This is a genomic window from Stenotrophomonas sp. SrG (assembly GCF_050031795.1).
Classification (GTDB): domain Bacteria; phylum Pseudomonadota; class Gammaproteobacteria; order Xanthomonadales; family Xanthomonadaceae; genus Stenotrophomonas; species Stenotrophomonas rhizophila_A.
The window spans coordinates 1-57,235 of record NZ_JBNBBE010000013.1; the positions used below are offsets into that span (position 1 = coordinate 1).

The following is a 57,235-nucleotide window of genomic DNA, read 5'->3' on the forward strand; positions in this document are numbered from 1 at the left end:
TGCCAAGGAAGACGTGGCAACCCGCGATGCCGAGATCCAGGAGCTGCGCAACCGCGTGGCCGAACTGGAGAAGCTCAAGCAACAGCAGGCCTCGCTGATTGCCATGAAAGACACGGACCTGGCCGCCGCGCAGCAGCGTCTGGGCGAAGCCCCGGCCACGCGCGAAGCGGGCAGTGGCGGCTGGGCCTGGCTGGGGCTGGCGGTGCTGCTGCTGATCGTGGCCGGTTGGGCCGTGGCGCGTCGGCGCAAGCCGTCGCCGCTGCCGCCGCTGCGCCGCGAGGGACTGGACGCATCCAGCCTGGCCGCTGCCGTTCCCGCCGCCGATTACGTGGACGAACTGGCGGCCCAGCAGGACGTGGCCGCTGACGAACCCGACCTGCGCGATGCGCCGGATTACGTGCTGGCCGAGCCGGATGTGCTCGACGCGGGGCGACGCGAGCCGGTGTTCACCCTGGAGCCGCAGCCGGGCCGCCCGGTGCACGACGTCGAGGAGACGGTTGCCCCCCCGGTGGTGCCGGCCGCACCGGTTGCCGCCGAAGACGTCGTCCCGCCGCATGCGCTCGAAGCGGCGGCGCAGCCGTCCTATCGAGGCGTGTTTGAATTCCCCGAGGACGCTGCTGTGGCGGCCGAAGCAACCGTGCCGGTCCAGCACGACCCGGCCCCGCTCGGTGCACCCGGTCGCGACCGCCTTGAGCTGGCCATCGCCTACCTCGACCTGGGCGATGCGGAAACCGCCCGCATCCTGCTGATGGAGGTTGCCCAGGCGGGCGACCCGCACAGCCAGCAGCAGGCGCACGAGCTGCTGTCGCGGCTCGGATGAGCCGCGTCGGCCGCCCTCCCGCATTTGAAGTGAAGTCCTGAACATGCGCTACGCATTGGGCGTGGAATACGACGGCAGCGAGTTCAAGGGCTGGCAGCAGCTCGGTGAGAGCGGCTGCCCCAGCGTGCAGGCCAGCCTGCAGGACGCCCTTTCATCGGTGGCCGCTGCGCCGATCCAGGTGGTCTGTGCCGGGCGCACCGATGCAGGCGTGCACGGCGAATGCCAGGTGGTGCACTTCGAGACCGATGTGGCGCGTGACCCGCGCGGCTGGACCCTGGGCACCACCACCCGGCTGCCACGCTCGATCGCGGTGCGCTGGTGCGTGCCGGTGGCCGACGACTTCCACGCCCGCTTCTCTGCCCGCGCCCGGCGGTACCGCTACCGGCTGCTCAACCGGCAGATCCGCCCGGCACTGCACCGGCAGACCCTCAGCTGGGAGCGCCGGCCGCTCGATGCCGCGCTGATGCACCAGGCAGGGCAGGCCCTGCTCGGCGAGAACGACTTCAGTGCCTTCCGCAGCGCCCAGTGCGAGGCGCTGCACGCCCGCCGCGAGCTGCAGGCGATCAGCGTGACCCGCCAGGGCGAGATCGTGGAGGTCTGCGTTCAGGCCAATGCATTCCTTCATCACATGGTGCGCAATATCGTCGGCTCATTGATCCTGATTGGCTGTGGGGAAAAGCCGGTGTCGTGGATGGCCGAGCTGCTGGCTGGCCAGGACCGCACCGTGGCCGGCCCGACCGCACCGCCGCAGGGCCTTGTATTCGTTGGCCCGTTGTACCCCGACAACTGGCACCTGCCCGCCGAGGTCACCCTATGAGCCGCTCCTTCTACCGCACCCGCATCAAGTTCTGCGGCATGACCCGCGCCGGCGACGTGCGCCTGGCCGGCGAACTAGGCGTAGATGCGGTGGGTTTCATCTTCGCCCGGGAAAGCAAGCGCCGCGTGGCCCCGGCCGAAGCCCGCGCCATGCGCCAGGCGATCGCGCCGATGGTCGACGTGGTCGCGCTGTTCCGCGACAACACCAAGGAAGAAGTGCGTGAAGTGCTGCGCACCGTGCGGCCGACTCTGCTGCAGTTCCACGGCGACGAAGACGAATCGTTCTGCCGCAGCTTCAACATGCCGTACCTGAAGGCGGTGGCGATGGGCGGCCGTGAAGAGGTCAATGCCCGCCAGCTGCAGCTGCGCTACCCCAGCGCGGCCGGCTTCCTGTTCGACAGCCACGCCCCGGGCGGCGGTGGCGGCACCGGCGTGGCCTTCGACTGGACCCGCCTGCCGACCGGCCTGCATCGCCCGTTCCTGCTGGCCGGCGGCATCACCCCGGACAACGTGTTCGACGCCATCGTGGCCACCCTGCCGTGGGGCGTGGACGTCTCCAGCGGTATTGAAAGCGAGCCGGGCATCAAGGACGGCTACAAGATGCGCAAGTTCGTCGAAGAAGTCCGCCGCGCGGACTGTCACGAGGCGGATTAACGCCGTAGCTTTTCGGCGAGCCATTCCGCCAACGATTCCACCCGCGCGTCCTGCGCACCGTCTGGCGTGGCCAGCACCCAGAAGCCACCGGTTGCGGCAAAACCCCACGGCGCCAGCAGGCGCCCGGCCGCCAGCTCATCGGCCACCAGTGGCTCCGGCGCGATCGCCACGCCGAGTCCTGCCACCGCCGCCTCCAGCAGGTAGTACAGGTGCTCGAACCCGGTGCCCAGCTGCAGCTGCGCCGGATCCAGCTGATGCGACAACGCCCAGTCCGGCCACGCCTGCGGGCGCGAGGTGGTGTGCAGCAGCGGTTCGCGCAGCAGTGCGTGCGGTGGCTGCTGGCGCAGGCGCACCGCAGCCGGATGCTGCGGGCTGACCACCACGCCGACCCGTTCCGGGGCCAGTTCGCGCACCTGCCAGCCACGAGGCCACGGCGGCTGCGCCAGCAGCAGCACCGCATCCAGCGCCTGCTGCTGTTCGGTGAAGCTGCCGTCCTGCGCCGACCAGTGCAGCGGCACCTGCGGCAGGTCGGCCTGCAGCGCGGGCAGGCGTGGAATCATCCACCGCGCCAGGATGCTGCCACTGCAGCCCAGGACCAGCGCCTCCGGCCGCTGCCGGCGCTGCAGGGTGTCCACCGCCTCGCGGATCTGGGTGAACGCCCCGGCGCAGGCAACCTGCAGCGCCTGGCCGGCGGTGGTCAGGCGCAGGCCGCGGCCGGCACGCTCGAACAGCGCCAGCCCCAGGTGCTCCTCGAGCAGCCGCAGTTGGCGGCTGATCGCCCCGTGGGTCACATGCAGCGCTTCTGCGGCGCGTGCCACGCCGCCCAGCCGGGCGGTGGCCTCGAAGCTGCGCAACGCGTTGAGGGGCGGCAACGGCGTCTGGCTCATGTGAGTTTTCCTGACGGGTCTGTGCAGATAATATCGATATTCCGGTCACCACATGTGCGCTAAATTGTCAGCCTGTCTCCAACGGCTGTCGCGTCATGTCCGTATCGCCTGTCCCCCCCATCACCGATTTCCACGCCTATCCGGACGCCAACGGCCACTTCGGCCGCTATGGCGGCAGTTTCGTTGCCGAAACGCTGATCGGGCCACTGCAGGAGCTGGCGGCGGCCTATGACGAAGCGCGCCGTGACCCCGCCTTCATCGCCGCCTACGACAAGGACCTGACCCACTACGTGGGCCGGCCCAGCCCGATCTACCACGCCGAGCGGCTGAGCCGGCAGGTCGGCGGCGCGCAGATCCTGCTCAAGCGCGAAGACCTGAACCACACCGGCGCGCACAAGATCAACAACACCATCGGCCAGGCCCTGCTGGCCGCGCGGATGGGCAAGAAGCGCATCATCGCCGAGACCGGTGCCGGCCAGCACGGCGTGGCCAGCGCCACCGTGGCCGCACGGCTGGGCCTGGAATGCGTGGTGTACATGGGTGCCACCGACATCGAGCGGCAGAAGATCAACGTCTACCGCATGAAGCTGCTGGGCGCGACGGTGGTGCCGGTCACATCGGGCTCGGCCACGCTCAAGGATGCGCTCAACGAAGCCATGCGCGACTGGGTCACCAACGTGCGCGATACCTTCTACATCATCGGCACCGTCGCCGGTCCAGATCCGTACCCGCGCATGGTGCGTGACTTCAACGCCATCGTCGGCCGCGAAGCACGCGCGCAGATGCTCACCGATTACGGCCGCCTGCCCGATGCGATCACTGCCTGCGTCGGCGGCGGCAGCAATGCCATCGGCCTGTTCCATGCCTTCCTCAACGATCGCGACGTGCGCATCGTCGGCGCCGAAGCGGCCGGTGACGGCATCGAGACCGGGCGCCACGCGGCCTCCATCGCGGCAGGCCGCCCGGGCGTGCTGCATGGCAACCGCACCTATGTGATCTGCGACGACGACGGCCAGATCATTGAAACCCACTCGGTCTCGGCCGGGCTGGATTACCCCGGCGTGGGCCCGGAACACGCGTTCCTGGCCGACGCCGGTCGCGCCGAATATGTGGGCATCACCGATGATGAAGCGCTGGCCGCGTTCCACCAGCTGGCGCACAGCGAAGGCATCCTGGCCGCGCTGGAATCCAGCCATGCCGTGGCCCAGGCGATCAAGATCGCGCGCGAGCTGCCCAGCGACAAGCTGGTGCTGTGCAACCTGTCCGGCCGTGGTGACAAGGATGTGCACACCATTGCCGCACGCGAGGGTCTGGTTCTGTGAATCAAGTGCTGCGCCAGGGACGTGCGCTGCTGATCGTGGTCGGTCTGGCCGGTTGCAAGCCGCCCGAGCCGCCGGTGCTGGCCCCTGCGGCGACGCCGGCGGCCATTGCGCCGGCCCGGCTGCCGGCGAGCAATGATGATGTGGCAGATCGCCCGTTCGAGGATGCACCGCAGGACGCACCGCCTGCGGACCAAGCCGATGCGCCGGCCGTGGTCTCGGTCGCGCTGGATCATGCCGGCGACGTGCTGATCGGCCAGCGTTTCAGCGAAGTCGAAGCGGACGGCGCATGGCATTCGGCCGGCCTGAGCGAAGGCGATGGTGCGCGCGCCTGTGAGTACTACGAGCGTGGCAGCCTGCCCGAAGGGGTGTCGATGATGGTCGATGATGGCCACGTGCAGCGCTTCGACCTCGACACCATCGACGGTTCCTACGAGGCGATTGTCCAGCCGGGGCCGTTCGGCCTGCGCCTGGGCATGTCGGTGGACGACGCGCTCAAACGCCTGCCCCCCGGCGGCACCCGCACACCGCATGCCTACGACCCGGACGTGGGTGAGTACCTGACCTGGCAGGACCCCGGTTCGGATCTGGCGATTCGGCTGGAGATCTTCGGCGGGGTGATATCGAAGCTGTACTGGGGCGCCAGTGGCGCCGTTGAATTGAAAGAAGGATGTGCCTGAGATGCCTGTTGCCCGTATCGACGCCTGTTTCGCCCGCCTGCGTGCCAGTCGCCGCAAGGCGCTGATTCCGTTCATCACCGCCGGCGATCCGGGCCTGGATGCGACCGTGCCGGTGATGCACGCGCTGGCCGCTGCCGGTGCGGACGTGATCGAACTCGGGGTGCCGTTCTCCGACCCGATGGCCGATGGCCCGACCATCCAGCGCAGCTCCGAACGCGCGCTGGCGCGCGGCGCTGGCCTGCGTTACGTGCTGGACACGGTGCAGGCGTTCCGGCGTGACGACACCACCACCCCGGTGGTGCTGATGGGGTATCTGAACCCGGTGGAGATCCACGGTACCGCGCGCTTTGCCGAGGCGGCGATCGCGGCGGGCGTGGACGGTGTGCTGCTGGTGGACCTGCCGCCGGAAGAGGCGGCCGAGACCCTGGAGATCTTCACCGCTGCCGGCCTGGCGCTGATCCTGCTGGCGTCGCCCACCACGGCGGACGCGCGGTTGGATCTGCTTTCGTCGATGGCCAGGGGTTACCTCTATTACGTAAGCTTTGCCGGTGTCACCGGTGCGTCGGAACGGCTCGACAGCAGCGCTGCCGGTACCCGCCTGCGTGACCTGCGCAGCCGCTCGACCGTGCCGGTGGTGGCAGGGTTCGGCATCAAGGACGCACAGAGCGCCGCCGCCATGGCCGTGGAGGCCGATGGCGTGGTGGTCGGCAGCGCGTTGGTGGCGGCCCTGGCCGAGACGGTCGATGCCGCCGGCGCTGCCCAGGTGGCGCGTAGCTTCCTGCAGCCCCTGCGCGCCGCGCTGGACGCCTGAGAAGGCCGCAACGTACGGCCCAGCATGGTTTTCACGCCGGGATAACCCCGCCGGCAGGGGTCCCGGCCGTGGAACGGGTGAGCTAGACTGTCCGCCTTTGCGGCCCTCGGGCCGCCCTGAACGGAAGTGTCATCCCGCATGAGTTGGCTCAGCAAGTTGATGCCGTCGGGCATCCGCACCGACAACGTCCCCAGCAAGAAGCGCAGCGTCCCCGAGGGCCTGTGGGAAAAGTGCAGCAGCTGCGGCAGCGCGCTTTACGGTCCTGAGCTGGAAGAGAACCTGGAAGTCTGCCCCAAGTGTGGCCACCACATGGCCATCCGCGCGCGGGCGCGTCTGGCGTCGTTGTTCGACGCTGACAGCACCACTGAAATCGCCGCGCGCCTGGGGCCGACCGACCTGCTCAAGTTCAAGGACCAGAAAAAGTACAGCGAGCGCATCAAGGCCTCGCAGAAGAACACCGGCGAATACGATGCACTGATCGCCATGCAGGGTCTGCTCAAGGGGCGGCCGCTGGTGGCCTCGGCCTTCGATTTCGCCTTCATGGGCGGCTCGATGGGCTCGGTGGTCGGCGAGCGCTTCTCGCTGGCCGCGGAAAAGGCGCTGGAAATCGGCGCCCCCTACGTGTGCTTCTCCGCCAGTGGCGGTGCGCGCATGCAGGAAGGCCTGTTCTCGCTGATGCAGATGGCCAAGACCTCGGCGGCGCTCGGTCGCCTGCGCGCGGCAGGGCTGCCGTACATTTCGGTGCTGACCCATCCCACCACCGGTGGCGTGTCGGCATCGTTCGCGATGCTGGGCGACATCAACATCGCCGAGCCGCAGGCGCTGATCGGCTTCGCCGGCCCGCGCGTGATCGAGCAGACGGTGCGCGAGAAGCTGCCGGAAGGTTTCCAGCGCTCGGAGTTCCTGCTCGAGCACGGCGCCATCGACCAGATCTGCGACCGCCGCGAGATGCGTGACCGCCTGTCCGACCTGCTGGCCATGCTGGGCCGCCAGCCCGCCCCGGACGCTGCTGCCTGATGGGCGCGCGCAGGTATTTCGGCACCGACGGCATCCGCGGTCGGGTCGGGCAGGGCGTCATCTCGGCGGACTTCGTGCTGCGCCTGGGCAATGCGCTGGGCCGCGTGCTGACCGAGCGTAACGGTCACCGGCCGGTGGTGGTGATCGGCAAGGACACGCGCATTTCGGGCTACATGTTCGAAGCGGCGCTGGAAGCCGGGCTGGTCGCGGCCGGGGCCGACGTGCAGCTGCTCGGGCCGATGCCGACCCCGGCGGTCGCGTTCCTGACCCGTACGCTGGGCGCAGACGCCGGCATCGTGATCAGTGCCTCGCACAACCCGCATTACGACAACGGCATCAAGTTCTTCTCCGCCGATGGCGAGAAGCTCGACGACGCAACGGAGCTGGCGCTGGAAGCGGCGCTGGATACCGAGTTCACCACGGCCGATTCGGATCGGCTGGGCAAGGCCGCGCGCGGTCGTGATGCAGTGGGCCGCTACATCGAGTTCTGCAAGGCCAGCGTGCCGCGCGGGTTTGACCTGCGCGGGTTGAAGATCGTGCTGGACTGCGCGCACGGCGCCACGTACCACATCGCGCCGCTGCTGTTCCGGGAGCTGGGTGCGGAAGTGGTGGCCATCGGTGCCGAGCCGAACGGGGTCAACATCAACGATGGCGTCGGTTCGATGCACATCGACAACCTGGCAGCCAAGGTGCGTGAGGTGGGTGCAGACCTGGGCATCGCGTTCGATGGTGACGGTGACCGCGTGTTGATGGCCGATGACCAGGGCAACCCGGTCGACGGGGACGACCTGCTGTATGTGCTGGCCCCGTCGTGGCAGCGCAGCGGGCGCCTGCGCGGTCCGGTGGTGGGCACGCTGATGACGAACTTCGGGCTGGAGCAGGCGCTTGAACGCCTGGGCCTGCCGTTCCAGCGCAGCAACGTGGGCGACCGCTATGTGCACCAAGCGCTGGTGGAAGGTGGCGGGGTGCTCGGTGGTGAAGCGTCGGGGCACCTGCTATGCCTGGATCGCGCTACCACGGGCGATGCGATCGTCAGTGCGCTGCAGGTGCTGGAAGTGCTGCGTCGCGAAGGCAAGAGCCTGCGCGAATCGCTGGTCGGGCTGACCCGGGTACCGCAGAAGACGGTCAACGTGCGCCTGGCGGGTGTTTCTGCAAAGGTGATCGTGCAGTCCGAAGGCGTGCAGTCGGCACTTGCCGCTGCGCAGCAGGCGGTCAAGGGCCGCGGCCGCGCGTTCCTGCGCCCCTCCGGCACCGAGCCGGTGGTGCGCGTCACGGTTGAAGCAGATACCGCCGAGCTGATGCAGGCCACACTGGACAGCCTGTCCGGCGCGGTGAAAGCAGCAGCCGCAGCGTAATGAAAAACCCGGCTTCGGCCGGGTTTTTTTGCGTTACGGTCCCGGCACCATTTTCTTCTGCCTGGCCTTGAACCGGTTGAACACCGGCGCGATCAATGGGTGGTAACTCCACGCGATGCGCTTGCGCAGCCAGCTGGCGGGGCGGTTGCGGATGGCGAAACGGTAGATGTGTTCCGGATCGCCGCCGACCACGTTGCGGCCGAACGGGTGGGTGGTGTGCAGGTAGCGGAAGCCCTGCGCGCGTGCGATGGGCAGGTAGTCCTCGTCGAAATCGCCGTAGGGCCAGCACAGCGTGTCGGACACTTCGCCGAGCTGTTCCTGCAGCACGCCGCGCGCCATTTCCAGGTCGCGGGTGATGCCTTCGCGTTTCTGTTCGCGGCTGATGTCCTGCTTCATCCAGCGCGTGTGGGTGTGGGTGTGGCAGTGCACTTCGAAGGTGCCGGCGTCGATCATGGCGCGCGCTTCGCTCCAGCGCATCATCACGTCGTCGTGGCGGTTCTCGCGCAGGATCGCCGCCTCACAGCCGCGGTGGTCGGGCGTGCTGGGCAGTGCCGCACCGGGCTGGCCGGCGTGCGGCCGTACGGGGCCTTCGCCCATCCAGCCGGTGACCACGAACACCACGGCGTGCATGCCGTATTTCTGCAGGATGGGGTGCGCGTACACCCAGTTGTCGAGGTAACCGTCATCGAAGGTGATCACGATGGACTTCCGTGGGACGGGCTTGCCGGCCAGGAAGCCGGCGTACTGATCGAGCGTGAGCGAGGTCCAGCCGTTGCCGGCCAGCCAGGCGATCTGGCTCTCAAAGTTCTCCGGCGACACCGTGATCATGCCCGGCGAGGGCGACACGTGGTGGTGCATCAGCACCGGCACGGTTTTAGCGTTTGCCATGGCCCAGTTCCTTCAACCACTGGTGGTAGTAGTGTTCGGTGGCTTCAGTGTGCCCGGTCGGGGTGAAGCGGTGCGCGCTGCGCATCCAGTCCCACCCGGCCTGGCCCATCTGCCGGCGGCGCTCCGGCTGCTCGACCAGGGTCTGCAGCGCGCGGGTGAGCGCGGCCTGGTCGCCGAGCGGGGCGAGCAGGGCATTGCTGCCTTCCACCAGCATCTCCGGCACGCCGCCGACCCGGGTGGCCACGATCGGCACGCCGACGTAGGCGGCCTCGAGGAATACCGTGCCGGCGGCCTCCTTGTGGGTGGCCAGGGCAAAGATGTCGAAGCCGGTCATCAACCGGCAGGCGCCGTGGCGGTAGCCGAGCAGGTGGACCTGCGCGGCGATGCCGAGCGTTTCGCGCAGCGCCTTCAGTTGATCCAGCACAGGCTGGCCGTCGCCCACGATCACCAGCTGCAGGTTCGGCTGCTGGCGGCACAGCGGGGCCATGGCGCGCAGCAGGTCGGCGTGGCCCTTGGCTTCGCGCAGCACCGCGACGCAGCCAACGACGATCTGGTCATCGGTGAAGCCAAGTTCGCGGCGAACCTCGGCACGGGTTTCCTGCAGGCACTGCCAGGCATCATCGCTGTGCACCTGCGACCACTGCGGTGGCACGGCGATGGGCGGAACGATGCCGATGTGGCCGTCGGCCACGCCGCGGTGGACCAGCAGCTGCTTCACGAAGCTGCTCACGGTCAGCACCCGGTGCGGCAGGCCGGTGTAAGTGAGCAGGGAGTTGACCGGGCTCATCAGGTGCCGTGAGCGCACCACCAGCGGCGCGCCGGCCAGGCGCGCACCGGCGGCGGCAATGAGTGCGTCGCGGCGGCTGGTGGTGTTGACCACGTCATAGGTGTGCCGGCGCACCAGCCGTTTCACCGACCAGATGCCGCGCAGCAACCGCAGCAGCCCACCCATCTTCAGCGCATGCACGGTGAAGCCCGCTTCGCGCGCCACTTCGCCCAGGCGTGCACCGGGCTGGCACAGCAGCGACACGTCGTGGCCGCGCTCGCGCATGGCCAGCATGTGCCGGTAGATGTAGATCTCCTGGCCGCCGAATCCCTTGGCGGCTTCCGTGTGCAGGATTTTAAGGGGCTTGTTCATCATGAACGTTCCAGGGGTCTGGATAATCAACGTCATTGCTTGCGGAAGTGGGTCAACGCGTTCCAGGCAGTCCGCACTGCTGCCGGGTCCGGCGGCTGGTCGTGCAGGGGCAGGTAGTGGGCGTCCAGGGTGGTGGCGTTGCCGAACTTGTCGAACACGTAGGTGCGGTCGCCTTCACGGATGCCGCGCTGCGACCAGCTTTCCACCAGCAGGGGGCGCGCCGGGCGGGTGGCGTCGAACAGGTCCTGGCCGGTGCTGAAATCGGCCAGCGCGTTCTCGCAGCCCAGCCCGTGACGCATCAGGGTCGGCACCCAGTCTTCATGGCTGCTGGCGGCGTCGTGCCGTGCCGGGTCACGCCCGGGCCAGTGCAGCACGAACGGCACCTGCATCTGGTAGTCGGAGAAGTTGCCGTTGTGGCCCCAGTAGTTCAGGCCCAGGTCGTTGAATTCTTCGGCGTGGTCGCCGGTGACCAGCACGATGGTGTTGTCGGCCTGGCCACTCTCGCGAAGGGTCGCCAGCAGCTGGCCGATCAAGGCATCGGTGTAATGCACGGCGGTGCGATAGCGGTTGCGCTCGGGCGTGGCGTCGTGCTCGTCGTCGAAGGCAAGGAAGTTCACTTCCGTGGCCATCGGCGTGGCCAGCGCAGGGTAGGCCTCCGGCAGGTGGTACGGCGCGTGGGTGCTGTCCAGGAACACCATGCCGAACCAGTGGCCGCCGCCGGACTGGCGGATGTCCGCACCGAGCGCATCGACGATGTGCTGGTCTCGCGCGGCGACCGCCAACGACGACGGCGCGGTATGCAGCTGGTTGCGTACCTGGGCGAACACGGTGCGGTCGAATTCGGGGCTGTACAGCGGTGCACTGCCGTACAGGTGCAGGTCGTAGCCCTGTTGCTGCAGCACCTCGAACAGGATCGAGCCGCGCTGTTCGCTGAGCATGCTGGACCAGTAGCCGCCGGGCAGGCCGTAGAGCAGGCCGAACAGGCCATAACGGGTGGCATTGCCGCTGCTGTAGTGGCGGTCGAACACCTCCGATTGCTGCGCCAGCGCCCAGGTGTTGGGCATGGTGGTGGCATCCAGCGCGTCGTGCCGCAGCGATTCGAGTACCACCACCAGCACATTGGGTTGGGTGTGGCTCTGGCAGCGTAGCGGCTGCAGCGGGTACTGCAGCTGGCTGTGGCGCGGGTCGGGCAGGTTGGCCTGCGGCAGGCTGCGTACGCCAAGGCGGTGCATGTGGCGCTTGGCGGTGATCGGCTGCGCCCACGGCAGGTAGGCCCACTGGCCGGTCACGGCACGCTCGCCCAGGGCGTCGTAATAGGCCGTGGCGATCTGGCCGGTAGCCATCAGCGCCAGTCCGGCGGCCCAGGCCAACAGCACCGGGCGGCGCCGGGCGCGGTCGGGCACCAGTTTCCAGCAGGCCCAGGCCAGCAGGACTTCGGCGGTGGCCACGGCCGCCAGCACGCCCAGCGACTGCAGCCAGCTCTGCCAGGACAGGGCCACCTGGTCCTGCAGCGCGCCCCCGAACACCATGTTCATCACCATGGCATTGAGGTGGAAGCGGTACAGCGCGAAGACCTTTGCATCCACCAGCAGCATGCACAGCCACAGGCCCTGCAGCAGCACGGCGCTGACCACCAGCGGCCGCGGCGAGCGCGGCCACAGCCCCACGGCCAGTGGCAGCAGCGACACCAGGCTGCCGAAGGCAAGGAAATGACCCGGAAGGGCGAGGGCCAGATAGCCCAGCCCCAATGCGCCACCGGGGTTGTCCTGCAGGGGCGTGTTGCCCAAGGCGATGGCAATGGCCACGCAGGCGTTGATGGCGGTGAACAGGCTCAGCCAACCCAGTCGCGTCCAGCGCGTGGGTGCGGGCAAAGGGGAGGCGGGGCGCGATACGTCCATGCAGGGTCGGTCAGATAGGGTGAATCGGAAGACGTGGCGGCGGCGTCCTGTGCCGCCCGGCCGCGTCGACGCGGTGGGCGGGCGCATTGTATCGGTTTGTATCAACCTATCGGCGGCGTCGATTGTCCGATCTGGCACAATGTTCAGCCGGGCCACAGGCGTGGCCCCGCATACCCACCACGAACAAGCCAGGAATCGCTGTGAGCCAGATCCCCACCCTCGACATCACCCGTTTCGACAGTGACCGCGATGCCTTCGTCGCCGAGCTGGGGGCGGCCTACCGTGAATGGGGTTTCGCGGGCATCCGCAACCACGGCATCCCGCAGGCGGACATCGACGCGGCCTACGACATATTCAAAGCCTTCTTCGCGCTGCCGGAAGCCACCAAGCTGCAGTACCACCTGCCGGGCACCGGCGGTGCGCGTGGCTACACGCCGTTCGGCGTGGAAACGGCGAAGGGCTCCAAGCACTTCGACCTGAAGGAGTTCTGGCATATCGGCCGTGAGATCCCGGACGACTCGAAGTACCGTGACGTGATGGCCCCCAACCTGTGGCCGACCGAGGTCCCGGGCTTCAAGGAGAAGGGCTACGGGCTGTACCAGGAACTGGACAAGCTGGGCTCGCGCGTGCTGTCGGCCCTGGCGCTGCACATCGGCCTGCCGATCGACTTCTTCGCGGACAAGACCAACAACGGCAATTCGATCCTGCGCCCGATCCACTACCCGCCGATCACCGCCGACGACATCCCGAACGTGCGCGCGGGCGCGCATGGCGACATCAACTTCATCACGCTGCTGGTGGGCGCCAGCGCGGCCGGCCTGGAAGTGCAGTCGCACGAGGGCAAGTGGGTGCCGTTCACCTCGGACGCGGACACCATCGTGGTCAACATCGGCGACATGCTGCAGCGCCTGACCAACCACGTGTACCCGTCCACGATCCACCGCGTGGTCAACCCCCCGGGCGAGCAGGCGCGCCAGCCGCGTTACTCGGTGCCGTTCTTCCTGCACCCCAACCCGGACTTCCTGATCGACGTGCTGCCGACCTGCATCACCCCGAAAAACCCGAGCCGCTACCCGGAGCCGATCACCGCGCATGGCTTCCTCGAAGAGCGACTGCGTGAGATCAAGCTGAAGTGATCGGGAAAGGCCACCATCAGGTGGCCTTTTCTATTAGTGGCTTGTTTCATACGCGAACAGCCTGGCTATTGGTTGCTACCGGCCCTCGCCCCCGAAGGTGGGTCGATGCCGGACGGAAACAGCGCCACGACCAACGGTCGTGGCCTACCAATGGGTGATCGATCATTCCGGTAGGTGCCGACCGTTGGTCGGTACGCCTTACCGCTCTAATGCGTGCGCGCCGACCATGCGTGGGCGGGGTCGGGGCGGGTGGGGTGTAGGGACTGTCAAAAACATGGATGTTTTTGCCAAGCCCCCATGGATGGGTTCACGGCGTGTCCCGTAACCCCACCCGGCCCGGCCCCGCAACCCATAGGAGCCGGTAACCTAGATCTGCTCTGGCTCTCGCTCCTGCAATATCCATTTGAAATGTAAGCGTTTTCGGGAAACGCGCATTCGTTACATCCGGTATCATTGCCGGCTGATACCCAAAGGAGCCCCGCCATGCGCCGCAAGATCGTCGCCGGTAACTGGAAGCTGCACGGCAGCCGTCAATTCGCGACCGACCTGGTCAGCGATATCGTCGCCAGCCTGCCGAAGGGTGGGGTAGAGGTCGTCATCCTGCCGCCGCTGCCGTACCTCGGCGAGCTGGTCGAGGCCTTCGAGGGCCGTGCCGTCGCTTTTGGCTCACAGGACGTCAGCTCCAACGAAAAGGGCGCCTACACCGGCGAAGTCTGCGCCGCCATGCTGGCCGACGTCGGTGCCCGCTATGGGCTGGTCGGCCATTCCGAGCGCCGCCAGTACCACAATGAAAGCAGCGAGCTGGTGGCCCGCAAGTTCGCCGCCGCCGTGCATGCCGGCCTGGTGCCGGTGCTGTGCGTGGGCGAAACCCTGGAGCAGCGTGAGGCTGGCCAGACCGAAGACGTCATCGCCAGCCAGCTGGCGCCCGTGCTGGAGCTGGTTGGCCCGGCCGGGTTCCAGCATGCCGTGGTGGCCTATGAGCCGGTCTGGGCCATTGGCACCGGCCGCACCGCCACCAAGGAGCAGGCCCAGCAGGTCCACGCGTTCATCCGTGGCGAAGTAGCCAAGCTCGATGCTAGAATTGCCGATTCGTTGCCCATCCTGTACGGCGGCAGCGTGAAGCCCGACAACGCAGCGGAACTGTTCGCGCAGCCCGATGTCGATGGTGGGCTGGTGGGCGGCGCCTCGCTGGTGGCCGCGGATTTCCTGGCCATCGCCCATGCGGCGGCCGCTATTTGACATGCCCGAGGGCGGATTCGAAATGCTGATGTTGATCCTCAATGTGGTCTACGTGCTGGTCGCGGTGTCCATGATCGCGCTCATCCTGATGCAGCGTGGTTCCGGCGCGGCCGCAGGCTCGGGTTTCGGTGCCGGCGCTTCGGGCACGGTGTTCGGCGCGCGCGGCGCGTCCAACTTCCTGTCCAAGTCGACCAAGTGGCTGGCCGTGGTGTTCTTCGGCATCAGCCTGTTCATGGCCTGGTACGCCAGCCATGGCGCGCGCCCCGCGGTCCAGCAGGACCTCGGCGTGATGTCTGCCCCGGTTGCGCCCAGCGCCCCGGCGGTCCCCGCAGGTGAGCTGCCGGCCGTGCCGAAGGCCCCGGAAGCCGCTGTCCAGCAGCCGGTTCCGCAGGCTACTGTGCCGGCTCAGGCGGAAACGCCGAAATCGGGTGAAGAAAAGCCTTCGGAAGGCTCCCAGACTCCCTGAAGACGGTTACAATATGCGGCGCGTTGGGGGATTCGATTGGAACTCCCGGCGCGATACGTAAGCCCAGGTGGCGGAATTGGTAGACGCACTACCTTGAGGTGGTAGCGACTTAGGTCGTAGGGGTTCGAGTCCCCTCTTGGGCACCATTTTGTTTGTAAGCGGATACGTCTGGCGCGCAAAGCGCCAGTAGCGTTTTCCGTCCACTCCCCCATGCCAAGACGCCTGCAGGCGTGGCGGCAGAGGCAAGAGAGAATCGCTGTGCTGGCCGAATATTTGCCGTCTCTGCTGTTTCTGATTGTTGCCACCGGTATCGGCGTTGCGCTGATGCTGGTCGGCCGGTTCCTCGGTCCCCGGCGTCCCGATCTGAAAAAGCTCTCGCCGTACGAATGCGGCTTCGAGGCTTTCGAGGACGCGCGCATGAAGTTCGATGTGCGCTACTACCTGATCGCCATCCAGTTCATCGTATTTGACTTGGAAATCATCTTCATCGTGCCGTGGACCCAGGTCTTCATGGAGCTGGGCGCACGTTCGCTGGTCACGATGGGCCTGTTCGTGGGCATGCTTTTCCTCGGTTTCATTTACGTCTGGAAGAAGGGAGCGCTGGAATGGGAGTAATTCAGACTCTCGATGGCCTGATGAACAACCCGGTCCCGGAAGGGCGGGTCGATGACATCCTGCGCCCCGAAGGCGACAACCCGCTGCTCGAGAAGGGCTATGTGACCACCAGCGTCGACGCGCTGTTGAACTGGGCACGTACCGGCTCGATGTGGCCCATGACCTTCGGTCTGGCCTGCTGCGCGGTTGAAATGATGCATGCCGGTGCCGCGCGCCTGGACCTTGACCGCTACGGCGTGGTGTTCCGCCCGTCGCCGCGCCAGTCCGACGTGATGATCGTGGCCGGTACCCTGGTCAACAAGATGGCCCCGGCCCTGCGCAAGGTCTACGACCAGATGCCGGACCCGAAGTGGGTCATCTCCATGGGCAGCTGCGCCAACGGTGGCGGCTACTACCACTACTCGTATGCAGTGGTGCGTGGTTGCGACCGCGTGGTGCCGGTGGACGTGTACGTCCCCGGTTGTCCGCCTACCGCCGAAGCGCTGGTGTACGGGATCCTGCAGCTGCAGAAGAAGATCTGGCGTACGCAGACCATCGCCCGCTGACATTCCTCCTGACAAGAGCACGCCAAGCCCCCATGGCAGAGCAAGCATCCTTCATCGACCGACTTTCCGCACGTTTCGCTGGTGCGCAGGTCTTCGTGGTCGAACCCCGCGGCGAAGTGACGCTGGAAGTGCCCGCCGCTGACTGGCATGCCACCGCTCTGGCGCTGCGCGACGAATTCGGTTTCGAGCAGGCCGTTGACCTGTGCGGCCTGGACTACCTCGGCTACGGCAGCGACGAGTGGGACACCTCCGATGTCTCCTCGCAGGGCTTCAGCCGTGGCGTCGAGGGCAAGTCCGTCGGCCGTTTCGCCTGGGGCGAGTTCCCCACCCGCGAAACCAGCGATGGCGCCCAGCCGCAGCCGGTGCCGCTGCAGCGCTACGCCGTGGTCGCCCAGCTGCGTTCCTACCAGCACAACCTCACCATGCGCATCCGCTGCTTTGCGCCGAACGAGGAACTGCCGGTGGTTGCCTCGCTGACCAGCGTGTGGCCGGGCCTGAACTGGTTCGAGCGCGAAGCGTTCGACCTGTTCGGCGTGATCTTCGAAGGCCACCCCGACCTGCGCCGCATCCTGACCGACTACGGCTTCGTGGGGCATCCGTTCCGCAAGGACTTCCCGCTGATCGGCAACGTCGAAGTCCGCTACGACGAAGAAAAGAAGCGCGTTGTCTATGAGCCGGTCACCTCGGTCGAGCCGCGTGTCGGCGTGCCGCGCGTGATCCGTGACGACGCCCGTTTCCAGACCGCTGCCGGCGAAAGCGCGCAGACGGAGGCAAGCAAGTGAGCCAGATCCACCAAGCCCACCAGGCGTTTGCGAGCAACCCGGCCGAACTGCGCCAGGAAATCCGCAACTACACCATGAACTTCGGTCCCCAGCATCCGGCCGCGCACGGTGTGCTGCGCCTGATCCTGGAAATGGACGGCGAAACCATCATGCGCGCCGACCCGCACGTCGGCCTGCTGCACCGTGGTACGGAAAAGCTGGCCGAATCCAAGCCGTTCAACCAGTCCATCGGTTACATGGACCGCCTGGATTACGTGTCCATGATGTGCAACGAGCACGCCTACGTGCGCGCCATCGAAACCCTGATGGGGATCGAAGCGCCCGAGCGTGCCCAGTACATCCGCACCATGTTCGATGAAATCACCCGCATCCTGAACCACCTGATGTGGCTGGGTTCCAACGCGCTCGACCTGGGCGCGATGGCGGTGATGCTGTACGCCTTCCGCGAACGCGAAGAGCTGATGGACTGCTACGAAGCGGTCAGCGGCGCGCGCATGCACGCGGCGTACTACCGTCCGGGCGGCGTCTACCGCGACCTGCCGGACCAGATGCCCAAGTACAAGGAATCGCGCTGGCACAAGGGCAAGGCCCTGAAGAACCTCAACGCCTCGCGCGAAGGTTCGCTGCTGGACTTCCTGGAAAACTTCACGGTCGAGTTCCCCGACCGCGTCGACGAATACGAAACCCTGCTCACCGACAACCGTATCTGGAAGCAGCGTACGGTCGGCATCGGCGTGGTCAGCCCGGAACTGGCGCATGCCTGGGGCATGACCGGCGTGATGCTGCGTGGCTCGGGCGTGGCCTGGGACCTGCGCAAGAAGCAGCCGTACGCCAAGTACGATGCCGTGGATTTCGACATCCCGCTGGGCAAGGAAGGCGACTGCTACGACCGTTACCTGGTCCGCGTGGCCGAGATGCGCGAATCCAACCGCATCATCAAGCAGTGCGTGCAGTGGCTGCGTGCCAACCCCGGCCCGGTCATGGTCAAGAACTTCAAGGTCGCCCCGCCCAGCCGCGAGGACATGAAGGACGACATGGAAGCGCTGATCCATCACTTCAAGCTGTTCAGTGAAGGCTACTGCGTCCCGGCCGGCGAAACCTACGCCGCGGTTGAAGCGCCCAAGGGCGAGTTCGGCTGCTACCTGATGTCCGATGGCGCCAACAAGCCGTTCCGCGTGCACCTGCGCGCGCCGGGCTTCGCCCATCTGTCCTCGATCGACTCGGTCGTGCGCGGGCACATGCTCGCCGACGTGGTGGCCATGATCGGCACCTACGACCTGGTGTTCGGCGAGGTGGACCGGTAATGGCCACCGCATGCACGATGCCTGACACCCGCCGGCTGCTGCCGGCGCTGCAGGTTCTGGTTTTTAACGATTTGGTATTCGCTGAGGTCGGCCGATGAAGGCGACGGGTAATTTCGAGGCGGCGCGTGACGTCGACCCGATGGTGGTGTTGAGCGACAAGACGCGCGCGCACATCGATCACTGGCTGTCCAAGTTCCCGCCGGACCGCAAGCGTTCGGCGGTGCTGCAGGGCCTGCACGCCGCCCAGGAACAGAACGCCGGTTGGTTGACCGACGAGCTGATCGCCGGCGTGGCCAAGTACCTGGACCTGCCGCCGGTGTGGGCCTACGAAGTGGCCAGTTTCTACTCGATGTTCGAGCTGGAAAAGGTCGGCCGCCACAACGTCGCCTTCTGCACCAACATCAGCTGCTGGTTGAACGGCGCCGAAGACCTGGTCGCGCATGCCGAGAAGAAGCTCGGCTGTAAGACCGGCCAGTCCACCGCCGATGGCCGCATCTACCTCAAGCGTGAAGAAGAATGCCTGGCCGGTTGCGCCGGTGCGCCGATGATGGTCATCAACGGCCATTACCACGAGCGCCTGACCGTCGAGAAAGTCGACGAGCTGCTGGACGGGTTGGAGTAAGACATGGCACATCATCACGCACCCCAGGGCCCGGTCGGTCCCGCACCGCTGCCGCACCAGGTGGTCTACACCACCTTGCACTACGACACCCCGTGGTCGTACGAGAACTACCTCAAGACCGGTGGCTATGCCGCCCTGCGCAAGATCCTCGAAGAGAAGATCTCGCCGGAGCAGGTCATCGAGATGGTCAAGCAGTCGAACCTGCGCGGCCGCGGTGGCGCCGGCTTCCCGACCGGCCTGAAGTGGTCCTTCATGCCCAAGGGCACCATGCAGAAGTACATCCTGTGCAACTCGGACGAATCCGAGCCGGGTACCTGCAAGGACCGCGACATCCTGCGTTACAACCCGCATTCGGTGGTGGAAGGCATGGCAATCGCCTGCTACGCCACCGGCAGCACCGTGGGCTACAACTACCTGCGTGGTGAATTCCACCACGAGCCGTTCGAGAACTTCGAACAGGCCCTGGCCGACGCGTATGCGAACGGCTGGCTGGGCAAGGACATCCTCGGCAGCGGCGTGGACATCGACATCTATGGCGCGCTCGGCGCCGGTGCCTACATCTGCGGCGAAGAAACCGCGCTGATGGAGTCGCTGGAAGGCAAGAAGGGCCAGCCGCGCTACAAGCCGCCGTTCCCGGCCAACTTTGGCCTGTACGGCAAGCCGTCGACGATCAACAACACCGAGACCTATGCCTCGGTGCCGGCGATCATCCGCAACGGCCCGGAGTGGTTCCAGGGCCTGAGCCTGACCAAGAACGGCGGCCCGAAGATCTTCTCGGTCTCCGGTTGCGTGCAGCAGGGCGGCAACTTCGAAGTGCCGCTGGGCACCACCTTCGACGAGCTGCTGGAAATGGCCGGCGGCCTCAAGCCGGGCCGCACCCTCAAGGGCGCGGTGCCGGGCGGCGTCTCGATGCCGGTGCTGAAGGCCGAAGAGCTCAAGGGCCTGCAGATGGACTACGACACCCTGCGTGCCCTGGGCACCGGCCTGGGGTCGGGTGCCATCGTGGTGCTCGACGACAGCGTGTGCTGCGTCAAGTTCGCCTGCCGCATCAGCCAGTTCTTCCACAAGGAATCCTGTGGCCAGTGCACCCCGTGCCGTGAAGGCACCGGCTGGATGCACCGCGTGCTCGAGCGCATCGTCGCCGGCAAGGCCACCATGGAAGACCTGCACCAGTTGAAGGCAGTGGCCGGCCAGATCGAAGGCCACACCATCTGCGCGTTCGGTGAAGCGGCGGCATGGCCCATCCAAGGCTTCCTGCGCCAGTTCTGGGACGAATTCGAGTACTACATCGTCAACGGTCATTCGATGGTTGACGGCAAGAAGGTGGAGGCAGCCGCCGCATGAGCGCGCAACCCAACAATCCTGGTGGCACCCCGGCGATCGTGCCGGAAGGGCATGTGACCGTCGAGATCGACGGCCAGTCCCTGGTCGTGCCCAAGGGCTCGATGATCATCCAGGCCGCCGACAAAGCGGGCATTTCGATCCCGCGCTTCTGCTACCACGAGAAGCTGCCGATCGCGGCCAACTGCCGCATGTGCCTGGTCGACGTTGAAAAGTCGCCCAAGCCTGCGCCGGCCTGCGCCACCCCGGTGATGGATGGCATGAAGGTCGCCACCCGTAGCGAAAAGGCCCTGAAGTTCCAGCGTTCGGTGATGGAGTTCCTGCTCATCAACCACCCGCTGGACTGCCCGATCTGCGACCAGGGCGGCGAGTGCGAGCTGCAGGACGTCTCGCTCGGCTACGGCCGTTCGGTGAGCCGCTTCAACGAGCGCAAGCGCGTGGTGCCCGACGAGGACATCGGTCCGCTGGTCGCCACCGAAATGACCCGCTGCATCCAGTGCACCCGCTGCGTCCGCTTCACCGCCGATGTTGCCGGTACCTATGAACTGGGTGGCATGTACCGCGGTGAGAACCTGCAGATCGGCACCTACGACGGCAAGCCGCTGACCACCGAGCTGTCCGGCAACGTCGTCGACGTGTGCCCGGTCGGCGCGCTGACCAACAAGGTGTTCCAGTTCCGCGCCCGTCCGTGGGAACTGACCGCGCGCGAATCGCTGGGTTACCACGACGCGATGGGCTCGAACCTGTTCCTGCACGTGCGCCGCGGCGAAGTGCTGCGTTCGGTGCCGCGCGACAACGAACTGGTCAACGAATGCTGGCTGTCCGACCGCGACCGTTATTCGCACCAGGGCCTGTACAGCGCCGACCGCGCCGTCAAGCCGCTGCGCAAGGTCAACGGCGAATGGCAGGAAGTGAGCTGGGCTGAAGGCCTGGCCGCTGCCCGCGAGATCCTGTCGGCCAACAAGGGCGACGACCTCGGCGTGCTGGTGCACCCGTCGGCCTCGAACGAGGAGGGCGCCCTGCTGGCCCGTCTCGCCAGCGGCCTGGGTACCGGCAACATCGACCACCGCATCAACAACCGCGACTTCTCCGACGCCGCCACTGCCGAGATCTTCGGCCTGTCGCTGGCCGAGATCGAAGGCGCCGACAGCATCGTCGTGCTCGGCAGCAACATCCGCCACGAGCTGCCGCTGCTGCACGCCCGCCTGCGCAAGGCGCAGACCACGCGCAACGCGAAGATCCACGTGATCAACCCGGTCGATTTCGATTTCGCCTTCAAGCTGGCCGGCAAGCAGATCGTGGCCCCGTCGAAGTTCGTCGAGGCCCTGGGCAACGCCGACCTGCGCCAGGCCGTGACCGGCACCGCCGTGCTGATCGTCGGTGGCATCGCCGAAAACCACCCGCAGGCTGCCGCGATCCGCGCTGCCGCGCGTGATTTCGCCGCCGCCACCGGTGCCAAGCTGTGCCGCATCCCGCAGGGCGCCAATGCCGTGGGCCTGTCCCGCGCCGGCGTGCTGCCGGCCGGCAAGGACGTCAACGCCATGCTGGCCCAGCCGCGCAAGGCCTATGCCCTGTACGGCATCGAGCCGGGCCTGGACTTCGCCGATACCGCCGCCGCCCGCAAGGCGCTGGCCGGTGCCCAGGTGGTGGCGTTCAGCCAGTTCGCCTGCGCCTCGACCCGCGATGTCGCCGATGTGATCCTGCCGATTGGCGCGCTGCCGGAAATCGACGCCACCCTGACCAACCTCGATGGTCGCGAGCAGTCGGCCCGTGCCGGCGGCAAGCTGCCGGGCGAGGCCCGTGAAGGCTGGCGCGTGCTGCGCGCACTGGGCGGCGAACTGGCCCTGGCCGGTTTCGAGTTCACCGACCTGGCCGGCCTGCGTGCCAGCCTGGCTCCGGCCAGCGTCTCCGTGTCCACCTCGGCGGCAACGCCGGTGACCGGCGACGGCCTGGAAGTGGCGTCCACCGCTGCGATCTACCGCACCGATGCAGTGGTCCGCCGCGCCCAGGCGCTGCAGTCGCACCCGCTCAACGCCGCGCCGCGCATCGTGCTCAATGCCGATGACGCCGCGCGCCTGCAGCTGGTCGAAGGGCAGATGGCCAAGGTCGGCACCGATGCCGGTCGCGCCACGCTGCCGGTGGTGGTCGACGCCCGCGTCGCCGCGGGCTCGGTCTGGATTGAATCGGGCCACGGTGCAACCGCACCGCTGGGTGCCGCACGCGTAACGGTGGTGGCTGCATGAACGAATTGCTGTTGAACGCGGTCGACCCGCTCCACCAATGGCTCCTGGGCCTGGGTGAGATTGGCGCGCTGCTCTGGATCGTGCTGAAGATCCTGGTGATCGCCATGCCGGTGATCATCGCGGTGGCATTCTTCGTGGTCTGGGAACGCAAGCTGATCGGCTGGATGCACGTCCGCCACGGCCCGATGTACGTGGGCATGGGCATCTTCCAGGCCTTCGCCGACGTCTTCAAGCTGCTGTTCAAGGAGATCATCCAGCCGGCGAGCTCGCACAAGGCGATGTTCGTGCTGGCGCCGCTGATCACCCTGGCACCGGCCTTCGCGGCCTGGTCGGTGGTGCCCTTCGATGCACAGGTGGTGCTGTCCAACGCCAACGCCGGCCTGCTGTACCTGCTGGCGATGACCTCGCTGGGCGTGTACGGCATCATCCTGGCCGGTTGGGCGTCCAACTCCAAGTACGCCTTCCTGGGTGCCATGCGCGCCTCGGCGCAGATGATCAGTTACGAAATCGCCATGGGCTTTGCCCTGGTCGGCGTGATGATCGCGGCCGGCAGCCTGAACCTGAGCAACATCGTGATGGCGCAGGCCGGCAACTCCGGCTTCTTCGACTGGTTCCTGATTCCGCTGTTCCCGCTGTTCATCGTGTACTGGGTTTCCGGCGTTGCCGAAACCAACCGCGCGCCGTTCGACGTGGTGGAAGGTGAATCGGAAATCGTCGCCGGCCACATGGTCGAGTACTCCGGTGGTGCGTTCGCGCTGTTCTTCCTGGCCGAATACGCCAACATGATCCTGATCAGCTTCCTGATCTCGATCTTCTTCCTCGGCGGTTGGCTGAGCCCGTTCCAGGGCTGGATCACGGCGGACATCTCGCCGTGGATCGACTGGATCTGGAAGGGCGGTGCCCCGTGGCTGCTGTTGAAGGTGTTCTTCTTCGCCAGCGCCTACATCTGGTTCCGTGCCAGCTTCCCGCGTTTCCGTTATGACCAGATCATGCGCCTGGGCTGGAAGGTCTTCATCCCGCTCACCATCGCGTGGATTGCGGTAACGGCTGTGATGGTGTTCTACGGCGTGATCCAGAAGGGCGTCTAAGTGATGAATCGAATTACCCATTACTTCAAAAGCCTGCTCCTGCTCGAGCTGCTCGGCGGTCTGTGGCTGACCCTGAAGTACACGTTCAAGCCCAAGTACACGCTGATGTACCCGATGGAGAAGTTCCCGCAGTCGCCGCGTTTCCGTGGCCTGCATGCGCTGCGCCGCTACCCCAACGGGGAAGAGCGCTGCATCGCCTGCAAGCTGTGCGAAGCGGTGTGCCCGGCGCTGGCCATCACCATCGATTCGGCCAAGCGCGAAGACGGCACCCGTCGTACCACCCGCTACGACATCGATCTGTTCAAGTGCATCTTCTGCGGCTTCTGTGAAGAAAGCTGCCCGGTGGACTCGATCGTCGAGACCCATATTCTCGAGTACCACTTCGAGAACCGTGGCGAAAACATCGTTACCAAGCCGCAGCTGCTGGCCATCGGTGATCGGCTTGAAGCCGAAATCGCCGAGCGTCGTGCCGCCGATGCCGCTTTCCGCTGAGGTTGAATGATGGATTGGGTAAATATCTTCTTCTGGGTCTTCTCCATCGTGGCGGGCATTTCCGCTGCGGCGGTGATCAGCGTGCGCAATCCGGTCTACGCCGTGCTGTGCCTGATCCTGACCTTCTTCTCCGTGGCCTGCATCTGGATCCTGGTCGGGGCTGAATTCCTCGGCGTGGCGCTGGTGCTGGTCTACGTCGGCGCGGTGATGGTGCTGTTCCTGTTCGTGGTGATGATGCTCGACATCGACGCCTCCAACCTGCGCGAAGGCTGGGTCCGCTACCTGCCGCTCGGCCTGGTGGTCGCGGTCACCATGCTGGTGCAGATGCTGATCCTGATCGGCGTGAAGGGCAGGGCGGTCAACCCGCTGCCGGCCGACAACGCCGCCGCGCTGGCTGCCGACAGCTCCAACATCACCTGGCTGGCGCGCAGCCTGTTCACCGAATACCTGCTGCCGTTCGAGTTCGCCGCCGTCATCCTGACCGTGGCCGTGGTCGCCGCCGTGATGCTGACCCTGCGTCGCCGCACGGGCCTGAAGACCCAGAACCCGACCGAGCAGACCATGGTCAAGGGCCGCGACCGCCTGCGCGTGGTCAAGATGGCGTCGGAAACCCCGGTGGTCCACACCAACACCAAGCCGTCCAGCAACGAGGAGGCTGCCCCGTGATCACCCTCGGTCATATCCTGGCACTCGGCGCGCTGCTGTTCTGCATCAGCCTCGCCGGCATCTTCCTCAACCGCAAGAACATCATCGTGCTGTTGATGTCCATCGAACTGATGCTGCTGTCGGTGAACATCAACTTCGTCGGGTTCTCGCGCGAAATGGGTGACACGGCCGGGCAGCTGTTCGTGTTCTTCATCCTCACCGTGGCCGCGGCCGAGGCCGCGATCGGCCTCGCGATCCTGGTAACCCTGTTCCGTACCCGCCGCACCATCAATGTCGGCGAAGTCGATTCGCTGAAGGGCTGATCCGTAGATGGAAATTACTCTCTCCAAGAGTCTGTTGATCGCCGTGGTGCTTGCACCACTGGTCGGCAGCATCATCGCTGGCCTGTTCGGTCGTCAGGTAGGGCGCATCGGCGCGCAGACCGTCACCATCCTGGGTGTCGCGGTCAGCTGCGTGCTGTCCAGCTACGTGTTCTACCAGCTGCTGTGGGGCGGCGCGCAGCCGTTCAACCAGAACGTCTACACCTTCTTCGAGGTCGGCCAGTATTCGGCGCATGTCGGTTTCATGATCGACAAGCTGACCGCGATGATGATGGTCGTGGTCACCTTCGTGTCCTTCCTGGTCCACGTGTACACCATCGGGTACATGCAGGATGACCCGGGTTACCAGCGCTTCTTCAGCTACATCTCGCTGTTCACCTTCTCGATGCTCACCCTGGTGATGAGCAACAACTTCCTGCAGCTGTTCTTCGGCTGGGAAGCGGTGGGCCTGGTGTCGTACCTGCTGATCGGCTTCTGGTTCAAGCGCCCGACCGCGATCTTCGCCAACATGAAGGCGTTCCTGGTCAACCGCGTGGGTGACTTCGGCTTCATCCTGGGTATTGCCGGCGTGCTGTGGGTGTTCGGTTCGCTGGACTACGCCACCGTGTTCGCCAATGCCTCGGACATGCTGGTCAACAGCCAGTACTCGCACGTCCAGGTGTGGTCCGGTGCGATCACCCTGTTTGGCAGCTCCCTCCAGATCACCGAGGCACCGGTCATCTGGGCGACCGCCACCATCATCTGCATCTGCCTGTTCATCGGCGCCATGGGCAAGTCGGCCCAGGTTCCGCTGCACGTGTGGCTGCCGGACTCGATGGAAGGCCCGACCCCGATCTCGGCGCTGATCCACGCCGCGACGATGGTCACCGCGGGCATCTTCATGGTCACCCGCATGTCGCCGCTGTTCGAGCTGTCGCAGACCGCGCTGAACTTCGTGCTGTTCATCGGTGCCACCACCGCGTTCTTCACCGGCCTCATCGGCATCGTGCAGAACGACATCAAGCGCGTGGTCGCGTACTCCACGCTGTCCCAGCTGGGCTACATGACCGTGGCGCTGGGCGTGTCGGCCTATTCGGCGGCCGTGTTCCACCTGATGACCCACGCCTTCTTCAAGGCGCTGCTGTTCCTCGGCGCGGGCTCGGTGATCATCGCCATGCACCACGAGCAGGACATGCGCAAGATGGGCGGCCTGCGCAAGTACATGCCGATCACCTTCATCACCATGTGGATCGGCACCCTGGCCCTGGTCGGTACGCCGTTCTTCTCCGGCTTCTACTCCAAGGACACCATCATCGAGGCCGCGCAGCACCACGCGCACGTGTCGTCGAGCTGGGTGGCGACCTATGGCTACTGGGCCGTGCTGGGTGGCGTGATCGTCACCAGCTTCTACAGCTTCCGCCTGCTGTTCCTGACCTTCCATGGCAAGGAACGCTTCCGCGATGCGCATGATGATCGTGGCCATGGCCATGACGATCACCATGCCGCTGATGCGCATGCAGACGCCCATCATGCCGACGCCCACCACGGTGACGCGCACCATGACGACCACGGCCATGGCCACGGTCCGCATGAGCCGCACGAAACCCCGTGGGTGGTAACGCTGCCGCTGATCCTGCTGGCGATCCCGTCCATCTTCATCGGTTTCTTCAGCATCGGTCCGATGCTGTACGGCACCGACTGGGCCGGTCACCATGCCGAGCACGGCATCCCGGGCCAGGTGCATTCGTTCTTCACCGGCGTGGTCGATTTCTACGACCCGGCACGCAACACCATTGGTGCCCTGGCTGAAGAGTTCCATGGTCCGGTGGCGTTCGCCCTGCACGGCATGATGGCTCCGGCCTTCTTCCTGACCGTGGCAGGCTTCCTGCTGGCGGCCCTTTTCTACCTGTGGAAGCCGGAACTGGCCACGAAGTCGCGCAAGACCTTTGCGCCGCTGGTGTCGGTGCTGGAGAACAAGTACGGGTTCGACAAGCTCTGGATCGGCGGTTTCGCCGGTGGCGGCATCAAGCTGGGCAAGGTTTCGCGCGCGATCGACACGAACATCGTCGATGGTGTGGTGGTCAACGGTTCGGCACGCCTGATCGATCTGGCGGCCAACCTGCTGCGTCGCACCCAATCCGGTTTCCTCTATCACTACGCCTTCGCGATGATCATCGGCCTGATTGCCCTCCTGGGCGTCCTGATGCATTACCTGCGTTGATGACCTGTACGGAATAAGAAGACGTGTCGAACTGGCCTCTACTCAGTGTTCTCATCTGGCTGCCGATCCTCGGCGGTGCCTTGATCCTTGCCATCCGTGATGCGCAGACCGCCCGTTGGGCGTCGCTGGGCGTGGCGGTGCTGACCTTCGTGATCAGCCTGTCGCTGCTCGGCGGCTACGACGTGGCCAACGACGCACTGCAGTTCGTCGAGACCCGCGCCTGGATCCCGGCCTACGACATCGGCTACAACCTGGGCGTGGATGGCATCGCCATCGCGCTGATCCTGCTGACCACCCTGGTCTCGGTGCTGGCGCTGATCGGTGCCTGGAGCGCCATCGACAAGCGGGTCAACCAGTACGTGGCCGCCTTCCTGATCCTGGAAGGCGTCACCGTGGGCATCTTCGCTGCGACCGACGCGATGCTGTTCTACGTGTTCTTCGAAGCGATGCTGATCCCGATGTTCCTGATCATCGGTGTCTGGGGCGGCCCGCGCCGCATCTACGCCGCGCTGAAGTTCTTCCTGTACACCTTCCTCGGCTCGGTGCTGATGCTGGTGGCGCTGATCTACCTGTACCTGAAGGGCGGCAGCTTCCAGCTGGCCGACCTGTACCAGCTGCAGCTGTCGGCCCAGGAGCAGACCTGGATCTTCTTCGCCTTCCTGATCGCCTTCGCGGTCAAGGTGCCGATGTTCCCGGTCCACACCTGGCTGCCGGACGCCCACGTGGAAGCGCCGACCGCCGGTTCGGTGATCCTGGCCGCCATCGCCCTGAAGATCGGTGGCTACGGCTTCCTGCGCTTCAACCTGCCGATCGTGCCGGATGCCTCGCAGGAATGGGCATGGCTGGTGATCGCGCTGTCGCTGATCGCGGTGATCTACGTCGGCCTGGTCGCCCTGGTCCAGGACGACATGAAGAAGCTGATCGCCTATTCGTCGATCGCGCACATGGGCTTTGTCACCCTGGGCACCTTCATTGCCCTGTGGCTGGTGCGTGATGCCGGCAACGCCGATGCAGCCCGCCTGGGCCTGCAGGGCGCGATGGTGCAGATGGTCTCGCACGGCTTCGTGTCCGGCGCGATGTTCTCCTGCGTGGGCGTGCTGTACGACCGCATGCACAGCCGCCGCATCGCCGATTACGGCGGCGTGGTCAACGTGATGCCGTGGTTCGCCACCTTCGCCATGCTGTTCTTCATGGCCAATGCCGGCCTGCCGGGCACCAGCGGTTTCGTGGGCGAGTTCATGATCATCATGGCCAGCTTCCAGCGTAATCCGTGGCTGGCCCTGGCCGCCGCAACCACGCTGGTCATCACCGCTGCCTACACGCTGTGGCTGTACAAGCGCGTGTTCTTCGGTGAAGTGGCCAATGCGCATGTGGCCGAACTGAAGGACATCAACGGCCGTGAATGGCTGGTGTTGGGTGTGTTCGCCGTGGGTACGCTGGCGCTGGGTCTGTATCCCAAGCCGCTGACCGACCTGATGGAACCCTCGATCGCGAAGCTGGCGATGCAGATCGCATCCAGCAAGTTGCTGTAATTCCAGGATTTGATGATGACCACCTCGCCGCTGTTGCCACTGACCGCCGCTGACCTGCCGCCGCTCGCTCCGGAGCTGGTGCTGATCGGCAGCGCGTTCACCCTGTTGATCCTCGATCTGTTCATCAGCAAGCAGAACAAGATCTGGACCCACCTGTTCTCGGTCGCTGCACTGGCGGTCGTGCTGTTCATGCTCGCCACCGGCGTGGGCGGGCAGGGCGAGGTCTTCCACGGCATGTTCGTCCGCGATACCGCGGCCGATGTCATGAAGGCCGTGATCGTGCTCTGCAGCGGCCTGACCCTGGTCTATGGCTGGAGCTACCTGCGCGAACGTGATCTGTTCCAGGGCGAAATCCCGGTACTGATCCTGTTCGCCACCTCCGGCATGATGATTCTGGTCTCGGCCGGCAGCCTGCTGATGGTGTACCTGGGCCTGGAACTGCTGGCGCTGTGCTCCTATGCGCTGGTCGCCAGCAACCGTGACAACGGCCTGGCCACCGAAGCGGCGATGAAGTACATCGTGCTGGGTTCGCTGGCCTCGGGCCTGCTGCTGTACGGCATGTCGCTGGTCTACGGCGCCACCGGTTCGCTGCACCTGGATGCCATCAACGCGGCCATCCCGAACTCCGACGAGAAGATGCTGCTGCTGACCGGCGCGGTGTTCATGATCGCCGGCGTGGCCTTCAAGCTCGGTGCGGCACCGTTCCACATGTGGCTGCCCGACGTGTACCAGGGTGCCCCGGCACCGGTTGCGCTGTTCATCAGCTCGGCCCCGAAGCTGGCCGCGTTCGGCATGGCCTACCGCCTGCTGGAAGTGGGCGTGGGCCCGCTGTCGGACGAATGGAAGTACCTCATTGGTGGCCTGGCCGCGCTGTCGCTGGTAATCGGCAACCTGATGGCGATCGCGCAGAGCAACCTCAAGCGCATGCTGGCGTACTCGACCGTGTCGCACATCGGCTTCCTGCTGCTCGGCATTGCCGGTGGCGGCGAGCGTGGCTATGCGGCGGCGCTGTTCTACGCCCTGAGCTACGCGATCATGTCCACCGCCGGTTTCGGCGCGATCATCGCGCTGTCGCGCAACGGCTTCGAAGCCGAGAAGATCGACGACCTGAAGGGCCTCAACGCCCGCAACCCGTGGATGGCGGGCCTGGTCCTGTGCATCATGGCGTCCATGGCCGGCATCCCGCCGTTCCTGGGCTTCTGGACCAAGCTGGCGGTGCTGGGCGCGGCCATCAACGGCGGCATGCTGTGGCTGGCCATCCTGGGCGTGATCTGTGCGGTGATCGGTTGCTTCTACTACCTGCGCGTCATCAAGGTCATGTACTTCGATGAGCCGGTGGGCGAGCCGCTGCCGGCCAACAACGACCGCGTGCTGGGCGTGGTGCTGGGCGTGAATGCCCTGGCGCTGCTGGCGCTCGGCCTGGCCTGGAACCCGATCATGGTGTGGTGCCAGCAGGCTTTTGCGCATCTCGCCTGAAAAACGATACAAAGCTGCGCAATTAGTGTAATATTCGTTTCCTGAGTTGTTGATGCAGCGGTTTCGCCAGAACATCGTTGCGGTACGGATCAACTCAACCACTTCTGCTGCGGGGTGGAGCAGTCTGGCAGCTCGTCGGGCTCATAACCCGAAGGTCGCAGGTTCAAATCCTGCCCCCGCTACCAAATAGCCCCGGTGCATGCCGGCGGCAGTGGACGAAAAAGCGATCCCGGCAACGGGGTCGCTTTTTTGTTGGGTGGTGCAGGGCAGGGGCGGCGGGGCAGGGCCCCGCTCTACACGCCCTTTTAATTGCGGTGGGCGTATTTCGTGGGCTTGTCGGGGGACACACGTATAAGTCGGCCAGTCGGCCGGGGGGAATCGTGTCCTTATCTACGTCCGCGCTGGGCTATAACGGGGTATTGCATGAGGCCGCAGGGTCCTGGCAGATCCTCGGTAACGGGTACCGCGTCTACAACCCGGTGCTGATGCGCTTCCACAGTCCCGACGACATGAGCCCATTCGGAAAGGGTGGCCTCAACGCCTACGGCTATTGCCAGCTCGATCCGATCAACCAGGTGGACCCCAGTGGCCATTGGTCGCTCAACGTGTTCGCCGCCAATCTTCTTGGCTTCAGGTTGAGGACACCGCTGGTCGCCCTGGTCGTCGCCGCAACAGCGGGGGCGCTTTCCGCTGTCGGCCTTGCAGCGGCGTCAAAGAACGATACCCAGCGGGCACTGTCGATTACCGCAGCGGTCATGTTCGCCGGAATGAGCCTCAAGCTGGGTCATCACGCCTGGGTCAAGCGCAAGCCTGCTGCGGCGACCCCGGTCGGCGCGCCGGCGACCACACCCGTGCCCACACCACTCACGGCGTCGGCGCCCCCCATCACACCGCCGACCCCGACGGCACCGGCCGTGGACAGACGGCTCTCGGCGCCGGCGCGGTTGGGCTCGCCAGGGTTGTCCAGCCGGGTGGCGCCGTCGAGCCCCCCGGCGAACGTCGCGATCCAGCGCGCGCAGCCTCGACGTCGTGCCTTCGTTTCGTCGGACCTGCCGCCGCCACCGCCACCGCCGTCGCCATCTGCCATGCGCACACGTGATCGGCAACGGGTGCCGCTGCGGGCGCGTGAGGCGAACATCCGCCAAGGGTCGGCACGGTGGGAACAGGCGAAGCCGATTTACCCTGTATGACGGTGCCGTGTGCCATTCGCCTTGCAGGCCTCAGCCGCCGGCAGGCCAGTCATGCCCTGCCGGCAGTGCGCGTGCGACTCGGCTACAACGGCGTGTTGCACGAGCCGGGCAGGTGCTGGCAGTTTCTGGGCAATGGCTACCGGATCTACAACCCGCGGCTGGGGCGCTTCCACAGCCCCGACGACAGCAGCCCCTTCGACCGTGGTGGGATCAACGCCTATAGCTATTGCGCTGGCGATCCGATCAACCATGCCGATCCCACCGGCCACTTCCTGATGCCGATCGCGACGTTACTCGGAGGTGGCGCGGTGGCGTTGTTCGGCGCGTCCGGTGCAGTTGCCATCACCGGCGACAGCAAAAGTGCAAAGTTCCTGGCCGTGCTGGGAGGCGCCTTTGCTGTCGCGGCGCTGGCGGCGCTCGGCGCTCGCGCCATGGTCCGCAGGCAATCGAGCTCGCGCCTGGGAGAGGTGCGCATCCACCGCGGAAAGAACAAGGACTGGCTCGACGTCCATGGAAGTTCCAACGGGTCCCTGGTCGGCAACACGCCCATGGACGGTACCGAGATGACCGCGTTTCTCAGGTCGAAGGGGCTGGGCGACAAGCCGCTGATCTATCTGTCGTGCAACTCGGGGACCGGGCCGGCGTCGCAGGCGCAGGTGGTGGCCGATGGCCTGGGGCAGCCGGTCATCGGCTTCGTGGGCCCGGTCGCAGGCAATGCGTTCACCCACAGGCCCATGGGCGTGTACCACGCCAGGGTGTTCCGTCCCCAGACCGGACTTGCACGGGTCAACACGGCCATCCGCAATACCGCGCTGAACCGGAGAACCCGGGCGGGCGTGATGCAGCGCATGTCGGGCTTGCGGTGAGGGATGCGGCCATGTCGCTTGGCTTTCACGGTGAGCTGCATGGCGCCGGTACGCACTGGCAGATCCTGGGGAACGGGTATCGCGTGTACAGTCCCGTTTTGAGGCGGTTCCATCGCCCGGACAGCCTGAGTCCGTTTGCAGAAGGGGGCCTCAATGCCTATGCCGCGTTCGGCGGCGATCCCATCAACCTGGCCGACCCCAGCGGTCATTTCGCACAGCTCGTGGTGGGCGCAGCCGTGTTGGCGGGCGCTGGGGCCCTGGTGGGCTCGGCCGCGGCCGGGACGAAGGGGGAGGGCACCACGGCCGGTATCCTGGCCGCCGTTGCGCTGGGCGTGGGCGTGGCGGCGGCAGGAGGAATGCACATGCTGCGGGCGTCCTCGCGCGTGACCGCAGTCGGCGTGCCCCCAGCCACGCCACCGGTGCCGGCTGTGCAGCCCGGCCGGACCGTGCGCATCGGCGAGTTGCGCTTTGCTTCGGGAGCGCGCGGCGATGAGCTGGTCGCCCATGGGCTTCCCTTCGCCACCGGCTCCACGGGTGCGGTGAGCGGGCACGCGCTGGGCCGGCAGGTGAGCACGGCGGTGGGCCCAGGCTATCGCTTCAAACCGATCAACATGCTGTCCTGCTACTCCGCCGTCGGCGGACGCTATGCGTCTCAGGCGCAGCGGTTGGCCAACAAACTCAACGTTCCGGTCAGGGGATACAGGGGGCGCACCCATGGAATGCAGGCACGGAACTCCAATGCGGGTCCCGACGACCACATATCCACCGTGTTCCGTCCGCAGACCGGCGTCGCCAGGACCGTCACCTCGGTGCTCAACACCGCGCTGCATCCAGTCGGTCGGGGCATGCGTGTGCTTGCCCGTGCGGCGCAGGCGGTGCGGTCGCGCTAAGGGTGCAATCGTCGTGGCGAGCCTTCATCACCGCTCTTTAATTGTGCCGGGCCAATCATCTGCGCGTCGGGGGACACAGGCCTGGCGCGAACTGCGCCTTGAAGGGGGCGTCATGTCGTCGGTTTCCACCTCTGCGCCACGCGCCAGCCGCTGCTATCCCTGTAGCTGGCTTGGCTACAACGGCCAGCTGCATGAGCCGGGTGTTGGCTGGCAATTCCTGGGCAATGGCTATCGCATCTACAACCCGATGCTGATGCGCTTTCACAGCCCCGACCATGTCAGTCCGTTCGGCAGGGGGGGAATGAACTGTTACGCCTATTGCGAAGGCGACCCGGTCAATCGTGTCGATCCGAGCGGGCAATACCTGTTGCCACTGGCCACCTTGATGGGACTCGGCGCGGCGACCATGGGCGGACTGGCAATCTACAAGGGAGTGGAAGGCGACAAAGAAAGCGCGGCGCTGTTCGGCGTCATTGCCGGCGGGCTCTTGGTCGGCGCAGGGATGGTGGCGGGGATGCGCCGCATCTTCGCGCGACAATCGCCGCCTCTGAAACTGGGGGAGGTGCGCTTCCGGGCGGGGCGCAACCAGAACGTCGTGGATGTGCATGGTTGGGAAAATTCATCACGGGTGGGGGCGGAAAACCTGGACGGCACCCGGCTCGCGGCGCTGGTGAATAAAAAGGGCATGGGGAACAGGCCGATCCACCTGGTGTCCTGCAGGTCGGCCGACGGACCCGTTTCCCAGGGCCAAGTGCTGGCCGATGCGACGGGGCAGAAGGTGACGGCGTATCGCGGGCCCGTCTTCGTCAGTAGTTTCACCGGCAAGCCAACGGGCAAATACCACAGGGTGGTTTTCCGTCCGCAGCCGGAGCCGCAGAGATCGATTACCGCGATCCGTAATACGGACCTTCATCGACAGGTATGGCAGCCGCGGCACAACGCGCACACACGAAGAGCGGCTCCCCCGGATGATCCTCGACTGCCTCGAGGGTTGCGATAACCAGAAAGCTGCTTTACAATTCCGCTTCTGCTGCGGGGTGGAGCAGTCTGGCAGCTCGTCGGGCTCATAACCCGAAGGTCGCAGGTTCAAATCCTGCCCCCGCTACCACAGAAAATCTGCAGTGCAGATGCAGTAGACGAAAAGGCGATCCTGGCAACGGGGTCGCTTTTTTCGTTGGGGCGGGCAACGGCGTCAACGAAGCTGAATGCAGGGACGGATCCGGCCATCTGGCGCCCGCGCCCGTTGCACCAGCGCGGTGCAACCGCTATCATCCACGGCTTAGCGGACTACCTGACTGGACCCATTCCCTGGAATGCGGACCGTCCCGCGACCGGCTTCCGGGCCGTGCGACTTCCCCTCAGGTAGTCGTGACCCCCCGGAAGGCTGGGCTCGCAGCTTCACGCACCGCGCGTGATCTGCAACCGGAATCCAGCATGACCGGAGTCGTACCGGACAAGGGGCCCAGCGGGCCCTTTGTTGTTTCCGGGCCCCAGGCCGTGCGCCGGGGCAGCACCTCTTTCAACGAACCAAGGCAGACTGTGAGCGACAAGGCAACCGAAATCGCGAATCTGCTCGCCCCCACCGTTCAGTCGCTGGGTCTCGAGCTGCTGGGTGTGGAGTACCTGACCGCCCCGGGCGGCGCAACGCTGCGCCTCTATATCGACGTGCCGCTGGCAGAACAGCCCGAGCGTGTCGTCAACATCGACGACTGCGAACGCGTGAGCCGCGAAGTGTCGGCCCAGCTGGACGTGGAAGACCCGATCACCGCCAACTACACGCTGGAAGTGTCCTCGCCCGGCGTGGATCGTCCGCTGTTCACCTTCGACCATTTCGAACGTGCGGTGGGCGAGTCGGCCAAGGTCACCCTGAAGCTGCCGCAGGACGGCCGTCGTCGCCTGCAGGGCGAAATCCTCGGCGTCGATGCCGAGCAGAAGACCGTCACCTTCAAGGTCGACAATTCCCCGTTTACCGCCGACGTCGAGAATATCGAGAAGGCACGCATCATGCCGGACTGGGCCGCCCTCGGCCTGGCTCCGACCAAACCGACTGGCCCGGCACCCAAGCAGGGTGGCAAGGCGAACAAGAAACCATCCAACGAGCCGGCGGCCAAGAAGCCGCGCGCGGAGTGAGCCAACAATGAGCAAGGAACTTTTGCTGGTAGTGGACGCGGTCGCCAATGAAAAAGGCGTTCCGCGTGAAGTGATCTTCGATGCGATCGAAGCAGCACTGGCGTCGGCCGCGAAGAAGCGCTATCCCGATGAGGAAGTGCTGGCGCGCGTGTCGATCGACCACAAGGACGGCACCTACGAAACCTTCCGCCGCTGGGAAGTGGTGGCCGATGACGTGGTGATGGAATCGCCCGACCGCCAGGTTCGTCTGATGGATGCCATCGACGAAGCCGAAGGCGTGGAAGTGGGCGATTACATCGAAGAGCAGATCGAAAACCCGGACTTCGGCCGCATCGCGGCGCAGGCGGCCAAGCAGGTGATCGTCCAGCGCGTGCGCGAAGCCGAACGCCAGCAGGTGGTCGATGCGTGGAAGGACCGCGTGGGCGAGCTGGTCACCGGCGTGGTCAAGCGTGCCGAGCGCGGCAACATCTACGTGGACCTGGGCGGCAACGCCGAGGCCTTCATCCCGAAGGACAAGGGCATTCCGCGCGACGTGCTGCGCGCTGGCGACCGCGTGCGCGGTTACCTGGCCGAAGTCCGTTCGGAACCGCGTGGCCCGCAGCTGTTCATCAGCCGCGCCGCCCCGGAATTCATGATCGAGCTGTTCAAGCTCGAAGTGCCGGAAGTGGGCCAGGGCCTGGTCGAGATCAAGGCCTGTGCCCGCGATCCGGGCGACCGCGCCAAGATCGCCGTGCTCGCCCACGATGCGCGTACCGATCCGATCGGCGCCTGCATCGGCATGCGCGGTTCGCGCGTGCAGGCGGTGTCCAACGAGCTCAATGGCGAGCGCGTGGATATCGTGCTGTGGAACGACAACCCCGCCAACTTCGTCATCAATGCGATGGCGCCGGCGGAAGTGCAGTCCATCATCGTCGATGAAGACAAGCACTCCATGGACCTGGCCGTCGCTGAAGAGCGCCTGGCCCAGGCGATCGGCAAGGGCGGCCAGAACGTGCGCCTGGCCAGCCGCCTGACCGGTTGGCAGCTCAATGTGATGACCCAGGACCAGGTGACCGCCAAGTCCGAGGCAGAGCAGGGCGTTGCCCGCCAGCTGTTCATGGACAAGCTGGAAGTGGATGAAGAAATCGCCGCCATCCTGGTGACCGAAGGCTTCAACACCGTGGAAGAAATCGCCTACGTCCCGGTCGGCGAACTGCTGGCCGTGGAAGGCTTCGACGAAGACATCGTCGAAGAGCTGCGTGCCCGTGCCCGCGATGCGCTGCTCAACGAAGCGCTTGCGGTGGAAGAGGGTCTGGAAGATGGTTCGCCGTCCGAAGACCTGCTCGCCCTGGAAGGCATGGACGAGGCAACCGCCTACGCCCTGGCCGGCCACGGTGTGCGTACGAGTGAGGACCTGTCGGACCTGGCCGCCGATGAGATCCTCGAGTTCGGTATCGAGGACATGGACCAGGAGCGCGCCGCCGCCCTGATCCTTGCCGCCCGAGCCGAGGAGATCGCCCGCCTGGAGCGCGGCGAATGAGCCAGCGATGAACAGTGCCCTGACCCGATCAGGGCTTAGACTCCGCGCTGCCTTCGCCCGTTTCGGAGGAGCGCCAACCAGATCATAGGATCCGAATGTCGCAGCAAACCACCATCCGCAAGCTTGCCGAACTGGTCAATACGCCGGTCGAAAAACTGCTTGAACAGCTTGCCGAGGCCGGCATGAAGTTCAGCGGTCCCGACCAGGTCGTGACCAGCACCGAGAAGGTGAAGCTCCTGGGCTTCCTTCGTCGTTCGCATGGCAAGACCGAGCAGCCCGTCGAAAGTGCCGACGAAGCTGCAAAGAAGATCACCCTCAACCGTCGCAAGTTGCAGGAAGTGACCGTCAGCGCCGGCCGCAGCAAGACCACCGTCAATGTTGAAGTGCGCCAGAAGCGCACCTACACCAAGGACGCCAGTGGCAAGGCGATGACGCCGGATGAGGAGCGCGCCGACATCCTGCGCAAGCTGGAGGAATCCCGCCAGCGCAATCTGGACGAGCAGCGTGCACTGGCCGAGAAGGACCGTGCGCGCGATGAGGAAATCGCACGCAAGCGCCAGGAAGAGATCGACGCCAAGGAACGCGCCGAAGCCGAGCGCAAGGCTGCCGAAGCCGCTGCGGAAGCGGCGAAGAACGCCCCGCCGGCACCGGTAGCGGCGCCGCGCCCGGCCGCCAGCGAAGCGCCGGCCCGTGCCGCGCGTCCGTCTGCGCCTGCACCGGCACGTCCGGCTGCACGTGCGGACGACCGCAACTCGAACAACAACAACCGCCCGGGCGCCAAGCGCGACGACGATGGTGGCAACCGCTTTGCCGGTCAGCTGCACCTGTCGGCCGCCGATCGCGCGCGCCGTGGCAACAACAGCAACTCGCGCGGTCGCCCGACCGGTCGCACCCAGCACGGCGGCCGCCGTGACAGCAACCAGTCGCGCAGTGGCGGTGGTGCCCATGGTTTCGAACGTCCGGTCGCACCGATCGTGCGTGACGTCACCATTGGCGACACCATCACCGTGGCCGACCTGGCCCAGAAGCTGGCCGTCAAGGGCGGCGATGTGGTCAAGGCGCTGTTCAAGATGGGCGTGATGGCCACCATCACCCAGACCATCGACCACGACACCGCCGCGCTGGTGACCGAAGAACTCGGCCACAACGTGATCCGTGCCAACACCAACGACGCCGAAGACGCGCTGCTGGCGTTGAACGAGGGCGAGCAGGGCGAAGCCGTTGCGCGTCCGCCGGTGGTCACCATCATGGGCCACGTCGACCACGGCAAGACCTCGCTGCTGGATTACATCCGCCGCACCAAGGTAGCCACCGGCGAAGCCGGCGGCATCACCCAGCACATCGGTGCGTACCACGTTGAAACGCCCAAGGGCGTCATCAGCTTCCTGGATACCCCGGGCCACGCCGCGTTTACCTCGATGCGTGCCCGCGGTGCCAAGCTGACCGACATCGTGGTGCTGGTGGTGGCTGCTGACGACGGCGTCATGCCGCAGACCAAGGAAGCGATCCAGCACGCCCGCTCGGCAGGTGTGCCGCTGATCGTGGCGATCAACAAGATGGACAAGTCCGGCGCGGACCCGATGCGGGTCAAGAACGAACTGCTCACCGAGCAGGTCGTGGCCGAAGACTTCGGTGGCGACATCCAGATGGTGGAGATCTCGGCCAAGGCTGGCATGGGCATCGACGAACTGCTGGACGCCATCTCGATCCAGGCCGAACTGCTGGAACTGAAGGCCGTGGCCGAAGGCCGCGCCAGCGGCGTGGTCATCGAGTCCTCGCTGGACAAGGGCCGTGGCCCGATCGCCACCGTGCTGGTGCAGCAGGGTTCGCTGAAGAAGGGCGACTACCTGGTGTGCGGTATCCAGTACGGCCGCGTGCGCGCACTGTTCGACGAGACCGGCAAGCAGCCCGACCAGGCCGGCCCGTCCATCCCGGTGCAGGTGCTGGGTCTGTCCGGCGTGCCGGATGCGGGCGATGACTTCGTGGTGGTCGAGGACGAGCGCCTGGCCAAGGACGTCGCGCAGCAGCGCGAAACCAAGCGCCGTGAATCGCGCCTGGTGCAGTCGGCCGGCAGCCGCATGGAAGACATCATGGCAACCCTGGGCAAGGGCGATGGCCAGCAGGTGCTGAACCTGGTGATCAAGGCCGATGTGCAGGGTTCGGTGCAGGCGCTGAGCCAGGCACTGGTCGCGCTGTCCAACGACGACATCCGCATCAACGTGATCCACTCCGGCGTGGGCGGCATCACCGAATCCGACGCCAACTCGGCCGTGGCCTCCAAGGCCACTGTCATCGGCTTCAACGTGCGTGCGGATGCTTCGGCCCGTCGCATCATTGAATCCAACGGCGTGGACCTGCGTTACTTCTCGATCATCTATGACGTGATCGATCAGGTGAAGCAGGTGGCATCCGGCCTGCTCGGCGTGGAAATCCGCGAAGAGATCATCGGTATCGCCCAGGTGCGCGACGTGTTCCGCAGCTCCAAGTTCGGTGCCGTGGCCGGCTGCATGGTCATCGAAGGCACGGTCAAGCGCAGCAAGCCGATCCGCGTCCTGCGCGACAGCGTGGTGGTGTTCGAAGGCGAGCTGGAATCGCTGCGCCGCTTCAAGGAAAACGTCGACGAAGTCCGCAACGGTACCGAATGCGGTATCGGCGTGAAGGCTTACAACGATGTGAAGCCGGGCGACCAGATCGAGTGCTTCGAGCGTATCGAAGTGCCGCGCACCCTGTAATGTGGAAGCGGCCCGACCAACGGTCGGGCCCTACCAGGTCTCGGGACCCGTCCGCCTGGTCCCGGTCCCACCGGTAGGTCACGACCGTTGGTCGTGACCCGCCCATCCGAATATTGAAGAGTTCCCCGTGCCGAAAACCTTCCATCGAACCGACCGTGTTTCCGCCCAGATCCGCCGTGAGCTGGGTACGCTCGTGCATAACCTCGTGCGTGTACACGGCTTGCCCTCGGTGAGCGTTTCCGACGTCGAAGTCACCCGTGACATGGCCCATGCCAAGATCTTCGTCACCGCTTTGATGCCGGAACGTTCGGCCGAAGCGATGAAGGGGCTCAAGGAGCTGGCCTGGGAGCTGCGCATGGACCTGGCCAAGGCCATGAAGCTGCGCCACGTGCCGGAGCTGCACTTCCACTACGACGATTCGGTCGACCGTGGCGAGCACATCGACAACCTCCTGCGCGACCTGCCCGACACGCTCGCGGCCGAAAAGAGCCGCAACGCCAAAGACGGCGACGACGGCGAAGACAAACCCGAATAAACCAACAGCCCGCAAGGGCTGTTGTCCTGTATGGCCCGCCCTGCGTGCCTGCACGACCAATCCCGGCGAAACACCATGACCCGAATCACCTTCCGTCGCCTGGACGGCATCCTCCTGCTCGACAAGCCCACCGGCATGAGCTCCAACGCCGCGCTGCAGGTGGCCCGCCGCCTGTTCCGCGCCGAGAAGGGCGGCCACACCGGCAGCCTGGACCCGCTGGCCACCGGCCTGTTGCCGCTGTGCTTCGGTGAAGCCACCAAGATCGCCGGCCTGCTGCTGGGCGCGGCCAAGGCCTATGACGCCGACATCGTGCTGGGCCAGACCACCGATACTGACGATGCCGACGGCAGCGTGCTGCTGGAGCGGGCGGTACCGGCTATCAGCCGCGACCAGCTTGAAGTGGCCCTGGCCCCCCTGAAGGGCCGGATACGTCAGCGCGCCCCGATTTTTTCGGCGCTCAAGCAGGGGGGCGAACCGCTGTACCTGAAGGCCCGCCGGGGCGAGACCATCGACGCGCCCGAACGCGATGTGGAGGTCAATGCCATCGAGATCCTGGACCAGCAGCCGACCCGGCTGTCGCTGCGCGTGACCTGCGGTTCAGGCACCTACATCCGCAGCCTGGCCCGCGACCTGGGCGAAGCGCTGGGCTGTGGTGCGCACATTGCCGGCCTGCGCCGGCTCTGGGTGGACCCGTTCCGCGACGCCCCCATGGTCAGCCTGGACACCCTGCGCGCCTTGGCGGAGCAGGGCGACGAGCCTGCCATGGAGGCATTGCTGCTGCCGTTGGCGGCCGGCTTGGCCGACTATCCTCGGGTCGATCTGGATGCTGAACAGGCGCCGCGCTTCTGCGTGGGCCAGCGCCTGCGCGATCCGGCCTGGCCGCCCGGTACCGTGGCCGTGTATGGCCCGGAGGACCGGATCCAGGGGCTTGGCGAGGTCGACCCGACCGGCCGGCTGTCCCCCCAGCGCCGCTTCAACCTCTGACCCGGACCCACCCGGCGCTTGTCCCGGGAGGCCGCGACCGTTACAATTTCGCGGCCTTTTCAGGCTTTCCCGCGTCTGCGGGTTCATCCTTTCGTTAACGGCGAGTCGCGCGGTACGCCAATGGGGCGTTTCTGCGGGCCACGCATCCAAGAGAAAACAGATATGTCGATCGACACCCAGAAGGTCATTGAAGACAACAAGCGCAGCTCGGCCGATACCGGCTCCCCGGAAGTCCAGGTTGCCCTGCTCACCGCCCGCATCGAACTGCTGACCGGCCACTTCAAGACCCACAAGAAGGATCACCACAGCCGTCGCGGTCTGCTGCAGATGGTCAACCGCCGCCGCAGCCTGCTGGACTACCTGAAGAAGAAAGACGCCGTTCGTTACAAGGCCCTGATCGAAAAGCTCGGCCTGCGTCGCTAAGCAAGAATCCCGACCGCGGCGCAGGAATGCGCCGCGGTTTTGTTTTGGTAGTACCGCATCAAACGCCAGGACCGGACTTCCGGTCACCCGTCGGCGGCAAGGGTCGCCCGCGGTCCATTCGAAGACAGCATTTCCCCAAGGACATCCCCCGTGGCAAAAATCACCAAAACCTTCCAGTACGGCAAGCACACCGTCACGCTTGAAACCGGCGAAATCGCCCGTCAGGCCGGTGGCGCCGTCATCGTCAAGTTCGACGACACCGTGCTGCTGGTCTCCGCCGTGGCTGCCAAGAGCGCGCGTGAGGGCCAGGACTTCTTCCCGCTGACCTGTGATTACCAGGAGAAGTTCTACGCCGGTGGCCGTATCCCGGGTGGCTTCTTCAAGCGCGAAGGCCGTGCGACCGAAAAGGAAACGCTGATCTCGCGCCTGATCGATCGTCCGATCCGTCCGCTGTTCCCGGAAGACTACAAGAACGAAGTGCAGATCATCGCCACGGTCATGTCGCTGAACCCGGACATCGACGGCGACATCGCCGCGCTGATCGGCGCCTCGGCTGCACTGTCGCTGGCCGGCACCCCGTTCAAGGGTCCGATCGCCGCTGCCAAGGTGGGTTACAAGAACGGTGAGTACATCCTCAACCCGACCGTGACCGAACTGAAGGATTCGGAGCTGGAACTGGTTGTGGCCGGTACCGCCAACGCCGTGCTGATGGTTGAATCCGAAGCCGCGCTGCTTTCCGAAGACGTGATGCTGGGCGCCGTGACCTTCGGTCACCGCGAAATGCAGAAGGTCATCAACGCCATCAACGAGCTGACCGTGGAAGCCGGCACCAAGCCGTCGACCTGGGTCGCCCCGGCCAAGAACGACGTGCTGATCAGCGCCCTGCAGGAAGCCATCGGCCCGCGCCTGGGCGAAGCCTTCCAGGTGCGCGACAAGCTGCAGCGCCGTGACGCCATCTCGGCGATCAAGAAGGACGTGCTCGAGTCGCTGGCAGGCCGCGTGGCCGCTGAAGGCTGGAACCCGGCCGAGCTGTCGAAGGAATTCGGCGAGCTGGAATACAGCACCATGCGCAACTCGGTGCTCGACACCAAGGTCCGCATCGACGGTCGCGCGCTGGACACCGTCCGCCCGATCGCCGTCAAGACCGGCATCCTGCCGCGCGTGCACGGCTCCTCGCTGTTCACCCGTGGTGAGACCCAGGCCATCGTGACCATCACGCTGGGTACCGCCCGCGACGGCCAGGTGATCGACGCCGTGTCCGGTGAGTACAAGGACAACTTCCTGTTCCATTACAACTTCCCCCCGTACTCGGTGGGTGAGACCGGCCGCATGATGGGCCCGAAGCGTCGCGAAATCGGCCACGGCCGCCTCGCCAAGCGCGGCGTGCTGGCAGTGATGCCGTCGCTGGAAGCCTTCCCGTACACCATCCGCGTCGTCTCGGAAATCACCGAGTCGAACGGTTCCTCGTCGATGGCCTCGGTCTGCGGTTCCTCGCTGGCCCTGATGGACGCCGGCGTGCCGGTGAAGTCGCCGGTTGCCGGTATCGCCATGGGCCTGGTCAAGGAAGGCGAGCGCTTCGTCGTCCTGTCCGACATCCTGGGTGACGAAGATCACCTGGGCGACATGGACTTCAAGGTGGCCGGTACCGCTGAGGGCATCTCCGCCCTGCAGATGGACATCAAGATCGAAGGCATCACCGAAGAAATCATGAAGCAGGCACTGCAGCAGGCCAAGGCCGGCCGTCTGCACATCCTGGGTGAAATGGCCCACGGCCTGACCGCTCCGCGCCAGGAGCTGTCGGACTACGCGCCGCGCCTGCTGACCATCAAGATCCACCCGGACAAGATCCGCGAAGTGATCGGCAAGGGTGGTTCCACCATCCAGGCCATCACCAAGGAAACCGGCACCCAGATCGACATCCAGGACGACGGCACCATCGTCATCGCCTCGGTCAATGCCATCGCTGCGCAGGCTGCCAAGGCCCGCATCGAGCAGATCACCTCGGACGTCGAGCCGGGCCGCATCTACGAAGGCAAGGTCGCCAAGATCATGGACTTCGGCGCGTTCGTCACCATCCTGCCGGGCAAGGACGGCCTGGTCCACGTCTCGCAGATCTCCAGCGAGCGCGTCGAGAAGGTCGGCGACAAGCTGAAGGAAGGCGACGTGGTCAAGGTCAAGGTGCTGGAAGTCGACAAGCAGGGCCGTATCCGCCTGTCGATGAAGGCCGTCGAGGAAGGCGAAGGCGCCTCGGCCGAGTAATCGACCGCAACACCAAGGTAGGTGACGACCGTTGGTCGTCACCCCCTGAAAAAAAACGGGCCTTCGGGCCCGTTTTTTTTGCCTGTCGCAAGTCAATACGTTTCCCATTAGCGGCGCCAGAAGATGTCCGCCGGACAGATTCGCAGGACATCCAACCAAGACCGTGCGCGCCTTGATAACGTTGGCCCATCGTGATCCACGGAGTCGCCATGTCCCCTCTGTCTACTTCCCTGCTGGGCGCCGCCATCGCGCTCGCGCTGCCCATCGCGAGCCTTGCCGCACCGGCCTCGAACGCGGTGATCGGGGCCTACTATCCGGGCGGTTCGGCCGAGCGCTATCCAGTGGCGTCCATTCCCGCCGATACGCTGACCCATCTGTTCTACGCGTTCGCGCGCATCGACGACGGCAAGTGCGTGGTGGACGACGGCGCTGCAGCGCACTTCAAGGCACTTGCTGCGCTCAAGCGCAAACACCCGCAGCTGCACACCATGATCTCCATCGGCGGCTGGAACGCCGGCGGCTTCTCCGATGCCGCGCTCACGGCACAGAGCCGCGAACGTTTCGTGCGTTCGTGCGTGGCGATGTTCTTCGAGCAACAGCGCGGCAGTTTCGACGGTGTGGATATCGACTGGGAATTCCCGGTCTCCGGTGGCCCGCTGGAGATCACCGACCGTCCTGAAGACCGCCACAACATGACCCTGCTGGTGCAGGAGTTCCGCAAGCAGCTGGACGCGCTCGACGGCGGCCGCGGCCCGCACAGGCTGCTCACCGCCGCACTGCCGGCCGGCCGCGTGCAGACCGACGGTCCTTACGACCCGGCGCTCAGTTACGAGTTGAAGGAACTGGGCCAGGCGCTCGATTTCATCAACCTGATGAGCTACGACATGGGCACGGGCTTCTCCAAGGTGTCCACCTTCAACGCGCCGCTGCGCGAAGTGCCGCAGGACCCGCTCGCACCGGAGCAGCGCCGCTGGAACAGCGTGGAAGGCGCGGTGGAGTATTACCGCCAGCATGGCGTGCCCAACGACAAGCTGGTGCTGGGCGTGCCGTTCTACGGGCGCGGCTTCAAGGTGACCACCGAATCTGCCGATGGCCTGTACCAGCCCTACAGCGCCCCGTTCGATGCCGGTGACTGGCGCCGCATCAAGCAGGAATTCCTCGACAAGCCCGGCTGGCAGCGGCACTGGCACCCGGTGGCGCAGACGCCGTGGCTGTACAACGCCGCCGACAAGGTGTTCATCAGCTACGAAGACACGGACTCGATTCGCCTGCGCGCGGACTACGCCAGGGACCAGAAGCTGCGCGGCGTTTTCACTTGGGAGCTGACGGGTGATGACGACCAGGCCAGCCTGCTGAAGGCCATGGCTGCACCGTTCAAGTGAAGCCGGCTACACGCTGAAAGCATGCCGATGGGGGATAGCAGGTAGGGTCGGTTCCCAAACGACTGCCGATAGCGGAGATTGCTCGATTGACGCATGACCTTCAAACGGAGTCGCGCGTTTCCGGATTTCTCCGTTCGTTGGTCATTCGTCGCCCTGCCGATCATCCCTATCGGCGGTCGTTCGGGAACCGACCCTACCGCTGGATTGCTCCCCGGTGATCGGGTGTAACGTCCGGGCCGAGCCTGCACTATGCTTGCCGGCATGACGAGCGTTCAGCTGCTGGACCTGCACATCGACCGCGCCTTGCAGCAGGTGCGGCGCGGTGATGCGGTGCTGCCGGTCAGCGGCCTCAGCTGGCGCCTGCTGGACTGCCTGTTGGAGCACGGCACCAATGTGGTCGACTTCGATACGCTGGCACGGCAGGTCTGGGCGCCGGCCGTGGTGGGTGAAGATGCCATCAGCCAGCGGGTGAAGCTGCTGCGGCAGGCATTGGGCGATGACAGCCGCCGGCCGCGCTACGTGCGCTCGGTACGTGGCCGGGGCTACCAGTTATGCGCGCCGCCCCAGACGTGCGTACCGATGGCGCCACCAGCGCCGGTAGAGCCATACGCGGCGGCTGCCGTGACCGCCGCAACTGCCGCAACTGCCGCAACTGCGGCGGCGCCGGGGGGGCCGCAACGGAGGCTGCACGCGCGATGGGCTTGGCTGGCGGCGGGCGTGGCTGCTGCCGGCGGCATCATCGCCGTCATCGTCCAGCGGCCGGACAACGCGGCGCACTCACCCGCAGACCCGGTGCTGCAACGCGCCGCGTATTACGCCGGCATCGGCCAGGCCAGCAACAACGAGCGTGCGATCACCCTGTACCGCCAGGCGTTGCAGATCGACCCGGATTCCAGCGCCGCACGGCGTGGCCTGGCGCGAGCATTGGCCGCCGATGCCTGCCTGTTCAACGGCAGGCCGGGGAACGCGCAGGAGGCATTGCAGCTGGCCGGGCAGGTGTTGCAGGCGGCCCCTGACGACGCAGCCTCGCATGCGCTGCGCGGGTACGCGCATGATTGCCTTGGCGCGATGCCGCAGGCGATTGCCGATTACGAGCAGGCGCTGCTGCGCGATCCCGACGATGAGCGCACCCGCGCCTCGCTGGCCTACCTGCGGCAGGAGCAGGGCCACCTGGCGCAGGCGCTGAAGGCCAACCTCGCGCTGCGCGCGCCCGAGCGGATCCGCTTCCGCGACGTGCAGGTCGCCCGCGAACTGGAACTGCTTGGCTTCACCGACGCCGCCGCGCGCCGTCATGCGCGCAACTTCCAGCTGTACCCGGACAATGTCTTCAGCAACATTGCATGGCCGCGTGCGCTGATGAACATGGGCGAGCAGGACAAGGCGCTGCAGGCGCTGGACCAGGCGCTCGCGCGCGGCACCCCGCATCCACAGCTGCTGCGCCTGCACGGCGAACTGCTGTTGATGGGTGGCGACCGGCAAGGTGCGGCAGAGGCCTTCCAGCAGGCACGCCTGCTGCGCCCGCTGCAGTCGCTGGGAAAGACCCTGGCCGGCCTGCAGCAGGGGAGTGGCACGCCGTCCCCGGAATGGATTGCCGCGCGCCTGCGCGAGGTGACCGCGCAGGCTGACGACGGCTGGTCGGACGCGGCCGTGGAACGGGCCCTGCTGCACCAGGCGCAGGGTGATGCAGGCGCGGCCATCGCCGACCTGCACCGCGCGGTGGATGCCGGCTTCCGCGACGCCGCGTGGCTGCGCGTCACCCCGCTGTTCGCCCCACTGCGGCAGGCGCCCGGTTGGGAGCGCCTGCTGGCCCGGATAGAAGCGGACGTGGCCGCGCAGCGGGCGCAGGTACTGGTAGCGTCCTGGCGCCCCGATGACCTGAAGGGCCTCAGCGCAACGCCGGCAGCAGGAACCCGGTAAGCACGCGGCGCGACTGGGGATGGGCGTAGCTGCGGTTGTAGGCCTTGCTGGTCACCACCGCGACCAGCTTCTTCTCCGGCATCACGAACACATAGTTGCCGCCGTTGCCCGACATCGCCCATACCGTGGTTTCCTTCCCGTCCACCGGCAGCTTCAGGCCCCACCACTGGTAACCGTAGTCGCTGCCGTCGTCGGTCTGCGCCTGCGGGCGGATCATTGCCGCGATGTAGTCAGCAGGCACCAGCTGTTTGCCCTGCCAGCGTCCCCCGGCCAGCACCAGCTCGCCCAGCCGGGCCAGATCACGGGTGCGGTAGCGGGTGCCGCCGCCGCCCATGCCGATGCCTTCGGGGGAACGGTTCCAGTGACTGCGGGTGATGCCCAGCGGGCGTTCGAGCGCCTGCGCGGCGTAGTCGGCCAGCGGCAGCCTCGTGGCCCGTTCCAGCACCGCGCCCAGCACGAACGAATCGGCCGTGCAGTAGGCGTGCGCGCGGCCGTGCGGGCTGTCCTCCGGCCGGCTCATCCAGGGCGCGAAGCCCTTGACCGGCAGCGCCAGCGCGAAGTCCAGCCAGCGCTCGGTCACGTACATGCGCTCTTCGTTGCCGGCGGAAAATTGATTCTGGTCATCGCATTCCCACAGGCTGCTCATGGTGAGCAGGTCTTGGACCGTGGTGCCGCGCAGGCGGGGGTCGACCGGGTGCTGCGCGGTGAACTCCGGGAAGTAGTCGTAGACACGCGCCTGCACGCCCGCCAGGTGCCCGTCGCCGATGGCCGCACCCACCAGCAAGGCGGTCACGCTCTTGCTGGCCGAGCGCACGTCGTTGAGCGTCTGCGCATCGGCGCCGTTGAAATAATGTTCGTAGGCCACCGTGCCATCGACCAGCAACAGCACGCTGGTGACCTGTTTGATCTCGTCGCTGGCAATGGCCGCCTCCAGCGCGGCGAGCGGAACAGGGTCGAGGCGCGGCGAGGCGGCCTGAGCCGCGATGGGCAGGCAAGCGGTGATGGACAGGACCAGTGCGGCGAAACGACGGGCGGGGTGGGGCATGGTGGCGCTCCTCGGAAGTGAGGTGCCACTACGCCAGCACCGCGTCTGAAGTGCTGGAAGAACGCCTGAAGAATTCTGAAAGCGGCACCCGGCCTGCATCTGGCGATGCAAAGCGGGCCACGCGCTTTGTCCGTTACGCCCGCGTGTGCGCCCACACGCTGTTCGGGTCGCCGTTTACCGCCCGGCGCTGCGTTGCGCGCGCCATGGCGGCGAAGCCCAGCGCCATCGCCAGCGCCACCCCGTCCACCCAGAACAGCGGCCAGTAGCCGCGCGCGGCGCTGGTCCACAGCCACAACCCGCTCATCGCACCGTGCGCCACCGGGATCAGCGCGGTCACCGCCGCCGCAGCCCACAGCAGCTCCACCGCCGCCCTGGACGGCGCGCGCAGCGCCGCCCACAGGGCGCAGCCCCCCCAGACCAGGAAGCAGGTCCAGCGCATGCCCGCATCCGCATGGGCCGGGACCAGGTGCTCCAGTAGCTGCACGCTCACGAACGACGCCGACACCGCCACGCACAGCCCGATGCACACGCCTACCGTGGCCCGCGCCATGTTCACCTGCGCGCGTCCCTGGGTGGCCTGGCGGCGCTTGCGGCGCGACTCGATCCACAGCAGGTTGCCCGAATAGAACAGGAACGCCCCGCCCAGGCCGAGCACGAAATACAGCCACGGCACCAGCCCGTTGCCGAATTCGCCGAAGTGCAGCGCATAGGCCGCCGCCAACGTGGCGTGGTTGGCATCGCGATGCCCCGGCAGCTGGGTGTGCAGCACATCGCCGGTATTGGCATCCATCGCCACCGCGCCCAGCGGGCCCAGCGACACGCCGCCATCGCCGGTGATTTCGATCACGGCGTTGCGGTCACCGGCATTGGCCAGCTTCAGGTAGGCCGGTTCGAACACGGCCTGGCCCTTGTCATTGGCCACCGCGATCGCCCGCGCATGTAGCATCGCCAGGCTGCCGGCACGCACCGGCTCGTTGGCGGGCGCGCGGATCGGCGCGGTATCGGTTGCCCCCGGCAGCGCCGCCAGCAGCTTGCCGTCGTAGATCAGCGGGTTCAGCGCGGCCATCTGCAGGAACATCAGGCACAGCAGCGCACCGGTGACCGCGAACAGCAGGTGGAAGGGCAGGCTGAGCACGCCGATCACGTTGTGCGCGTCCTGCCACATCTGCTTGAAGTTGCGGCCCGGACGCAGCGCGAACAGGTCGCCCACCAGCTTGGGCAGGTGGATCACCAGCCCGGACAGCAGCGCCAACCCGTACAACAGGCTGACCACGCCCATCAGGTAGATGCCGGCCACCGGCAGGCCCAGCGTGTAGTGCAGTTCGTTGACCAGCTCGGCCAGGCCGGCCTGTGGCGGGGTGGGGCTGCCATCCACGTGGTCGGCCCAGGCAAACAGCCAGGTGCCCTTGGCATCCTGCCAGTACGCAATGGACTGTGGCGTTTCCGCGCCGGGGAAGGTCATGCCCACGTGCTTTCGCGCGTCGGGGTGTTTGGCCAGCACGCCATCAAGCAGCCGCTGTGCATCGTCCAGGGTCTGCGCTGGCTGGTCCATGCCCTGCGGCGACTGCCACAGCGGCAGATCGTGGTGGAACACCGTGATGGCGCCGGCATAGAACGCCACGAACAGCGCAAAGCCGGCCACCAGGCCAACCCAGGTGTGCACGGTGGTGAAGGTGCGCAGGGTGAGCGAACTGAATTTCATCGAATAGGCCTCACTGCACCCAATGGAAGTGGCGCAGCAGCCACAGCAGGCCGAACCCGAACGCGGCGCTGGCACTCAGCCACCCCCACGCGCGCGGCCCGGTGCGGAACGCGAAGGCCCACAGCGCGGCCAGCATCCACAATGGAATGAAGGCGATCATGCCGGGCACGATCACCGACTGCCACGGACCCGGCGGCAGCCAGGTGATCAACCCGGTGACGGCCGCAGCCACGAAGAAGCCCGCCAGCAGGCCGGCCAGTGCACGTGCCCACATCAGCGCCGCGCCTCCGCATCCGGCCGCGTCCAGGCAGCAACATAGGGCAACACCATCGCCGTGAGCATCCAGCCGCCGAGGGTCACGCAGAAGCCGGTGGCAAAGCCCAGCTGGCCCATCCACAGCCACAGCGAGGTGGCCGCCGCCACCAGCCCGAGCTGGCGGCCCAGCCGCCCGGCGCGGCGCAGGCGCGGCCAGCGGCAGTGCGGGGAGGCGGCATAGAAGGCCAGCGCCGAAAAGGCCGAAGCGGCGCCGGCCAGCGCGCAATACAGCAGGGCCAGGGCATCGGCGCTCAGCATGGGCGCGCCGCGCGGGGCAGGGGCGTGCGGGCCGAAGGGGCGGCGCAGGGCATGGAAATCCTTGGAAACGAAGACGGGCCGGGCGGTGCGGCAACCTGCGCATGGTAATCATTGCTGTTTTCGATCGCCACAGCGGCCTGTTCAGTCGTGCTGGCCACCGGGCGAATGCCGTCGGGATTGGGCTTCCCCGGCCGTTTGGTTTAAGATCGAGGCATCCACCTCGAGGCAACAAGGTGACCCGCGCCCAGCGCCGGTCCAGCGTGCGACATGAGCACTACCACCGCCCAGCGCTGAACGTCATGACGGCCCCTTGCCCAGGCGCCTTCATGGCGCTTTTCTTTTATCCGGCCGCGCGCCCCGGACACCCTCGACCCCGTTTCCCTGGCCTGCGCCGCAGGCCCACCAGCACAAAGCCCCAGCCATGATTGCGATCACGCTTCCCGACGGCAGCCGCCGTGAGTTCGAAAACCCCGTCAGTGTCATGGACGTCGCCCAGTCGATCGGCGCCGGCCTGGCCAAGGCCACCATCGCCGGTTCGGTGGACGGCAGGCTGGTCGACGCCAGTGACGTCATCGACCACGACGCGAGCCTGCGCATCATCACCGCCAAGGACGAGGAAGGCGTGGAGATCATCCGCCACTCGGCCGCGCACCTGGTTGGCCATGCGGTCAAGCAGCTGTACCCGGACGCCAAGATGGTGATCGGCCCGGTGATCGCCGAAGGCTTCTATTACGACATCCACTCCGAGCGCCCGTTCACCCCGGACGACATGGCCGCCATCGAAAAGCGCATGGGCGAGCTGATCGCGCAGGACTACGACGTGGTCAAGAAGATGACCCCGCGCGCGGAAGTGATCGAAATCTTCAAGGCCCGTGGCGAGGACTACAAGCTGCGCCTGATCGAAGACATGTCGCCGGACATCCAGGCCATGGGCATGTACTACCACCAGGAATACGTGGACATGTGCCGCGGCCCCCACGTGCCCAATACGCGCTTCCTGAAGGCCTTCAAGCTGACCCGCATTTCCGGCGCCTACTGGCGTGGCGATGCGCAGAACGAGCAGCTGCAGCGCATCTACGGCACCGCCTGGGCCGACAAGAAGCAGCTTGAGGCCTACATCAAGCGCATCGAAGAAGCCGAAATGCGCGACCACCGCCGCATCGGCAAGCAGCAGGACCTGTTCCACCTGCAGGAAGAGGCCCCGGGCCTGGTGTTCTGGCACCCCAAGGGCTGGGCACTGTGGCAGGTGGTGGAACAGTACATGCGCAAGGTCTACCAGAAGAGCGGCTACGGCGAAGTGCGCTGCCCGCAGATCCTGGACGTGAGCCTGTGGAAGAAGTCCGGCCATTGGGACAACTACCAGGACAACATGTTCTTCACCGAATCGGAGAAGCGCACCTACGCAGTCAAGCCGATGAACTGCCCGGGCCACGTGCAGGTGTTCAACCAGGGCCTGCACAGCTACCGCGACCTGCCGATCCGCTACGGTGAGTTCGGCTCGTGCCACCGCAACGAGCCCTCCGGCGCGCTGCACGGCATCCTGCGCGTGCGTGGTTTCACCCAGGACGACGGCCACGTGTTCTGCACCGAATCGCAGATCGAAGCGGAAGTGACCGCCTTCCACCAGCAGGCGTTGGCGGTGTACCAGCACTTCGGCTTCGAGGAGATCCAGATCAAGATCGCCCTGCGCCCCGAATCGCGCCTGGGCGACGATGCCACCTGGGACAAGGCCGAAGCCGCGCTGCGTTCGGCGCTGTCCAGCTGTGGCGTGGAGTGGCAGGAGCTGCCGGGTGAGGGCGCCTTCTACGGCCCGAAGATCGAATACCACCTCAAGGACGCCATCGGCCGCACCTGGCAGCTGGGCACCATGCAGGTCGACTTCATGATGCCCGGCCGCCTCGGCGCCGAGTACGTGGACGAAAACAGCCAGAAGAAGCACCCGGTCATGCTGCACCGGGCCATCGTGGGCTCGATGGAGCGTTTCATCGGCATCCTGATCGAACACCATGCCGGCCAGTTCCCGGCCTGGCTGGCCCCGACCCAGGCGGTGGTGGCCAATATCACCGACGCCCAGGCTGAATACGTGCAGGAGGTGACGAAAACCCTTGCAGATCAAGGCTTCCGGGTAACGTCGGATTTGCGCAATGAGAAGATCGGTTATAAGATTCGCGAGCATACGCTGCAGCGGGTCCCGTACCTGCTGGTGGTGGGCGACCGTGAGAAGGAAAATGGCGCCGTAGCCGTGCGTACGCGCTCGGGCGAGGATCTGGGCAGCATGTCCGTCCAGGCGTTCGTCGAGCGGTTGCAGGCAGAACAGTCTGTGTAAGAAAGTCCCGGCCCTGCGGATGATCCGCGAGGGCCGGTTTGATTCCTCTGGGAGATTGCAATATCAGTACCCCTGACAACAAACAGAACCGCAAGAATCAGGAAATCCGGGTGCCGCGCGTACGCGTGATCGGCAGTGACGGTGAAATGATTGGCGTGTTGACGCGTGACGAAGCGCTGTCGATGGCCGAAGACGAAGGTCTGGACCTGGTCGAGATTCAGCCGCAGGCTGATCCGCCGGTGTGCAAGATCATGGACTTCGGCAAGTTCAAGTTCGAAGCGCAGAAGAAGGCCAACGAGGCCAAGAAGAAGACCAAGCAGGTCGAGATCAAGGAAGTGAAGTTCCGCCCGGTCACCGATGAAGGCGACTACCAGATCAAGCTGCGCAAGATGCGCGGTTTCCTGGAAGAGGGTGACAAGATCAAGGTGAACATCCGCTTCCGTGGTCGTGAAATGAGCCATCAGGAACTGGGTCGCGAAATGGCCAACCGGATCGAAGCCGATCTGGGCGAGGACATCGTGATCGAGTCCCGCCCGCGCCTGGAAGGCCGGCAGATGGTCATGATGATCGCGCCGAAGAAGAAGTAATCGCGCTCTGGCGCGACGCGCGCCACGTCGAACGTGGCCGCGCGGAACCCCCGGTTCATCGGCTCCTGGGCAGGCGACGGGGTGGCGACGGAGGTATGACGGGGTATGACGGGGTACGCCGGTGTACGACGGGGTACGACGGGGTAGAGCCGACTGTTAGTCGGCTGCTTTCCCGCCATGCCGCCAAGGGCAGCCGACTAACAGTCGGCTCTACCCAGCCGGCGAGACCGAGCCGGCGACACCCAGTCAGCGACACCCAGTCAGCGACACCCAGTCAGCGACACCCAGTCAGCGACACCCAGTCGCTGTGACGGCAATGCCGTCCGTTTCGTTCAGGTTCCGGCCCCAAGATCCGGCAAACCCCGCCTGATCAACAGCTTGCACCCGTTCCCCAACCCATGCATAATGGGCGACCCCGTTTTTTCGCGGGGCTGCTGTTTTGAACGGTTTCACGCTTTTCAACGGCAACAGGACCGGCCTGGTTCCCAATGGGGATCCCGGGCTTACAAGCAGGCAAGGGCACGGACGGAAAGTGTGGCAATGCCACCGCCCTGGTCAGTGACAAAACATCATCAAGGACATTGCAATGCCCAAGATCAAGACCAACCGGGCGGCGGCCAAGCGTTTCCGCAAGACCGCCTCCGGTAAGTTCAAGGCTGGCCACGCCAACCGTAGCCACATCCTCACGAAGAAGTCGACCAAGCGGAAGCGCAATCTGCGTCAGACGAACCATGTTCGTGCAGAAGACGCAGGCCGTTTGAACCGTATGCTTCCCTACCTCTGAGGACTGACCCATGGCACGAGTAAAGCGTGGCGTACAGGCGCGTCGCCGCCACAAGAAAATTCTGACCCTGGCCAAGGGCTACTACAACGCCCGCCGCAAGGTGTTCCGCGTTGCCAAGCAGGCCGTCATCAAGGCCCAGCAGTACGCCTACATCGGTCGTAAGCAGAAGAAGCGTAATTTCCGTTCGCTGTGGATCACCCGCATCAACGCGGCTGCCCGCATCAATGGTCTGAGCTACAGCCGTTTCATGAACGGCCTGCTCAAGGCAGGTATCACCCTGGACCGCAAGGTCCTGGCCGATATCGCCGTGCACGACGCAGCTGGTTTTGCAGCACTGGCCGAAAAGGCCAAGGGCGCGCTGGCGGCATAAGTCCTCTCCCCGCCGTTGCCGTGCAAACGCAACGGCTGCGGGTAAGGCAATGCATGGGGAAGGGCGCAAGTCCTTCCCCATTCTTTTTTGTGGCGGCGGCAGCCCAACCGGGTGCCGTCCCGACAGCGGTGGCGACGGGGGTCGGCCCGGCGCGCATCGCGAAGGCATACCGACGCGAGGTCCAGGCTATCCATGAGTGACATCCAATCCCTGACCACCCAGGCGCTGGCCGACGTGGCCGCCGCCCAGAGCCCCGATGCGCTGGAAGCCCTGCGCGTGGCGCTGCTCGGCAAGAGCGGCAGCATCACCGCACAGCTCAAGCAGCTGGGTGCACTGCCGGCCGACGAGCGCAAGGCCGCCGGCGAAGCCATCAACCAGGCCCGTGACGCGCTGACCCTCGCGCTGGGCGAACGCAAGGCCGTGCTGGAGAACGCCGCGCTCGACGCGCGCCTGGCCGCCGAAGCGATCGACATCACCCTGCCCGGGCGCCGCGCCGAACGCGGTGGCCTGCATCCGGTGACCCGCACCCTGGAGCGTATCACCGAAATCTTCGGCCGCCTCGGCTACGAGCTCTCCGAAGGCCCGGAAATCGAAGACGACTGGCACAACTTCGAAGCCCTGAACTTCCCGCCGCACCACCCGGCGCGTGCCATGCACGACACCTTCTACTTCGGCGATGGCCGCCTGCTGCGCACGCATACCTCCGGTGTGCAGGTGCGCTACATGGGCGACCACGCACCGCCGCTGCGCATGATCGCGGCCGGCAAGGTGTACCGCAGCGACAGCGACCAGACCCATTCGCCGATGTTCCACCAGGTGGAAGGCCTGCTGGTGGACGAGCATTCGACCTTCGCCGACCTCAAGGGCACCTTGTCCGAGTTCGTGCGTGCGTTCTTCGAACGCGATTTCGAGATGCGTTTCCGCCCCAGCTACTTCCCGTTCGTCGAGCCCGGCGCGGAAGTGGATATCGCCTGGCAGCAGCCCGATGGCAGCACCCGCTGGCTGGAAGTGCTCGGCTGCGGCATGGTCCACCCCAACGTGCTGCGCAACGTGGGCATCGACCCGGAGCGCTACACCGGCTTCGCCTTCGGCCTGGGCGTGGAGCGCTTTGCCATGCTGCGTTACGGCGTGAACGACCTGCGCGCGTTCTTCGAGAACGACGTGCGGTTCCTCAAGCAATTCGCGTAACGCCGAACGACATTCATCACGGCCCAGGCGCATGCGCCGGGCCCACCAGGGTGACACCATGAAATTCTCTGAAAACTGGCTGCGCAGCCACGTTCCCACCACCGCCTCGCGCGACGAGCTGAGCGCGGTGCTGACCGCCATCGGCCTGGAAGTTGAAGAGGTCACCGACCTCGGCGCCAGCCTGGACCACGTGGTGGTGGCGCGCATCGTCACCGCCGAGCGCCACCCCGAAGCCGACCGCCTGCAGATCTGCCAGGTCGATGCCGGGCAGGGCGAGCACCTGCAGATCGTGTGCGGCGCGCCCAATGCGCGCCCGGGTCTGGTTGCGCCGCTGGCGATGATCGGCGCGAAGATCGGCGACTTCAACATCAAGGCGGCCAAGCTGCGCGGCGTGGATTCCAACGGCATGCTGTGCTCGGCCAAGGAACTGGGCCTGGACAGCGACGCCTCGGGCCTGTTCGAGCTGCCCGATGACGCCCCGGTGGGCCAGTCGCTGGTGGAGTACCTGGGGCTGCCCGACGCCAGCATCGAGATCAAGCTCACCCCCAACCGCGCCGACTGCTTCAGCGTGCGGGGCATCGCCTTCGACGTGGCCGCCGCGTGCGCCAGTGAAGTGGTGCCGTTCAATCCCGCGCCGATCGCCGCCGTGGGCAACCGCGAACTGACCATCGCCCTCGACGCCGGCGCCGAAGCGCCGCGTTACCTGGGCCGTGTGATCGAAGGCGTGAACCCGCGCGCCGCCACCCCGCTGTGGATGGCCGAGCGCCTGCGCCGCAGCGGCGTGCGCCCGGTGTCGCTGCTGGTCGACATCACCCAGTACGTGATGCTGGAACTGGGCCAGCCGATGCACGCCTACGACCTGGGCACCCTGCAGGGCAGCATCGCCGTGCGCCGCTCGCGCACCGGTGAAACCCTGAAGCTGCTGGATGGCCGCGACGCCGCGCTGGATGACGGCTTCCTGGTCATCACCGACGCCGACCGCCCGGTGGGCCTGGCCGGCATCATGGGCGGCCATGACACCCGCGTCACCGACGACACCACCGCCGTGTTCCTGGAGGCCGCGCACTTCGCGCCGGCCGCCATCATGGGCCGTGGCCGCAAGCTGGGCCTGCACACCGACGCCGGCCACCGCTTCGAGCGTGGCGTGGACCCGGCGCTGCCGCGCACCGCCATTGAATACGCCACCCGCCTGGTGCTGGACCTGGCTGGCGGCACCCCGGCCCCGGTGACCGAAGCCGTGCGCGAAGCCGACCTGCCGGCCTCCGCGACCATCGGCCTGCGCCGTGCTCGCATCGCCCGCGTGCTGGGTATCCAGATTGCCGATGCCGACGTCGAGCGCATCCTGCGCGCGCTGGGCATGGACGTGGCCGCCGCCGCCGATGGCTGGCAGGTCACCGCGCCCAGCCGCCGCTTCGACATCGCCATCGAAGAAGACCTCATTGAAGAGCTGGCCCGCATCCACGGCTACGAGCGCATTCCCACC

At 66.0% G+C, this 57,235-nt stretch carries 52 protein-coding genes and 3 tRNA genes (1 of these 55 cut by a window edge); 47 read left to right on the forward strand and 8 right to left on the reverse strand.

Going from position 1 to position 57,235, the window contains the following annotated elements; translation table 11 throughout:
• The 3 genes from ACQG3P_RS13025 to ACQG3P_RS13035 form a co-directional block, all read left to right on the forward strand.
• A partial coding sequence (locus tag ACQG3P_RS13025; protein WP_426805291.1) for a FimV/HubP family polar landmark protein occupies positions 1-820 on the forward strand: 820 nt, incomplete at its 5' end.
• Between the two features lie 43 nt (positions 821-863).
• Complete coding sequence (gene truA / locus ACQG3P_RS13030; RefSeq protein WP_068853450.1) at positions 864-1,637, forward strand: tRNA pseudouridine(38-40) synthase TruA; 774 nt, start codon at positions 864-866, stop codon at positions 1,635-1,637.
• Complete coding sequence (locus tag ACQG3P_RS13035; RefSeq protein WP_068853448.1) at positions 1,634-2,290, forward strand: phosphoribosylanthranilate isomerase; 657 nt, start codon at positions 1,634-1,636, stop codon at positions 2,288-2,290. Before truA ends, ACQG3P_RS13035 begins: the two co-directional genes overlap by 4 nt.
• On the opposite strand, the gene ACQG3P_RS13040 is transcribed toward ACQG3P_RS13035, so the two are convergent.
• Positions 2,287-3,177 (reverse strand): LysR family transcriptional regulator, encoded by an 891-nt coding sequence (locus ACQG3P_RS13040; RefSeq protein WP_426805292.1) that lies wholly within the window; start codon positions 3,175-3,177, stop codon positions 2,287-2,289. The genes ACQG3P_RS13035 and ACQG3P_RS13040 overlap by 4 nt on opposite strands.
• 95 nt (positions 3,178-3,272) lie before the next feature.
• On the opposite strand from ACQG3P_RS13040, the gene trpB reads away from it, so the two are divergent.
• From trpB to glmM, 5 genes are all read left to right on the forward strand, one after another.
• Entirely contained in the window at positions 3,273-4,499 is a 1,227-nt protein-coding gene (trpB, locus tag ACQG3P_RS13045) for a tryptophan synthase subunit beta (RefSeq protein WP_068853434.1), read from the forward strand.
• Positions 4,496-5,176, forward strand: coding sequence for a hypothetical protein (locus ACQG3P_RS13050; protein ID WP_426805293.1), 681 nt, complete (start codon positions 4,496-4,498; stop codon positions 5,174-5,176). Before trpB ends, ACQG3P_RS13050 begins: the two co-directional genes overlap by 4 nt.
• 1 nt (position 5,177) lies before the next feature.
• Positions 5,178-5,987 (forward strand): tryptophan synthase subunit alpha, encoded by an 810-nt coding sequence (gene trpA, locus ACQG3P_RS13055; RefSeq protein WP_426805294.1) that lies wholly within the window; start codon positions 5,178-5,180, stop codon positions 5,985-5,987.
• 138 nt (positions 5,988-6,125) lie between these two features.
• Positions 6,126-7,004, forward strand: a complete 879-nt coding sequence (gene accD / locus ACQG3P_RS13060) for an acetyl-CoA carboxylase, carboxyltransferase subunit beta (RefSeq protein ID WP_068853426.1) — start codon at positions 6,126-6,128, stop codon at positions 7,002-7,004.
• Positions 7,004-8,359, forward strand: a complete 1,356-nt coding sequence (gene glmM / locus ACQG3P_RS13065) for a phosphoglucosamine mutase (RefSeq protein WP_184126527.1) — start codon at positions 7,004-7,006, stop codon at positions 8,357-8,359. Before accD ends, glmM begins: the two co-directional genes overlap by 1 nt.
• A gap of 33 nt (positions 8,360-8,392) precedes the next feature.
• On the opposite strand, the gene ACQG3P_RS13070 is transcribed toward glmM, so the two are convergent.
• From ACQG3P_RS13070 to ACQG3P_RS13080, 3 genes are read right to left on the reverse strand one after another with little or no spacing between them, the layout of a single operon-like run.
• Complete coding sequence (locus ACQG3P_RS13070; protein WP_426805295.1) at positions 8,393-9,247, reverse strand: polysaccharide deacetylase family protein; 855 nt, start codon at positions 9,245-9,247, stop codon at positions 8,393-8,395.
• The gene (locus tag ACQG3P_RS13075; protein ID WP_426805296.1) at positions 9,234-10,385 is read right to left on the reverse strand and encodes a glycosyltransferase family 4 protein; all 1,152 of its coding nucleotides are present in this window, start codon (positions 10,383-10,385) and stop codon (positions 9,234-9,236) included. The genes ACQG3P_RS13070 and ACQG3P_RS13075 overlap by 14 nt, the downstream gene beginning before the upstream one ends.
• A gap of 32 nt (positions 10,386-10,417) precedes the next feature.
• Positions 10,418-12,283: a DUF3413 domain-containing protein gene (locus ACQG3P_RS13080; protein ID WP_426805297.1), complete on the reverse strand. Its 1,866-nt coding sequence runs from the start codon at positions 12,281-12,283 to the stop codon at positions 10,418-10,420.
• Between the two features lie 200 nt (positions 12,284-12,483).
• Here ACQG3P_RS13080 and ACQG3P_RS13085 point away from each other — a divergent pair, with 200 nt between their 5' ends.
• The 33 genes from ACQG3P_RS13085 to ACQG3P_RS13245 all read left to right on the forward strand — a co-directional run bounded on the left by ACQG3P_RS13085 (position 12,484) and on the right by ACQG3P_RS13245 (position 47,177).
• Positions 12,484-13,419, forward strand: a complete 936-nt coding sequence (locus tag ACQG3P_RS13085; RefSeq protein ID WP_426805298.1) for an isopenicillin N synthase family dioxygenase — start codon at positions 12,484-12,486, stop codon at positions 13,417-13,419.
• A 483-nt stretch (positions 13,420-13,902) separates the two neighbouring features.
• Positions 13,903-14,658 (forward strand): triose-phosphate isomerase, encoded by a 756-nt coding sequence (tpiA, locus tag ACQG3P_RS13090; protein ID WP_217537233.1) that lies wholly within the window; start codon positions 13,903-13,905, stop codon positions 14,656-14,658.
• A gap of 22 nt (positions 14,659-14,680) precedes the next feature.
• Positions 14,681-15,124, forward strand: coding sequence for a preprotein translocase subunit SecG (gene secG / locus ACQG3P_RS13095; RefSeq protein WP_095363552.1), 444 nt, complete (start codon positions 14,681-14,683; stop codon positions 15,122-15,124).
• A gap of 61 nt (positions 15,125-15,185) precedes the next feature.
• Positions 15,186-15,270: transfer RNA gene (locus ACQG3P_RS13100), tRNA-Leu, on the forward strand.
• Positions 15,271-15,382: 112 nt separating this feature from the next.
• On the forward strand, positions 15,383-15,739 hold the full coding sequence (locus ACQG3P_RS13105; protein WP_026069699.1) for an NADH-quinone oxidoreductase subunit A: 357 nt from the start codon (positions 15,383-15,385) through the stop codon (positions 15,737-15,739).
• Entirely contained in the window at positions 15,730-16,284 is a 555-nt protein-coding gene (locus ACQG3P_RS13110) for a NuoB/complex I 20 kDa subunit family protein (protein WP_017354657.1), read from the forward strand. The genes ACQG3P_RS13105 and ACQG3P_RS13110 overlap by 10 nt, the downstream gene beginning before the upstream one ends.
• Positions 16,285-16,316: 32 nt before the next feature.
• Positions 16,317-17,066 carry an NADH-quinone oxidoreductase subunit C gene (locus tag ACQG3P_RS13115; protein ID WP_068853414.1) on the forward strand — a complete coding sequence of 250 codons (750 nt, stop codon included), beginning with the start codon at positions 16,317-16,319 and terminating at the stop codon, positions 17,064-17,066.
• Positions 17,063-18,370 carry an NADH-quinone oxidoreductase subunit D gene (locus ACQG3P_RS13120; RefSeq protein WP_210130755.1) on the forward strand — a complete coding sequence of 436 codons (1,308 nt, stop codon included), beginning with the start codon at positions 17,063-17,065 and terminating at the stop codon, positions 18,368-18,370. Before ACQG3P_RS13115 ends, ACQG3P_RS13120 begins: the two co-directional genes overlap by 4 nt.
• Positions 18,371-18,464: 94 nt before the next feature.
• Positions 18,465-18,992 (forward strand): NADH-quinone oxidoreductase subunit NuoE, encoded by a 528-nt coding sequence (nuoE, locus tag ACQG3P_RS13125; protein WP_070207226.1) that lies wholly within the window; start codon positions 18,465-18,467, stop codon positions 18,990-18,992.
• Positions 18,993-18,995: 3 nt separating this feature from the next.
• Positions 18,996-20,336: an NADH-quinone oxidoreductase subunit NuoF gene (nuoF, locus tag ACQG3P_RS13130; protein ID WP_068853410.1), complete on the forward strand. Its 1,341-nt coding sequence runs from the start codon at positions 18,996-18,998 to the stop codon at positions 20,334-20,336.
• Complete coding sequence (nuoG, locus tag ACQG3P_RS13135) at positions 20,333-22,576, forward strand: NADH-quinone oxidoreductase subunit NuoG (protein ID WP_426805299.1); 2,244 nt, start codon at positions 20,333-20,335, stop codon at positions 22,574-22,576. Before nuoF ends, nuoG begins: the two co-directional genes overlap by 4 nt.
• Positions 22,573-23,664, forward strand: a complete 1,092-nt coding sequence (gene nuoH, locus ACQG3P_RS13140; RefSeq protein WP_093532776.1) for an NADH-quinone oxidoreductase subunit NuoH — start codon at positions 22,573-22,575, stop codon at positions 23,662-23,664. The genes nuoG and nuoH overlap by 4 nt, the downstream gene beginning before the upstream one ends.
• 3 nt (positions 23,665-23,667) lie before the next feature.
• On the forward strand, positions 23,668-24,156 hold the full coding sequence (gene nuoI, locus ACQG3P_RS13145; RefSeq protein WP_068853404.1) for an NADH-quinone oxidoreductase subunit NuoI: 489 nt from the start codon (positions 23,668-23,670) through the stop codon (positions 24,154-24,156).
• Positions 24,157-24,162: 6 nt separating this feature from the next.
• On the forward strand, positions 24,163-24,822 hold the full coding sequence (locus tag ACQG3P_RS13150) for an NADH-quinone oxidoreductase subunit J (RefSeq protein WP_176472628.1): 660 nt from the start codon (positions 24,163-24,165) through the stop codon (positions 24,820-24,822).
• Positions 24,819-25,124, forward strand: coding sequence for an NADH-quinone oxidoreductase subunit NuoK (gene nuoK / locus ACQG3P_RS13155; protein WP_068853402.1), 306 nt, complete (start codon positions 24,819-24,821; stop codon positions 25,122-25,124). Before ACQG3P_RS13150 ends, nuoK begins: the two co-directional genes overlap by 4 nt.
• A gap of 7 nt (positions 25,125-25,131) precedes the next feature.
• On the forward strand, positions 25,132-27,342 hold the full coding sequence (gene nuoL, locus ACQG3P_RS13160; RefSeq protein ID WP_426805300.1) for an NADH-quinone oxidoreductase subunit L: 2,211 nt from the start codon (positions 25,132-25,134) through the stop codon (positions 27,340-27,342).
• Between the two features lie 23 nt (positions 27,343-27,365).
• Positions 27,366-28,874 (forward strand): NADH-quinone oxidoreductase subunit M, encoded by a 1,509-nt coding sequence (locus tag ACQG3P_RS13165; protein WP_426805301.1) that lies wholly within the window; start codon positions 27,366-27,368, stop codon positions 28,872-28,874.
• A 15-nt stretch (positions 28,875-28,889) separates the two neighbouring features.
• A complete protein-coding gene (nuoN, locus tag ACQG3P_RS13170; protein WP_184126535.1) occupies positions 28,890-30,350 on the forward strand; it encodes an NADH-quinone oxidoreductase subunit NuoN in 1,461 nt (486 codons plus the stop codon).
• 108 nt (positions 30,351-30,458) lie between these two features.
• Positions 30,459-30,535 (forward strand) — tRNA-Met (locus ACQG3P_RS13175).
• A 195-nt stretch (positions 30,536-30,730) separates the two neighbouring features.
• Entirely contained in the window at positions 30,731-31,540 is an 810-nt protein-coding gene (locus ACQG3P_RS13180; protein WP_426805302.1) for an RHS repeat-associated core domain-containing protein, read from the forward strand.
• A gap of 71 nt (positions 31,541-31,611) precedes the next feature.
• The gene (locus tag ACQG3P_RS13185) at positions 31,612-32,406 is read left to right on the forward strand and encodes an RHS repeat-associated core domain-containing protein (protein ID WP_426805303.1); all 795 of its coding nucleotides are present in this window, start codon (positions 31,612-31,614) and stop codon (positions 32,404-32,406) included.
• A gap of 11 nt (positions 32,407-32,417) precedes the next feature.
• Entirely contained in the window at positions 32,418-33,296 is an 879-nt protein-coding gene (locus ACQG3P_RS13190; protein ID WP_426805304.1) for an RHS repeat-associated core domain-containing protein, read from the forward strand.
• A gap of 112 nt (positions 33,297-33,408) precedes the next feature.
• Positions 33,409-34,296, forward strand: a complete 888-nt coding sequence (locus ACQG3P_RS13195; RefSeq protein ID WP_426805305.1) for an RHS repeat-associated core domain-containing protein — start codon at positions 33,409-33,411, stop codon at positions 34,294-34,296.
• A 31-nt stretch (positions 34,297-34,327) separates the two neighbouring features.
• Positions 34,328-34,404, forward strand: a tRNA-Met gene (locus ACQG3P_RS13200).
• Between the two features lie 431 nt (positions 34,405-34,835).
• Positions 34,836-35,426 carry a ribosome maturation factor RimP gene (rimP, locus tag ACQG3P_RS13205; RefSeq protein ID WP_176472586.1) on the forward strand — a complete coding sequence of 197 codons (591 nt, stop codon included), beginning with the start codon at positions 34,836-34,838 and terminating at the stop codon, positions 35,424-35,426.
• Positions 35,427-35,433: 7 nt separating this feature from the next.
• A complete protein-coding gene (gene nusA, locus ACQG3P_RS13210; RefSeq protein WP_068853387.1) occupies positions 35,434-36,945 on the forward strand; it encodes a transcription termination factor NusA in 1,512 nt (503 codons plus the stop codon).
• Positions 36,946-37,040: 95 nt separating this feature from the next.
• Complete coding sequence (infB, locus tag ACQG3P_RS13215; RefSeq protein WP_426805306.1) at positions 37,041-39,677, forward strand: translation initiation factor IF-2; 2,637 nt, start codon at positions 37,041-37,043, stop codon at positions 39,675-39,677.
• Positions 39,678-39,804: 127 nt separating this feature from the next.
• The gene (gene rbfA / locus ACQG3P_RS13220) at positions 39,805-40,212 is read left to right on the forward strand and encodes a 30S ribosome-binding factor RbfA (protein ID WP_068853383.1); all 408 of its coding nucleotides are present in this window, start codon (positions 39,805-39,807) and stop codon (positions 40,210-40,212) included.
• 75 nt (positions 40,213-40,287) lie between these two features.
• On the forward strand, positions 40,288-41,196 hold the full coding sequence (gene truB, locus ACQG3P_RS13225; RefSeq protein ID WP_426805307.1) for a tRNA pseudouridine(55) synthase TruB: 909 nt from the start codon (positions 40,288-40,290) through the stop codon (positions 41,194-41,196).
• A 162-nt stretch (positions 41,197-41,358) separates the two neighbouring features.
• Entirely contained in the window at positions 41,359-41,619 is a 261-nt protein-coding gene (rpsO, locus tag ACQG3P_RS13230) for a 30S ribosomal protein S15 (RefSeq protein ID WP_068853379.1), read from the forward strand.
• A 150-nt stretch (positions 41,620-41,769) separates the two neighbouring features.
• Positions 41,770-43,878: a polyribonucleotide nucleotidyltransferase gene (gene pnp, locus ACQG3P_RS13235; RefSeq protein WP_426805308.1), complete on the forward strand. Its 2,109-nt coding sequence runs from the start codon at positions 41,770-41,772 to the stop codon at positions 43,876-43,878.
• Positions 43,879-44,087: 209 nt separating this feature from the next.
• Positions 44,088-45,260: a glycoside hydrolase family 18 protein gene (locus ACQG3P_RS13240; RefSeq protein ID WP_426805309.1), complete on the forward strand. Its 1,173-nt coding sequence runs from the start codon at positions 44,088-44,090 to the stop codon at positions 45,258-45,260.
• 261 nt (positions 45,261-45,521) lie between these two features.
• Positions 45,522-47,177, forward strand: a complete 1,656-nt coding sequence (locus ACQG3P_RS13245; protein ID WP_426805310.1) for a winged helix-turn-helix domain-containing protein — start codon at positions 45,522-45,524, stop codon at positions 47,175-47,177.
• Here the strand turns inward: ACQG3P_RS13245 and ACQG3P_RS13250 are convergent.
• The 4 genes from ACQG3P_RS13250 to ACQG3P_RS13265 all read right to left on the reverse strand — a co-directional run bounded on the left by ACQG3P_RS13250 (position 47,146) and on the right by ACQG3P_RS13265 (position 50,497).
• Positions 47,146-48,222 (reverse strand): serine hydrolase domain-containing protein, encoded by a 1,077-nt coding sequence (locus tag ACQG3P_RS13250; protein ID WP_426805311.1) that lies wholly within the window; start codon positions 48,220-48,222, stop codon positions 47,146-47,148. The two genes, ACQG3P_RS13245 and ACQG3P_RS13250, sit on opposite strands and share 32 nt — an antisense overlap.
• Positions 48,223-48,355: 133 nt before the next feature.
• The gene (locus ACQG3P_RS13255; RefSeq protein ID WP_426805312.1) at positions 48,356-49,924 is read right to left on the reverse strand and encodes a PepSY-associated TM helix domain-containing protein; all 1,569 of its coding nucleotides are present in this window, start codon (positions 49,922-49,924) and stop codon (positions 48,356-48,358) included.
• 10 nt (positions 49,925-49,934) lie between these two features.
• Positions 49,935-50,198, reverse strand: a complete 264-nt coding sequence (locus ACQG3P_RS13260) for a hypothetical protein (RefSeq protein WP_068853362.1) — start codon at positions 50,196-50,198, stop codon at positions 49,935-49,937.
• Positions 50,198-50,497, reverse strand: a complete 300-nt coding sequence (locus ACQG3P_RS13265) for a hypothetical protein (protein WP_068853359.1) — start codon at positions 50,495-50,497, stop codon at positions 50,198-50,200. The genes ACQG3P_RS13260 and ACQG3P_RS13265 overlap by 1 nt, the downstream gene beginning before the upstream one ends.
• Before the next feature lie 421 nt (positions 50,498-50,918).
• Here ACQG3P_RS13265 and thrS point away from each other — a divergent pair, with 421 nt between their 5' ends.
• From thrS to pheT, 6 genes are all read left to right on the forward strand, one after another.
• Positions 50,919-52,823 carry a threonine--tRNA ligase gene (gene thrS / locus ACQG3P_RS13270; protein WP_095362858.1) on the forward strand — a complete coding sequence of 635 codons (1,905 nt, stop codon included), beginning with the start codon at positions 50,919-50,921 and terminating at the stop codon, positions 52,821-52,823.
• Between the two features lie 47 nt (positions 52,824-52,870).
• Positions 52,871-53,410 (forward strand): translation initiation factor IF-3, encoded by a 540-nt coding sequence (infC, locus tag ACQG3P_RS13275; RefSeq protein WP_026070650.1) that lies wholly within the window; start codon positions 52,871-52,873, stop codon positions 53,408-53,410.
• A gap of 586 nt (positions 53,411-53,996) precedes the next feature.
• Complete coding sequence (gene rpmI / locus ACQG3P_RS13280) at positions 53,997-54,194, forward strand: 50S ribosomal protein L35 (RefSeq protein WP_017355265.1); 198 nt, start codon at positions 53,997-53,999, stop codon at positions 54,192-54,194.
• Positions 54,195-54,204: 10 nt separating this feature from the next.
• Positions 54,205-54,564, forward strand: a complete 360-nt coding sequence (gene rplT / locus ACQG3P_RS13285; protein WP_003484828.1) for a 50S ribosomal protein L20 — start codon at positions 54,205-54,207, stop codon at positions 54,562-54,564.
• A gap of 192 nt (positions 54,565-54,756) precedes the next feature.
• Positions 54,757-55,752 carry a phenylalanine--tRNA ligase subunit alpha gene (locus ACQG3P_RS13290; RefSeq protein ID WP_426805313.1) on the forward strand — a complete coding sequence of 332 codons (996 nt, stop codon included), beginning with the start codon at positions 54,757-54,759 and terminating at the stop codon, positions 55,750-55,752.
• 58 nt (positions 55,753-55,810) lie between these two features.
• Positions 55,811-57,235, forward strand: partial view of a phenylalanine--tRNA ligase subunit beta gene (gene pheT, locus ACQG3P_RS13295; protein ID WP_426805314.1) — the 5' portion only. Its footprint extends 954 nt past the window's final position; 1,425 of the gene's 2,379 nt are visible here — the first part of the coding sequence; it begins with the start codon at positions 55,811-55,813; its stop codon lies beyond the right edge, outside the window.

What these genes read in the sequence shown, in the direction of transcription:
- ACQG3P_RS13265 (WP_068853359.1), bottom strand. Translation starts at nt 50,497, where the DNA reads ATGCTGAGCGCCGATGCCCTGGCCCTGCTGTATTGCGCGCTGGCCGGC.
- nuoE (WP_070207226.1), top strand. Translation starts at nt 18,465, where the DNA reads ATGAAGGCGACGGGTAATTTCGAGGCGGCGCGTGACGTCGACCCGATG.
- ACQG3P_RS13245 (WP_426805310.1), top strand. Translation starts at nt 45,522, where the DNA reads ATGACGAGCGTTCAGCTGCTGGACCTGCACATCGACCGCGCCTTGCAG.
- ACQG3P_RS13260 (WP_068853362.1), bottom strand. Translation starts at nt 50,198, where the DNA reads ATGTGGGCACGTGCACTGGCCGGCCTGCTGGCGGGCTTCTTCGTGGCT.
- thrS (WP_095362858.1), top strand. Translation starts at nt 50,919, where the DNA reads ATGATTGCGATCACGCTTCCCGACGGCAGCCGCCGTGAGTTCGAAAAC.
- tpiA (WP_217537233.1), top strand. Translation starts at nt 13,903, where the DNA reads ATGCGCCGCAAGATCGTCGCCGGTAACTGGAAGCTGCACGGCAGCCGT.
- trpB (WP_068853434.1), top strand. Translation starts at nt 3,273, where the DNA reads ATGTCCGTATCGCCTGTCCCCCCCATCACCGATTTCCACGCCTATCCG.
- glmM (WP_184126527.1), top strand. Translation starts at nt 7,004, where the DNA reads ATGGGCGCGCGCAGGTATTTCGGCACCGACGGCATCCGCGGTCGGGTC.
- truB (WP_426805307.1), top strand. Translation starts at nt 40,288, where the DNA reads ATGACCCGAATCACCTTCCGTCGCCTGGACGGCATCCTCCTGCTCGAC.
- trpA (WP_426805294.1), top strand. Translation starts at nt 5,178, where the DNA reads ATGCCTGTTGCCCGTATCGACGCCTGTTTCGCCCGCCTGCGTGCCAGT.
- ACQG3P_RS13035 (WP_068853448.1), top strand. Translation starts at nt 1,634, where the DNA reads ATGAGCCGCTCCTTCTACCGCACCCGCATCAAGTTCTGCGGCATGACC.
- ACQG3P_RS13115 (WP_068853414.1), top strand. Translation starts at nt 16,317, where the DNA reads ATGGCAGAGCAAGCATCCTTCATCGACCGACTTTCCGCACGTTTCGCT.
- truA (WP_068853450.1), top strand. Translation starts at nt 864, where the DNA reads ATGCGCTACGCATTGGGCGTGGAATACGACGGCAGCGAGTTCAAGGGC.
- ACQG3P_RS13290 (WP_426805313.1), top strand. Translation starts at nt 54,757, where the DNA reads ATGAGTGACATCCAATCCCTGACCACCCAGGCGCTGGCCGACGTGGCC.
- ACQG3P_RS13250 (WP_426805311.1), bottom strand. Translation starts at nt 48,222, where the DNA reads ATGCCCCACCCCGCCCGTCGTTTCGCCGCACTGGTCCTGTCCATCACC.
- ACQG3P_RS13075 (WP_426805296.1), bottom strand. Translation starts at nt 10,385, where the DNA reads ATGAACAAGCCCCTTAAAATCCTGCACACGGAAGCCGCCAAGGGATTC.
- ACQG3P_RS13110 (WP_017354657.1), top strand. Translation starts at nt 15,730, where the DNA reads ATGGGAGTAATTCAGACTCTCGATGGCCTGATGAACAACCCGGTCCCG.
- rpsO (WP_068853379.1), top strand. Translation starts at nt 41,359, where the DNA reads ATGTCGATCGACACCCAGAAGGTCATTGAAGACAACAAGCGCAGCTCG.
- ACQG3P_RS13255 (WP_426805312.1), bottom strand. Translation starts at nt 49,924, where the DNA reads ATGAAATTCAGTTCGCTCACCCTGCGCACCTTCACCACCGTGCACACC.
- nuoF (WP_068853410.1), top strand. Translation starts at nt 18,996, where the DNA reads ATGGCACATCATCACGCACCCCAGGGCCCGGTCGGTCCCGCACCGCTG.
- nuoG (WP_426805299.1), top strand. Translation starts at nt 20,333, where the DNA reads ATGAGCGCGCAACCCAACAATCCTGGTGGCACCCCGGCGATCGTGCCG.
- ACQG3P_RS13190 (WP_426805304.1), top strand. Translation starts at nt 32,418, where the DNA reads ATGTCGCTTGGCTTTCACGGTGAGCTGCATGGCGCCGGTACGCACTGG.
- ACQG3P_RS13150 (WP_176472628.1), top strand. Translation starts at nt 24,163, where the DNA reads ATGATGGATTGGGTAAATATCTTCTTCTGGGTCTTCTCCATCGTGGCG.
- nuoI (WP_068853404.1), top strand. Translation starts at nt 23,668, where the DNA reads ATGAATCGAATTACCCATTACTTCAAAAGCCTGCTCCTGCTCGAGCTG.
- nuoH (WP_093532776.1), top strand. Translation starts at nt 22,573, where the DNA reads ATGAACGAATTGCTGTTGAACGCGGTCGACCCGCTCCACCAATGGCTC.
- ACQG3P_RS13195 (WP_426805305.1), top strand. Translation starts at nt 33,409, where the DNA reads ATGTCGTCGGTTTCCACCTCTGCGCCACGCGCCAGCCGCTGCTATCCC.
- nuoN (WP_184126535.1), top strand. Translation starts at nt 28,890, where the DNA reads ATGACCACCTCGCCGCTGTTGCCACTGACCGCCGCTGACCTGCCGCCG.
- accD (WP_068853426.1), top strand. Translation starts at nt 6,126, where the DNA reads ATGAGTTGGCTCAGCAAGTTGATGCCGTCGGGCATCCGCACCGACAAC.
- ACQG3P_RS13070 (WP_426805295.1), bottom strand. Translation starts at nt 9,247, where the DNA reads ATGGCAAACGCTAAAACCGTGCCGGTGCTGATGCACCACCACGTGTCG.
- secG (WP_095363552.1), top strand. Translation starts at nt 14,681, where the DNA reads ATGCTGATGTTGATCCTCAATGTGGTCTACGTGCTGGTCGCGGTGTCC.
- ACQG3P_RS13040 (WP_426805292.1), bottom strand. Translation starts at nt 3,177, where the DNA reads ATGAGCCAGACGCCGTTGCCGCCCCTCAACGCGTTGCGCAGCTTCGAG.
- nusA (WP_068853387.1), top strand. Translation starts at nt 35,434, where the DNA reads ATGAGCAAGGAACTTTTGCTGGTAGTGGACGCGGTCGCCAATGAAAAA.
- rpmI (WP_017355265.1), top strand. Translation starts at nt 53,997, where the DNA reads ATGCCCAAGATCAAGACCAACCGGGCGGCGGCCAAGCGTTTCCGCAAG.
- rplT (WP_003484828.1), top strand. Translation starts at nt 54,205, where the DNA reads ATGGCACGAGTAAAGCGTGGCGTACAGGCGCGTCGCCGCCACAAGAAA.
- ACQG3P_RS13080 (WP_426805297.1), bottom strand. Translation starts at nt 12,283, where the DNA reads ATGGACGTATCGCGCCCCGCCTCCCCTTTGCCCGCACCCACGCGCTGG.
- ACQG3P_RS13240 (WP_426805309.1), top strand. Translation starts at nt 44,088, where the DNA reads ATGTCCCCTCTGTCTACTTCCCTGCTGGGCGCCGCCATCGCGCTCGCG.
- infB (WP_426805306.1), top strand. Translation starts at nt 37,041, where the DNA reads ATGTCGCAGCAAACCACCATCCGCAAGCTTGCCGAACTGGTCAATACG.
- nuoL (WP_426805300.1), top strand. Translation starts at nt 25,132, where the DNA reads ATGGAAATTACTCTCTCCAAGAGTCTGTTGATCGCCGTGGTGCTTGCA.